This window comes from Prevotella sp. P4-51 (assembly GCF_002251455.1).
Lineage (GTDB): Bacteria > Bacteroidota > Bacteroidia > Bacteroidales > Bacteroidaceae > Prevotella.
In genome coordinates this window covers 230687-272542 of the sequence record NZ_NPJM01000031.1, presented here as the reverse complement: position 1 = coordinate 272542, position 41856 = coordinate 230687, and the positions used below count along the sequence as shown (strand labels likewise).

Here is a 41856-nt window from a genome sequence, read left to right as displayed (position 1 = left end):
CAATAGGTTGTTCATCTTTTTGAGTTTTTTTTTAGTGTTAATTGTAACTTTTTTGAAAACGACTGAAATACAATTTATTACAAACTGTGAAATAAGGTTAATTTTCTGCGAGTTGATTCATATCATCTAAAAAACCTTCTTTTGGAGCTGAAAAATGTGGTCTCGGTTACTGGATTATTGGCCAGTGTTTTGTATACAATCATTAAAATTGATGCCAAATCAGTCAAATAGCTCTAAAGTTTTTGCTAACTTTGCATTATAATTAATTAATATGATAGATACATCTGCATTCCAAGGGAAAAAGGCAGCTTACTATACTTTAGGGTGTAAGTTGAATTTTTCCGAAACGTCCACCTTTGCAAAGACGCTTGAAGCTATGGGTGTCGGTACTGTTGAAAAAGGTGAGCGTGCCGACATATGTCTCGTAAATACCTGTTCGGTTACAGATGTTGCCGATCGTAAGTGCCGTTCTATAATTCGTCGCATGGTAAGGGAACATCCTCATGCATTTGTGATTGTGACGGGGTGTTATGCCCAGCTTGAATCTCAAAAGGTTGCCAATATTGATGGGGTGGATTTGGTCTTGGGCAGTAATGAGAAGGCAAACCTTGTGCAGTTCTTATCCGATGCATGGAGTAACCGGACGGATGGTGCACATTTACATATATATCATTCTGTCAAAACCAAGGATATCAAAACATTCCAGCCTTCCTGTTCGCGAGGAAACAGAACTCGCTATTTCTTGAAAGTCCAGGATGGTTGCAGTTATTTCTGTACGTATTGTACTATACCTTATGCCCGTGGTTTTTCGCGTAATCCTTCTATCGAATCTTTGGTGGAGCAGGCACGGCAGGCAGCTGACGAAGGTGGAAAGGAAATTGTGCTTACGGGTGTTAATATTGGTGATTTCGGAGCCACCACGAAAGAGCGATTTATCGATTTGGTAAAGGCCCTGGATAAAATCGAGGGTATCAAGCGATACCGTATCAGCAGCTTGGAGCCCGATTTGCTGGACGACGAACTGATAGAGTATTGTGCACAAAGTCGTGCTTTCATGCCGCATTTTCACATACCTCTTCAGAGTGGCTCTGATCATGTATTGCGTCTGATGCATCGTCGTTATGACAAAGCACTTTTTGCTCATAAAATCAATCTTATCAAGCGACTTATGCCTGATGCCTTTATAGGTGTAGATGTGATGGTCGGATGTCGTGGAGAACATCCTGAACATTTTGAAGAGTGTTATGATTTTCTTGATGGATTGGATGTCACTCAGCTGCATGTATTCCCATATTCTGAACGCCCAGGAACTTCAGCGCTTTCGATTCCCTATGTGGTCGATGATGCTGAAAAGAAAAAGCGGTGTAACAGACTCTTGGCGCTGAGCGATAGCAAAACCATCGACTTCTATAGCCGAAACATCGGTAAGGAAGTTGATGTATTGTTTGAGAAATCTACTCGTGGCAGATTCATGCATGGTTTTACAGAAAACTATATTCGTGTAGAGCTATCCCCCAAAGATGCTAAAACGGAATATGACAACCAGATTCTGCGTGTGAGATTGGGTGATTTCAACCACGACAAATCAGCTCTAAAGGCGGAATTGATATGAAAATAGCCATTGTTATATTGAATTGGAATGGGCGGGATATGCTGAAACGCTTCTTGCCCATATTGCAGTCCAATCTTATCGCCGATAGTGTTGTCTTTGTGGCAGACAATGCTTCGAGTGACGATTCGCTTCAGCTGTTGAATAGCGATTTTCCAGATGTGCGTGTTATCGAATTGGATAAGAATTATGGTTTCGCTGACGGATATAACAAAGCTCTGCAGCAGATTGATGCTGAGTATTATCTCTTGCTGAATTCGGATGTCGAAGTGACGTCTGATTGGATTGAGCCGATGTTGTGGTTTATGGAAGCAAATCATGATGTGGCAGCATGCCAGCCTAAAATTCTCTCTATCTCCGATCGTCATAGTTTCGAGTATGCGGGTGCTTGTGGCGGATTCATTGATAAGTATGGTTATCCCTATTGTCGTGGCCGCATATTTGATACGATAGAGTATGACAAGGGCCAATATGACAATCCTATGGAAATCCAATGGACAACAGGGGCCTGTATGCTTATTAGAAGCTCGGACTACTGGGCTGTAGGCGGCTTGGATGGTCGCTTCTTTGCCCATAGTGAGGAAATCGATATGTGTTGGCGCCTGCGATTGATGGGACGCAAATTGTATTGTATTCCACAGAGCAAGGTGTTCCATGTAGGTGGTGGCACTCTGAATAAAAGCAATCCCAGAAAGACATTCTTGAATTTCCGCAACAACCTTACGATGCTTTATAAGAATTTGCCCGACAAGGACTTAAGACATGTTATGGCTGTCAGATGGTGGCTTGATTACCTTGCTGCATTCCAAATGTTGATACTTAATCGTAGCTGGGGTGACTTCAAGGCTGTAGTTAAAGCTCGTCGTGCTTTTCACAAATGGAAGAAACAATTTCTTTCCGAACGTCAGGAAATTCAGCTTCGACAGGAAAGCGCTCCGGATGTCCAGGTGAGATCTTCTTATAGTATCTTGTGGCAGTATTATTTTCATCGTAAAAAAGAGTTTAGTAGATTGCATCCTTCTGTCAGCAAAGGAACAAAGCAGTTTCCTAATGTTGTTCTGCTACCACAAATAGAGGCGCTCCTTAATGAGGGGCATACGGTTACGCTACAATTAAGGGGTTACAGTATGCGCCCGTTCCTTGAAGACAATCGAGATAAGGCTTTGCTCATTAAGGCTTGTCATATTGCCGTTGGCGATGCAGTCTTGGCCAGGCTTCCGCAAGGAGGTTATGTCTTACATCGTATAGTAAAAATCAAAGGAGATGAAATAACCCTGCTGGGTGATGGCAATCTGGTGCCGGAACATTGCAAACGCAGTGATATCATTGGTTTTGCAGTCGGCTTCTATCGCAAAGGGCGCTCTGCCATCGACAAGACGAATGGCATCAAGTGGGGGCTGTATTCCATTATATGGATGCTGCTCAGACCATGTCGAAGATATCTGTTGGCTTTCTATCGGCGTGTTTGGTTGAAAATGTTTAAACCCATTTAAGAATAATTGCATATGAGAACAAAGAAAGGATTCAAGCTCCGCGAAGTATGTGGAGAGAAGATATTGCTGGCGGAAGGCGTAGAGAATATTGACTTTAGTGATATCATCAGTATGAATGCCAGTTCGGCATATCTCTGGGAACAGGTAGACGGAAAAGACTTCACGGTAGAGGAGATGGCCCGACTGCTCACGGAACAATATGAGGTTGAAGAAACTGTGGCGTTGGAAGATGCCAAGGAACTGGCCAATCAATGGTTCAAATGTGGTATCATTGAGATTTAACGCAATCAATGCCTTGGCTTTGAACTGACTGCCAGACAATAATAATGCCCGTTACAAGCGTTGAACGATGTAACGGGCATTTGTTGTCTATTGCCAGTGGTAATACTGTTACTTGAGATTGGTGATGAAGAAGTTGGCAATCTGTCTCATTAAGTGATTGCGCGTATTTCCACCATATATACTGTGATTGCGGTTGGTGTACAAAAGTTCGGAGAAATCTTTGTCGGCTTCTATCAGCGATTCTGTGTATTCAAATGTATTCTGTGGGTGAACGTTGTCGTCGGCCAATCCATGGCAAATCAGCAATTTTCCGTTAAGTTTGTTGGCCCATCCTATAGGTGAGTTGTCATAACCCTGCGGATTCTCTTTGGGAGTACGCATATAACGTTCGGTATAGATGGTGTCATAATATCTCCAGTCTGTAGGAGGTGCGACAGCTACGCCGGCATAGAAGACATTGCGGCCTTCACTCATGCTCATGAGGGTGTTAAAACCTCCGAAGCTCCATCCCCAAATGCCTATGTGCTGTTTGTCGATATAGGTTTGGTTGCCTAACCAAAGCGCAGTTTCTACCTGGTCCTTTGATTCAAGGACGCCCATCTGTTGGTAAATGCATTTTTCAAATTTGGCTCCTCGACCACCAGTGCCTCTGCCATCTACGCATACTACAATAAAACCTTGCTGAACAAGATATTGGTCAAATGCTCCGCCGTTGCCTAATGAACCGGCTTTCCAAGAATCAACCACTTGCTGGCTGCCTGGGCCACTGTATTGGAACAGGATAACGGGATACTTGTGAGATGGGTCGAAATTGTTCGGTTTTAACATCCATCCATCCAGAGATATTCCTTCAGAAGTAGTGAATGTAAATGGCTCTCGTTTGCTCCATCCATATTCTGCCATTTTGACCTTTAGCTTGCTGTTGTCGAGCAGCACGGACAAAACCTTGCCTTTCTGTGAACGCAATGTGAATGTATAAGGTGTGTTGTAGTTGCTCCATGTATTGATAAAGAACTGATAGTCGCCAGAGAAGATAGCGCTGTTCCATCCTTCCTGGTCGGTCAGTCTTTCTACTTTGCCGTTTTTATGAGAAACAAATACTTGGCGGTCGTGTGGATTTAATGCAGCTGCTTGATAATAAACATCTCCATTCTCCTCATTATATCCATATATGGAAGTAATGTCATGTTTGCCGTCACCGATTTTTCTTATCATTGTACCATTCTGATTGTAAAGGTAAATCTGCATATAACCGTCACGATCACTTGGCAAGAGGATAGTGCTCCGCCCAATGATAATATCTGCCATGGCCTGTTCTTGTATATAGCAATCTGCTTTTTCTTTAATAAGCAGCTGGGCTGTAGTGCTCCTCGGATTGACGGCATACAAATTCAGTTCATCCTGATGACGATTCATGGTGTATACAATTATCCGAAGAGGATCGTTGGTCATCTTTATTCTTGGCATGTAGCTGTCATTATCTGAAGGAACGTTAAGTTTCTTGGTTTGTCTGCTCTTTATGTCAAAGCTCCATGCACTGACAACAGAATTGTCTTCTCCGGCTTTAGGATATTTATATGAATATTCACCAGGATAGGTGCTATATTCATTACGAGTGGGATGTTTGCCCTTGAACATTTGCAGAGAGTATGATTTCACCTTGCTTTCATCGTATTTTATCCAGCAAAGCATAGTTCCATCCCCGTTAAAGCAGAAAGAGCGGTTGTTGCCAAATTCTTCTTCGTTGACCCAGTCGGGGATACCATTGATGGTCTCGTTAAATTTGCCATCTTTTGTGACCTGACTCTCCGCATTGTCGTATAATAGCTTGATGAGGAACAGATTGTTGTCGCGGACGAAAGCAATCTGGTTCCCGTCAGGCGACCATAGGGGAACTTGCTGCTTGCCGCCGTCGGAAAGACGCTCCAGTTTTGTGGATTTTATCGTATAGATATAATAGTCTGCCTTGAAAGAGTGGCGGTACACTTTCTCGGTATTTGTCTGTATGAGAAATTTGTCACCCTTGGGCGATAGAATGTATCCGTCGAACTTTGTTATCTTTTCACCTATGGTCTTGTTGACATCAAAAAGAACGGCCGTTTGTTTGCCGGTCTTAAATGAGTTTTGTATAATCTGTTTGCCATCATCGCTGATGCGTGCATACTGGTCTGTACCAGGTATGGGGTCAATTCCATGGATGGTCTTTGCGGAAAAGTATCCAGATGCAATGGTTTTGATGTCCATCTTTTTTGAAGCGGTCAGTTCTGTACAAGTCAATGCAAGAACTGCAAGTATTAATAATTGTTTTCTCATATTGGTGATTATATGTATATGACTGTATGCAAAGTTACAAAATCTTCGTTATTATCAGTCCGAAATTGTTGTTTTTTTGTAATTTTGCATACTATGCAGCAGGCTTATAATGATTTCGGCGCTTGGATACGCCGCCGCTTCCCGTTTAGGGTTCAGAAAATATCGGTTGATGCAGGTTTCTCTTGTCCTAATCGGGATGGGAAGATTTCGCGTGGAGGTTGTACATTTTGTGACAACCATACATTTAACCCATCATATTGCAATAGCCGTAAAAGTATAACAGAACAGTTGGAGGAGGGGAAAGCATTCTTTGCTCGTAAGTATCCGGATATGAAATACCTCGCATATTTCCAAGCCTATTCCAACACATATGCTCCTGTGCCAAGGCTTAAGCAACTGTATGAGGAGGCTCTGAGTGACGAGGATGTGGTGGGTATTGTGATAGGAACTCGTCCGGATTGTTTGTCGCCAGAGATTTTGGACTATCTGGAAGAACTGAATAGGCGAACCTTCGTAATCGTTGAATTGGGAGTGGAGAGTGCTAATGACGAGACGCTACTGCTGGTCAACCGGGGGCATACCTTTGCAGATAGCGTCAATGCCATAGAAGCCGTGCATTGTCGGGGAATTCTTGTAGGTGTTCACATTATACTTGGACTGCCAGGGGAAGATAGGGAAGAAATCTTGCGACAAGCCTCCGTGATATCTGACTTGCCTCTGGATATCCTCAAACTGCATCAGTTGCAGATTATCAAAGGTACATGTATGGCGCGACAATACTCAGAGGCTCCTTTTCATCTTTTCAGTGTCGAAGAATATATCGAATTGATAGGAGAGTACTTGCCATTACTGCGCAAAGATATAGTTCTGGAGCGCTTTCTTAGCCAGTCACCTGGCGAGATGCTTCTGGCCCCAAAATGGGGATTGAAGAATCATGAGTTTGTACATCTTCTTAACAAATATCTCGAGAAGAACAACATTTGTCAAGGAAGCAAGGTGGTGTAATCATCCTGACTGAGCAGTTGCTCGACAGTTCTGCTTCTGTGCTTGCGCATATAATTGTCAATCAGCAGCACATATTTCGTTTGGAAGATTTTCCGCTCGAGCGCCTTGTTCGTAATCCACATGATTTTTGCGATGTGTAAATCTCTTTCAAGCTGAGTGCGCTTGTCTATATTTGACAGGGGATAAAAACTGAGCAGGTAGAAAACCATTGCATCCGGTACAATGTATGCGCGGGTCATGCTTGTACGTTGTTGGTATGAATAGTACTTTTTGTACAATGGGTAGTTGATACCAAGATATTTGTCCAGACAGATACCGATACTCTTGTTGCCAATGATGACACTTTGGTCCAAAGCGCCTATTTGGGCGTAGACCTTGGGAAGTGGTATGTTGGGCAGGCTTTTACGTAGTCTGGAAAAACTCTTGCTGAAATCCTTGTTCAAGTCATCCATATCAGCAAACTCGGCTTCGGTGTCAGATATGAGAATCTGCAGTGTGGAGTCTTGGTAAAATCTTAGGTATTTGGAACTTATGTCAGGCTCAACCACCTCGCCAATCTGCAATACTTTTTCTATGAGAGTACGTGTCTCTACAGGGTATTCTGTGTTCATTTCCTGCAAGGCAGAATAATCACCGGTCGTGAGATACCGGCTTTGCAATCTGTCATATCTGGCAATCGTGATGTTGCCCTTTTGAAGGTCATCTTCAAAAGGTTTAATCTTTGGTTCGCATGAAACGAAGAGCAAAGCTGACAGTAATATGGTGGCGATACGGTTTCTCACTTGCTAATTCTCCCTTATTCACTTGCAAAAATAGTAAAAAAATGAATAAAACCAAAGGCAATGTATAAAAAATATAAAAAGCAGCCCAATAAATCTGCATATTTATTAAAAACCGTTATACTTCTGCGTGGTAAGTATGCCACGATTTATGCTAAGTGCGCGAAATGGTCTTGTTACAGATAACGGCAGCCTCTTTGTTGGGCAGGCAATGCAATATATAGAATGGCGTTTTTTCTATTACCTGGGTAATATTTTTTATAATGTCATCGTAGATATTCTCATCCCACCTGATGCTTGAGCATGCTGGGATAAAGTTTACCAGTGCATCTATAGGGGATAATCGGTCTATGCTGTTTTGCGGTGCACGGTCAATTTGAGTTATTGCTCCTAAATGGGCTTTGATATTGCGGTAGCATGGAGTCTTGCCACTCCAAGGACTTCCATAGATTACGGGAACGTTGTCTATAATTCTGATAATGGGGTTATCGTCATTCATCAGGTCGCAGTTTGGAAGGTGTTTGAGCCACATGCTGACCTGTGTGCTCTTTCCGGTACCGCTTTTAGCGATAAATGCATATCCATAACCGTTTTGCCTTACCAGGGATGCGTGTATTAATAAGGTGTTATATTTGCAACTGGCAAAAGCATAAGCAATCATGATGGCATTGTTCAGACCGAAACTACGCATGTCATAGTTGCCGTTGAGTGCGCACTGGCAGACGGAAAACTCTTTGTTGGCAATCAATAGGCAACAACTATTTCCATTAATGTCTTTGATGATAAACTGGTGTCTTCCATCATTTGTCTGGTCAACTATGATGTTGCCATTGCCAGTGTCAATGGTCTTTATGCGTACCCGTTCACTTTTTGCAATGGGTGCGGTCTTGTCATCTATGGTAAGCTCAAAGAGGTTGTCCTCTTTGGAGGGTTCGGCAATCTCAAATGGAGAAAAAGAGGGTAGTAGAGACAAATTATTAAGCCCATCCTCTTTGAAGATGAGCTTAATAGTCAGCTCGGCTATCGAGAACCAGTAGTTGCTGTTCATAGTTCGGGAAGTCGTACTTTATTTATCCTTTTTCTTGTTCTTCTTTGCTTTCTTTGTCTTCTTGGTTGGGCTTTCGGCCTGTTGCTCTTCGTCTGATTCTATTGCCTTGAATTGGAACTCGTTGGCGCCTACATATTTCAGTTCGTATTTCCCGTTCTTGGCATACTTCTTCTTGAGCTTGGTAAACTGCTTCTCTATATTCTTGAGTTTGGCATCAAAGAAAATTACGCACACTCTCGCAGGCATTCCTTGGTCCGAAAGGTGCTGACTCAACTGTTTTGAATATAAGTCCCGGTTCTCCAGAAAATGGCTTTTGTGCTCGATAGTTACATCTTTAACCAACTGTATATCTGTAAAATATACCGTTGAATCATTAAATGATGCCGAAAAACCAAATGCATAAATGTCACTCTTCTTGTTGGCAGCGCTTACATTACCTGAAACAATTGCGCATATCAGAATAAGTGTAATGGTAATAATTTTGTTCATTGTTCTTTCTTTTATCTTCCTAAATAACTCTTTAGAAGTTTACTCTTTGTATTATTTCTTAATTTACGTATAGCCTTTTCTTTGACTTGTCTTACCCTTTCACGAGTCAGCCCACACTTTGTGGCGATTTCTTCAAGGGTCTGTTCTGCTTGATTGATGCCAAAAAATGATTTGATGATGATGCGCTCCCTGTCATTGAGAACACTCAATGCTCTGCAAATCTCTTCTCTTAGAGATTCCGCAACCAGTTCATTGTCTGCTTCTGCACCCTCATCACTTGCAATAACGTCAAGTAGGCTGTTGTCTTCGTCGTCATTTATTGGGGCATCAACCGAAACGTGTCTTCTGGTTGCCTTGAAGGCATCTTCGATTTTATCTTCCGGCATATTCAGCTCATCGGCCATTTCATTGAGACTCGGACGGCGCTCGTGCTCTTGTTCGAAAACGCTGGATGCGTGGGATATTTTATTGACGGCTCCAACTTGATTGAGCGGGAGCTTTATCATATTGCTCTTTTCGGCTATTGCCTGCAGTATACTTTGTCTAATCCACCACACAGCATACGAAATGAACTTGAAGCCTCGGGTTTCGTCAAATTTTTCGGCAGCCTTGATGAGTCCCACATTGCCTTCATTGATAAGGTCGGGGAGACTCAGTCCCTGGTTCTGGTATTGTTTGGCCACAGAAACGACGAATCTTAGATTGGCTTTGGTGAGCTTTTCCAATGCTTTATGATCGCCCTTTTTGATGCGCTGAGCCAGCTCGACCTCCTCTTCAACCGTTAGCAATTCCTCACGGCCGATTTCTTGCAGATACCTGTCAAACGAGGCGTTCTCGCGGCTTGTTATTGATTTTGTGATTTTCAGTTGTCTCATAAAGCTATTGTTTGTCACTTTTCTGCAAATGTAGTATTTTTGCTTTATATATGCAAGTATTTTCGTTTTTATTTAACAAAATGGACGCAACTCTGAGCTTGTCTGGCTTGGAGTTGCGTCCATTATACTCGTTGGTAACTGAATTGTTATATATCCTAATTTACTTCTATTGCAAAGTAGTCACGTTTGCCAGTGGGCCATATACCTTTTATATATAGTACGGGGTCCTTGCTTGTCGATGCCTTCTTGACAGTCTCTTGCAGGTCGTTGATGGCCTTTATGGGAGTGTCATTGGCCTGAAGGATAATGAATCCTTTTTCAATTCCCTTCTTCTTCAGCGGACCATCGGTCACCTTGATTACTTCGAGACCATAGTTGATGCCAAGTTGTTCCTTTGTATCTTTGTTGACCGGTGCAAACGAACCGCCCAATACATCCAAGTCAGCAGTCTTTACCACTTTGGTTGTACCTTGCGCATTCTTGAGAGTGACGGTCTTGGTCACTTTCTTCTTCTTGTGAATGTAGGTTACGCTGAGCTTGTCGCCAGGACGCTTGTTGGCCATATGCTCCTGGAGTTCAGCCATCTTGCCAATCTTCTTTCCATCGATACTTATGATGACATCGCCTTCCTCAAGTCCGGCTTCGGCGCCAGCGCCGTCGGGATCCACCTTAGACACATAGACACCTTCGTTTGTGCCGAAATCAGCATCTTTGCCACTGTCTTTGAGCGCGTTGATCTGGTTCAGCAGGTCGCCACCGGTGATTCCGAGATATGCACGCTGAACGGTTCCATATTCTTTCAAGTCGCTTACCACTTTGTTCATGATGGTGGTAGGTATGGCAAAACCATAACCAGTAAACGAACCTGTCTGAGAATATAGCATGGCATTGATACCGACCAATTCTCCCTTGGTATTGACCAGGGCGCCGCCGGAATTACCGGGATTGATGGCCGCATCGGTCTGTATGAAACTCTCCACGCCATTCTGCTGGGCATACAGCGAGCGTGCCTTGGCGCTTACGATACCTGCTGTCACAGTATTGTTCAATCCATAGGGATTACCTACGGCTATCACCCATTCTCCCACCTTCAGCTTGTCGGAATCGCCAATGGGGAGGGTGGGTAAATCCTTGCCGTTGACCTTAATCAGTGCCAGGTCGGTAGAGGGGTCAGTGCCGATGATGCGTGCCGAGAACTCGCGGTTGTCATTCAGGGTCACAGTCAGTTCGTCGGCTCCGTTAACTACATGATTGTTGGTAACGATGTAGCCGTCGGAAGAGATGATGACACCAGAACCGGTAGCTTGCTTCTTAGGAGTCTGGATCTGCTGCTTGCGCTTGCCTCCGTTGCCCTGGCCGAATCCGAAGAAATCGCCAAAGAAATCATCGAATGGAGAGCTTGGAACTTCCACCGTCTGCACCTTGGAGTTCTGCACATATTTTATATGTACTACCGCCGGCAATGATTTCTCGGCGGCATAGGTTAAATCTACCGGCTGGCCAGCAATGGCTACACTGGCTGGTGTGGCATAGGCTTTGATGAAAGAGCCGGCAGAGAGAGCTATGGCAACAATGCTCAAGGCCCCAAAAAGATACTTTGAATACGTTTTCATACTCGTTTGTTTTTAATCTTATGTTTATTTTGTTCTTTCTTTTGGTTGAGGTTGTCAATCCTCTTTGTAATTATATCTGCAAATATACTCCCAAAGTTTGTGAAACTGCCATTTTGGCAGTCCGCTTTATTTCAATTTAACACTTTTATTTGCCCACTTAACGGCTATTAAGCGCCATCATCACGATTTTTACATCTTTTTATTATCCTTGTCAATGCTGTTTTTGGAGGGCTGGAGCATAAGAATGGCAAGCTATTTGGCTGATAAACGAGGTAAAAAGTGATTTTTTTGAAGTATAGTTGTGGTTTTTCATGAAAAAAATCTAATTTTGCAGAAAGAAAGGCAGTTTCCCGGCCCTGCCGCTGGCTCTCTTGCGAGGGCGAGAGGAAAGTCCGGGCAACGCAGAGCGCTCCACTTCCGAAAATAGAAGCTATTGGTGACAGTAGGGGAAAGTAGAAGAAAATAACCACCATGATACTATATGTTGTTTTGACAGCGTATGTGTCGGGAAAGGGTGAGAAGGTAGTGTAAGAGACTACCAGTCGGCGGGTGATCGTCGAGCTGTACTTCCTGGAGGTTGCAAGTTCATGTAAACCGTCGTCTGAAAGCTGCTCGCTTGATGTCTTTGACAACGGCGGAGGGTAGAATGCTTGAGCTGTGAGGTGACTTGCAGACTAGATAAATGACAGGGCTCCACTTGTGGATACAGAACCCGGCTTATCAGGAAACTGCCTTTCTTTTAATCTTTAGATTTATTACTGATAAAACGAACATTGATATGGCAAATATCGAACTTCCCGATTTCATGAGCTATAAGGACAAGTTTTCGAATAGCAAGTTTGTTGAAAAGATTCAGCGCGTGGCCAAGCGTGCCGGTGCCAAGTTGGTTTACGTGGCATTGATTTTGTTTTATACCTTGCAGAGCGATAAGGTGTCGCTCAAAGACAAGGCAATGATTGTCGGCGCGCTCGGATACCTTATTTCTCCTTTGGATGTGGTGCCCGACGCGATCCCTATAGCAGGATTGGGCGACGACCTCGTTGTGTTGCTCTATGTGCTTCATAAGATTTGGGGCGAAGTGTCCGAGGATGTCAAGGACAAGGCTAAGGCCAAGCTGGCTACCTGGTTTGACGGAGATGAAACCTCGAAGATTAACGACCTGTTCCGCGACGACCCCACAGATACTCCTGTATAGAATTATTTCAAACATCCATAGCCACAAGCCGTTTCCATGCTTGTGGCTTTTTTCTGTCCCTACGTTTGGAGGGGCATTTCCGGCAAGGGCCATTCCTTGTCCTTTTGACCGTAAGCCAACCTATTTGGCGTCGCTTATCTTGTCGATGGTTTTTCTTATGGGCAGATTATAGTTATTTGCAAGTTTTGAAACGGATGATTCGAACCTTGCAATGAACAGATCTAAGTCTGCAAAGAATAAATCAAGTCTTGCAATATAGATTTGTGTGATTATGGCCGTCTTTGACGGGTGGGAGAGTTGTTTCCACTCCTTGGGTGGTTTTTGGTCCATGGATTGTTGCTTCGATATGGGGCTGTTGATATCCAGGATGGCACGGACTGTTGGCGTATGAGGGCCTTGGGGAAAAATAAAACTCCTTATATGTGAATAAGGAGTTGTCTTGTGCTTGTCTGATAAAAGTGGTGTTGTGGCCTATCTTTATGGCATGCTGTCTTGGGGTGCTTCTGGCATGGCCGTAACTGTGAGCGGAATGGGGGAGTATGGTGGCCTTGTCATTTGGTAGTAACTGGCAGCTTGGCCTTAATCCATCCCAAATATCCCGAATCAAGTTCTATCACTTTGTAACCATGACCGGCTAATATCCGTGCGGCGGTTTTGCTGCGCTTTCCGCTGCGGCAGTTGACGGCAATGGTCTGACCTTTGGGCAACTGCTTAAGGGCTTGTTTCTCAAAATCGTCTTTGAGCACATCGATATTGATGGCATGTGCAATGTGGCCTTCGGCAAATTCGGCTGCAGTCCGCACATCCAATCTCACAATAGACGTGTCGGCAATGGCTGTTGCAAATTCTTCTGCGGGTAAACTGCGGAAGGTGCCGTTCTGGGCTTTACATCCCAACAGGCAGCATAGCATGGTCAGGAGTGTCATATATCTGTTCATCATTAATTATAGATAAATATGCGGCGACTATCTCTGTTGAAATAGTCGCCGCTAATGGTAGGTCTTTAATCGTGGTGGCAACTATGTGTTACTTCTCCTTCAGCAGGCTGGTGCTGCGGACGCAACAAGTCGTTGACGGTCTTTACGGGGTTGAATGTGTCGAGTGGGACTTCCACAAAAATTGTGTTCCAATCGCTCATAGCTCCATTCCAAAGGCCAGGCAATTCCAGTGCTTTCAGTTCGCGGCCGCCCTTACTCTTGCTGCTGATGAAGCCGGTGTTGTGGTCAACGTAGTCGGGCAGATGGAAGTGGTTGCCTTTATAGTCGCGGGTGGCACAAACCAAGTCAACTGGGTTGAAATGTGTACCCTCGGTAAACATCTTGACATACTCGGGGTTGGACTTGTCTATCTGGCTCGATTCCAATATCTGTAAACTTACGGTGCCGTTTTGGTTGTAAGCCAGGAAAGGACCACCACCAGGCTCGCCTACATTCTTGACTACTCCGCAGACGCGCATCGGGCGGTTGAGTTTGCTTCTCAGATAACTTACCAGTTCGGCATCTTCGAGTTCCTTGATATCGGCACGGCGGCAGCAAAGGTCGCGCTGTACAAAGCGGATGATTTCCTCAAGGTCCTTATGATTGTAGTTGCCGCTGTCGAGCAACTCAAGATATTCAAAAGCCCGCTTCTGGTTTTCAACCAGTACTCCAGCCAATACATTCTTATAAAGTACGGTGTCGCCTTTGAGGCGGTCAGGCACAACATTGTCTATATTCTTGATGAATACAACATCGGCGTCAATGTCGTTGAGGTTTTCGATGAGCGCACCATGTCCGCCCGGACGGAAAAGCAATGATCCGTCATCGTTGCGGAATGGGGTGTTGTCTGTATTGACCGCAATGGTATCTGTCGATGGCTTTTGCTCAGAGAAAGATACATTAATCTTTATGTCATACTTGGCTTCGTACTTTGCAATGCAATCTTCTACTTTTTTGCGGAAGAGCGGTAGGTGCTCGTGGCTGACGGTGAAATGGACATTGGCCTCGTCGTTGCTTGCTGCATAGAGTGCGGCCTCAACCAGATGTTCTTCCATAGGTGTGCGAGCGCCGTCGGCATAGGCGTGGAACAAGAGCAATCCTTTGGGCAGTTGTCCATAATTCAGTCCCTTTTCCTCCAACAGATTGGCAACGACATCTTTATATTTCTCCTCCTTGAGCAGGGCACGTACACCCTTGCCATTATTCTTCTTGCATTGGTCGCACAGGGCTTCACGGAAAGCAAAGTGGGGAATGTTGTCAAAGAACTTGTGTTCAAACTCAGTGGTAGGAGTGTCATATTCGGCAGTAAGGAATCCGAAAAGGTCCTTAAACATGCGGCTGGCTGCACCGGATGCGGGCACAAATTTAACTACACGATGTCCGTGAGCCTTATATTCGTCCCAAGATTCAATGGCATGCTGGCGTTCTACCTCGTCAAGGGCAAGAATGCCTTTTTCGATAGAGGCTGCGGCTTCTAATTTAAGAAATGGAAAGCCCTTCTCAAACTGGTGAAGTTGCCCCATTACTTTTTCTTCGCTTATCCCTCTCTGGGATATCTGGTTAAGATCTGTTTGTGTTAGCATTATCTTTGATATTTTAATAATTATATGACAAATTTAGGTACTTTATCTGATATGCCCAAGTGTTTTGGGCGTTTTTTTTCAGTATATTGACGGCTTATGTCGTAAAAACTATTTCTCTGGCGGGTGGTATCTTCATGGGCTGGAGTTATAACCTGGCGCTTTTTCTGCGAAGAATGAGCAGGCATACGACCAGAAGAGCGGGGAAGAATGTTGCGGCCAAAATGCCACCATGTATATCGTCGCCTGTAAAATGGGTACAAAGCCCCACAAGAGATGGCCCAAAAGTGCCGCCGGCATCGCCGGCAAGGGCCAGAAGGGCAAAAAGAGCAGTACCGCCGTTGGGTATCCGTGCCGATGTAAGACTGATGGAACCCGGCCACATGATGCCTACAGCCAGACCGCTGACCATGCAGCCGGCCAGACTCAGTAGCGGAACAGAGGCTAAAGAAGCTGTCAGGTAAGCGACCAGACTCAGAAGCCCGGCCCATGTCATATAGGCGGACAGGTCCAGATTCTGTCCCTTCTTGCTATACCATAGACGGCCGAGACCCATACAAAAGGCAAATCCACAGGGACCGGCCAGATCACCAATCGCCTTTTCTACTCCCAGAGAGGCTTCGGCAAAGGCCGATGTCCACTGTGCCATAGTGGCTTCTGAGGCTCCGGCAGCTACCATCAGCAGTAGGAATATCCAGAACATTCCATTGCGCAGCAGTTGACCCATGCTCATACTCTCGGCATCGGGCACAATGGGTTCAATAGGGCATGTCGCGAAATTGATGATGTTGTAGAGCGGTATCAATGCCCATAGGCAGGCCAGAAACCTCCAGTGGTCCAATCCGAATAGGGAAAAGAAAAGCGTAGAGCCGACTATCACTCCCACGGCTCCCCAACAGTAGAAGGAATGGAGCAGGCTCATCATGCCCTCCTTGTTTGGGAAAGGGCAAGCCTCGATAATGGGGCTGCACAACACCTCTATCAACCCGCTACCTATGGCATACACGCATACACAGAGGAGTATTCCCACCAGCGGATTGGGGAATAGTTCTGGCAGAAATGCCAGCCCCATCAAGCCTGTGGCTGATGTTATCCCAGAGATGATGATACTTTTGCGGTAGTTGATGTTCTTGAACTTGGCGCACAGCAAGTCTGTAATCAGTTGGATGATGTAGAATACAGCAGGAATCAACGCCAGACTGGCTATAGGTATCTTGTACTCATGGTGGAAGGCCATGAATAGTAGAGGGGTGAAATTGGCCACGATGGCCTGTGTTACAAAACCAAGGTAGCAAGCCCGTTTGGTCTTCCTGTAATCTTTTCCTTTCTTCATGTTTTTGTCTACTTGTTTTATCTTCCAATGTATTCCTGCTATATTGCATTCGTATTTCTGCATTTATATTAGGATAGCGATGATTTCTGACGTGTGCTGCAAAGTTAACTGTTTGTCGGGAGAAACAGACGAATTATATTAAGTTTTTTCCCTTAATCATTAACTTATGTCAAACAGCCGTAAAAAGCCTACGGTTTTGCTTTGCCGTTTCTGCTAAAAGACGTACCTTTGCACCCTATACTTTGGTGTGTTACAGGTGCATTGACAGCAGATATGGACACCATAAAGGATTACTAATTATATAGAGAAGACATACGTATGAACGATGTATTTGCATTTTCGGATAACGAGCGCAGCGCAGCGATAAAACTGATATTTCAGATACGGGAGGCCATAGCCGACTCGCTGGCTCCCGGTGACGAACAGCTGATGCGCCAGCATATAGAGCAAGCCATCAACAGCCAACGTATCCAGCGTGATATGTTCGGTCTCAACCCCATTCTGCATGCCCTACAGACGGCTTGGCTGGCCGTAACAGAGATAGGGCTTAAGCGTGATGGCGTATTTGCCATTCTGCTCTATGAGGAAGTGATTGGGGGTAACGAGGACATTGACCACCTTACCTCGCTCTTCGGTGATAATGTAGGACGCATCCTGCATGGTCTGTGCCGCATACATGACTTGTATAAGAAAAATCCTGTAATAGAAAGCGAAAATTTCCGTAATCTGCTGCTGTCTTTTGCTGAAGATATGCGCGTGATTCTCATCATGATTGCCGATCGCGTGACGTTGATGAGGCAGATTCGTGACAATTCTAATCTTGAAGCCAAACGCCAAGTAAGCGAGGAGGCCAGTTATCTATATGCGCCATTGGCTCATAAGTTAGGTCTGTATAAGCTGAAAAGTGAACTTGAGGACCTGAGTCTGAAATATCTTGAGACCGATGCCTATTATATGATAAAGGAGAACCTTAATGCTACCAAGCGTTCGCGCGATGCTTACATTGAGCGTTTTATCACTCCTCTAAAGGCTAAACTGGATGAGGCTGGTCTCGTCTATCATATGAAAGGTCGTACCAAGAGCATTCATTCCATTTGGCAAAAGATGAAGAAGCAGCAGTGTGGCTTTGATAAAATATATGACCTCTTTGCCATTCGCATCATCCTTGACTCGCCTTTAGACAAGGAAAAGATGCTCTGCTGGCAGACATTCTCTATCGTTACCGATATGTATCAGCCCAATCCCAAACGATTGAGAGACTGGCTGAGTATGCCAAAGTCTAATGGATATGAATGTCTTCATATCACGGTGTTGGGCCCAGAAGGCAAGTGGGTGGAAGTGCAGATACGTACTCAGCGCATGGACGATATTGCCGAGCATGGTCTTGCCGCCCATTGGCGCTATAAAGGCGTTAAGAGCGAGGGCAATATGGATACCTGGCTTGCCAGCATCCGTTCGGCGCTTGAAGCCGGTGATGACCTGCAGGTTATGGATCAGTTCAAGATGAACTTGCAGGATGAGGAAGTCTATGTCTTTACGCCCAAGGGCGATCTGTTCAAGTTCTCACAAGGTGCCACCGTACTTGATTTCGCTTATTATGTACATACTGCTGTCGGTAATTCTTGTATAGGTGCCCGTCTTAATGGGCGTATCGTGTCTATACGCGAGACATTGCATTCCGGTGATACGATAGAGATTCTGACGCAAAACAATCAGAGGCCCAAGCCCAGTTGGTTGGGTATCGTAAAGACGCCAAAGGCCAAAGCCAAGGTCAAGTTGGCGCTCAAGGAGACTCAGGCTAAAGAGGGACTTCTCGCCCGAGAAATGCTTGAGCGCAGGTTCAAGAATCGTAAGATTGAGATAGATGAAACGCTTGTTAATATCCTTATCAAAAAGATGGGATTTAAGGAGCGCTCTGATTTCTATAGAAATGTGGCTGATGGGAAACTTGACATCAACACCATTATTGAGAAATATGTAGAGCTGCGTGACCATCAGTCTGCTATGGCGCAGCAACGCCAGATTCAGTCTGCGGAAGAGTTCAATTATGATGGTACTGATTTCAAGTCTAAAGGGAATGATGACGATGTTCTGGTAATTGACCGCAATCTGAAAGGCATAGAATATAGTCTGGCAAGATGCTGTAGTCCTATTTATGGTGATGATATTTTCGGTTTTGTCACCATTAATGGTGGTATAAAGATTCACCGCACAGACTGTCCTAATGCCCCTGAATTGAGGAGGCGTTTCGGTTATAGATTTGTAAAGGCGCGTTGGAGTGGAAAGGGCAACTCCCAATATAGCGTGACTTTACGTATTATCGGCAATGACGATATAGGTATAGTAAGCAATATTACTAATATTATATCAAAGGAAGAACGCATTGTCATGCGGAGTATCAATATAGACAGTCATGACGGGTTGTTCAGCGGCAATCTGGTCGTAATGATAGATGACACATCGCGCATGGCAAGCCTGATTAAGAAGTTGCAAACAGTAAAAGGCGTTAAGTCGGTGGCCCGACTTTAACGCCTTCGGCTTGATTTCTCATCCACAATTTGTATGCCTTTTTCCGTACACATACCGCGGATAAATACAAGAATGGTATTGTCGAAGATACTCTGAAAGGAGTATTTGTTGTACATGCCCGTTTCAATAATATATGTCATGGCGTTTTGTACAACTTCAGTGATAATGGCAAAGTTGGTTCCTTGCCTGAAGTACCCGTCTTCAATGCCCCATTGGAAAAAATCACTAATGGTCTTTTCGCGCTCCTTACGTCGTTTGGCGTGCATCTCCATTACTGTCTTATATTTGGGTATGTCTATGAAAAACTGTGGATTAATGTGGGAGAATGCGTCAACTTGTATGTAATACGATTCCATCAGGATTTCGACGGCATTGCGCTTTCCTCCTTGGGCATAGTTAAGCAGGTAGGCGTCGATGTGTTCTTCGGTCTCTAATAGACCTTCGTATAACAATTGCTCTTTATCCTGGTAGATTTCATATAGCGTGCGCTTTGAAATACCAAGTATCTTGGCAATGTCATCCATCTTGATTTTCTTGATACCATGCAGGAGAAACTGCTCCATTGCGGTCTTGAGAATCTTGCCTTTAAGTTCCTTTCTGTAAATCGTTTCGTTTGCCATGATGACATTATATATTTTCTAAATGCAAAAGTATAAAAAAAAGATAAAAACTTGTCCTTGTTTGTGGGTTTTTTGTTAACTTTGTCACATTATTATTTCAGATGGTAACATAAATAAACTCTAAGATAAAGATGGTAAAGATTACGAAAGAGGCCGCTTTGGAGTATCACCAAAATGGCAGACCTGGAAAGATTGAGGTTAAACCAACCAAACCATTTCATACTCAAACTGATTTGAGCTTGGCTTATTCGCCAGGTGTAGCATTCCCGTGTTTGGAAATCCAGAACAATCCGGACGATGCATACAAATATACCGACAAAGGTAATTTGGTGGCTGTTATCTCTAATGGTACGGCAGTTCTTGGATTAGGAGATATCGGCGCCCTTAGTGGAAAGCCAGTTATGGAAGGTAAGGGATTGCTATTCAAAATCTACGGAGGTATTGATGTCTTTGATATCGAAGTTGACGAGAAAGACCCGGAAAAGTTCTGTGAGGCAGTTGAGCGCATAGCCCCTTCATTTGGTGGTATTAATCTTGAGGACATCAAGGCTCCCGAGTGTTTCTATATAGAAGAGCGTTTGAAGAAAAACCTTGATATCCCAGTAATGCATGACGACCAGCATGGTACTGCAATTATCAGCGCTGCGGGACTGAAAAATGCCTTGGAGGTTGCTGGCAAGGATATTGCCAAGGTAAAAATCGTTGTCAATGGTGCGGGAGCAGCAGCAATCAGCTGTACAAAACTATATGTTGCACTTGGCGCACGCCGTGAGAATATAGTAATGCTTGATTCAAAGGGCGTGATTACTACCGATAGAGAAAAACTGACTCCGCAGAAAGCATTGTTTGCAACCGAGCGCAGAGATGTACATACTCTGGAAGAAGCTATAAAGGGTGCCGATGTCTTCGTGGGACTGTCCAAGGGCAATGTGCTTACTCAGGACATGATACGTTCGATGGCGAAAAGTCCTATTGTTTTTGCTCTGGCAAATCCTGTGCCTGAAATCAGCTACGAAGATGCCATGGCAAGTCGTCCAGATGTGTTGATGTCAACAGGTAGAAGTGATTATCCTAATCAGATAAACAATGTAATAGGTTTCCCATATATATTCAGAGGTGCGCTTGATGTGCATGCGCGCGCCATAAATGAAGAAATGAAAATGGCTGCTGTACACGCAATAGCTGATTTGGCCAAGCAGCCTGTTCCTGATGTCGTCAACGAGGTATATCACGTAAACGAATTGGAATTCGGTCCTGATTACTTCATACCGAAGCCCGTTGACCCCAGATTGATTACGGATGTTAGTGCCGCTGTAGCTAAAGCCGCTATAGAAAGTGGTGTGGCCCGTCTGGAGATAAAGGATTGGGATGCATATAAGGACCATTTGCGGCAGATGTTAGGTCAGGAGACCAAGCTCACTCGTAATCTGCATGCCACTGCAGCTTTGCATCCTCAACGTGTGGTATTTGCGGAAGGTGGACACCCAACGATGATGAAGGCGGCAGTGCAGGCCCGTCAAGAAGGAATCTGCCAGCCAATCTTGCTTGGTAACCCTGACCGCCTGAATCGCCTGGCCAATCGCTTGAAGCTCGACCTTGCAAATATAGAGATTGTGGATATGCGCGCCGATAAAGAGCAGGGCCGCAGAGCTACTTATGCCAAGCATTTGGCAGAGAAACGTGCACGTCAAGGATATACTTTTGAAGAGGCATACGACAAGATGTATGAGCGCAATTACTTTGGAATGTCTATGGTGGAGCAGGGGGATGCCGATGCATTTATAACCGGACTTTACACCAAGTATTCCAATACTATCAAGGTGGCGAAAGAGGTTATTGGAATACGTCCCGAGTACAACACATTTGCCACTATGCATATTCTGAATACTAAGAAAGGTACGTATTTTATAGCTGATACGCTGATTAATAGACATCCGGACCAGAATGTGCTTTATGATATTGCCAAGTTGAGCGCTAATGCTGTTAAGTTCTTTAATGTAGAACCCGTCATTGCAATGATCAGTTACTCTAATTTTGGAACGGATGACGTAGGTAGCCCTCAGAAAGTTCATGCTGCAGTGGAGCAACTCCAGAAAGATTTCCCCAACTTGAAAGTGGATGGAGAAATGCAAGTGAATTTTGCTCTGAATAAGGAATTAAGAGATGACAAATATCCATTTACCCGTCTGAAAGGAAAGGATGTCAATACGCTTGTCTTCCCAAATATGAGCAGCGCTAATGGTAGTTACAAACTACTTCAGGCCCTTGATCCTGATGCGGAAATTATTGGTCCGATTCAGATGGGATTGAACAAACCGATTCACTTTACAGATTTTGAGAGTTCGGTGCGAGACATAGTGAATGTTACAGCGGTGGCAGTGATTGACGCGTATGTTCAAAAAATTATAAACAAAAACAAATAAGCAATTATCTTGGAATAAACGGCCATCTTCTGCATTAACTTCAGATGGCCGTTTATGTAATAATTATCTGTTGTCTTTCTCGTGTTGGGCAAGGAATTCCTCTGCACGTTCGAGGTCTTCGGGGGTGTCTATGCCGACAGTCTCAATAGAGGTTGTTCCAACCTTAATCTTATATCCGTTTTGAAGCCATCTTAATTGTTCCAGACTCTCTGCGATTTCCAATGATGATTGTGGAAGTTTGGTTATTTGCGAAAGTACCTCTTTTCTATATGCATAGATGCCCAGGTGTTTTAAGAAGGGATAGCGGTTAATCCATTCCTGTTTCTCGACTCCACGGACAAAGGGTATAATGCTTCGTGAGAAATACATGGCATAACCACTATTGCTTACTACGATTTTGGGAGAATTAGGGTTCTCGACGGCTTCTATTGTAGTAAATGGTTTGCCAAGGGTGGCTATTTGGGTATCTTCATCGTCAAAGCATTTGCATAGAGTTTCAATTTGACTTTGCTGGATGAATGGTTCGTCACCCTGGATGTTAACAACGACATCGGCATCAATATTGATTTTGGTGAGAGCTTCCTGTATGCGGTCGGTACCACTCTTATGGTCACTCCGTGTCATAATGGCATTTCCACCAAATTTAACTACCGTATCAAAAATGCGCTGGTCGTCTGTTGCCACGTATGCATGGGGCAATACAGATGTAACCTGTTCGTAAACTCTTTGAATAACTGGTTTTCCACCGAGAATTGCCAATGGTTTGCCCGGAAAACGGGTAGAGGCGTATCGGGCGGGAATGATTGCAATAAACTTTGTCATAATTTGGTTTTTTATAGATGCAAAGGTAGTGATTTTTAAGAATATATTTTGCCGTATCATCGTTTTTTGCTAATTTTGGCAATAAATTCTATTAATTTATGACTAAGAAAGCAATTGTTATATATATACTTCTATTATTTCCGTTATTCCTTTCTGCGCAGAAAGTTTATTTAGGTTCGTGTACAACTTCTGATGGAGGTCAATATAAAGGAGAAATGGTGGGTGGGAAGCCCAATGGTAAAGGTTCTGCAGTATATACAAACGGAGACACTTATGAAGGGGAATATGTAAAAGGAAAGCGCAATGGTTATGGCGTATACTCTTTCTCCGATGGTGAGAGATATGAAGGTTCGTGGTTTCAAAATCAGCAACACGGACGCGGAACTTATTATTTCCTTACCAACAATAAGTATGTCGGGCTTTGGTTTCGCGATGAACAGCAGGGCCATGGAGTTATGTATTATTATAATGGTGACAAATATGAAGGCAATTGGCAGAAGGATAAGCGCCATGGCAAGGGAAAATATACTTTTGCAAGTGGTGCATATTATAATGGCAATTGGGATAATGATAAAAAATCGGGTAAGGGATTCTTTGATTGGGGCAATGGCACCACGTATGATGGTATGTGGCTTGACAATCAGAGATCTGGAAAGGGAACATTCAGATATGCCGATGGGGATGTATATATAGGAGAATGGAAAGACGATATACAGGACGGCTTGGGTATCTACAAATTCCAGAATGGTGATTACTATGAAGGAAAATATGTTCAAGGAGAACGAACAGGGGAAGGAATATTCAAGTATTCTAATGGTGACAAGTATGTTGGAAACTTTCAGAATGGAGAGAAAAATGGATATGGCTCATTCTATTGGTCCAATGGAGACACCTATACAGGATATTGGAGCAATGACCGTCAGCATGGCAAAGGTAAGCTGGTCAAGAAAAATGGCGATGTATTTGAGGCCAATTTCAAAGAAGGTTTGTTTGATGGGGAAGTGATAATCCATTTCGCAAATGGTTCTCGCTTTAAAGGAATGTACAAGAAAGGACTTCGTAATGGTCCTGCAATTGAAGAAGATAAAGATGGTAAACGCTTTGAGGGTGTTTATGCAGATGGTCTGCGGAATGGCCGTTTTTTGGAAAAAGACCGCAACGGAAAAATTGTCGCTCAAGGCAAATATGAACATGGACGAAGAATAGTAGATTAATTTAATAAACGAAATTATGATAATTGACAATTTGACTAATCTTACCAAGTATGTCGCTCTCAACCGTTCTTTTCAAACAGTCATTGATTATCTTAAAGCCAATGATTTGAAATCAATGGAGCCTGGTCATTATCCAATTGATGGTGACAATATATTTGTGAACATCCAAGAGGGCTTTGGAAAAACAAAAGATGAGGCCAAGGTAGAGTGTCATCATGAAATGATAGACATACAGATTCCTTTGACCGAAGTGGAGACATACGGATACATAGATATTACCTACAGAGATGTTAAAGGTTTTGATGCCGTTAATGATATAGGCTTTTTCCCAGACTTGACGCCTTTGTGTTATCCTGTGTGTCAAGTTGGTATGTTTGCCATCTTTTTCCCTCAAGATGGTCATGCACCTATGATAGGTGATACCGCCCGAAAGATAAAGAAAGCAATTTTTAAAGTAAAAATCTAAAGTTATGGTGACTTCAAGTAAAACTTGTAGAAAAGGCTTGAAAGTTGACTCTCCAGCAAAGCAGGCCAAGAGTCAGCGAGTTAAACATTTGGGAATCGTCAAGCGCGATGGCTATCTTGCTCCTTTTGAGGATGCTATTCGTGGCAGGCATGAACATGCTCAGTGGAAATATTCTCAATATACCGATAATGGCAAGTCCACATTATCAGACTTTGCTAATGGACATGAATATTACGGATTGCATAAACTTGAAAAAGGCTGGGTGTTCCGCGAATGGGCTCCCAATGCTACTGACATTTATCTGATAGGTGACTTTAATAAATGGAAGGAAAGTCCCAAGTATAGATGCAAGCGCATCAAAGGTACCGGCAATTGGGAGTTGAAATTGTCGGAAAACAGCATAAATCATGGCGACCTCTATAAGATGCATGTCTATTGGGAAGGTGGCGAGGGAGAGCGTATCCCGGCATGGACTCGTCGCGTCGTTCAGGATGAAGAAACGAAGATTTTCTCCGCCCAAGTCTGGAATCCGGAACAGCCTTACAAATGGAAAAAGAAATCGTTTGTACCTAAAACCAATCCACTCTTTATTTACGAGTGTCATATCGGCATGTCCCAGGATGCAGAGAAGGTTGGAACCTATGATGAGTTTAGACTCAATGTTCTGCCTCGTATAATCAAGGATGGCTATAATTGCATTCAGATTATGGCGATACAGGAACATCCTTATTATGGAAGTTTCGGTTATCATGTCAGTTCGTTCTTTGCTTCATCGTCGCGTTTCGGTACTCCGGAGCAACTGAAGCAGCTCATTGACGAGGCCCATCAGCACGGAGTGGCTGTAATCATGGATATTGTTCATTCCCATGCTGTCAAGAATGAGGTAGAAGGTCTTGGAAATCTTGCAGGTGACCCCAATCAGTACTTCTATCCGGGAGAGCGTCACGAGCATCCCGCTTGGGACAGCTTATGCTTTGATTATGGCAAAGACGAGGTCGTTCATTTCCTGCTTTCCAATTGTAAGTATTGGTTGACGGAATTCCATTTTGATGGCTTCCGTTTTGACGGAGTAACGTCCATGTTGTATTATAGCCATGGGTTGGGTGAGGCATTCACCAATTATGGAGATTATTTCAATGGGCATCAGGATGACAATGCAATTTGTTATCTTACATTGGCTAACATTCTTATTCATGAGGTAAACAAGCATGCGATTACTATTGCTGAAGAAGTAAGTGGCATGCCTGGCTTAGCGGCCAAATTCGCTGACGGTGGTTATGGCTTTGACTATCGCATGGCAATGAATATCCCTGATTATTGGATTAAGACCATCAAGGAGTTACGCGATGAGGACTGGAAACCAAGCTCCATTCTTTGGGAGGTTACCAATCGCAGGTCTGATGAGAAGACGATATCCTATTGTGAATCCCATGACCAGGCGCTTGTCGGAGACAAGACCATAATATTCCGTCTTGTTGATGCCGATATGTATTGGCATTTTAAGAAAGGTGATGAGAATATGTGCGCCCAACGTGGTATCGCTCTTCATAAGATGATTCGCTTGGTTACGGCCTCTACCATTAATGGAGGGTACCTGAATTTCATGGGAAATGAGTTTGGACATCCTGAATGGATTGATTTCCCGCGTGAAGGTAACGGATGGAGCCATAAGTATGCTCGCCGACAGTGGAACCTTGTAGACAATAAGGAATTGGATTATCACTATCTTGGCGACTTTGACCATGATATGCTTAGTGTATTGAAGTCAGAAAAGAACATCAACAAGACAGCAGTGCAAGAAATATGGCATAATGATGGTGACCAGATTCTCGCATATATGCGTGGAGACTTGGTATTTGTATTCAATTTCTCTCCATCCCGCTCATATTCTGATTATGGCTTCCTCGTGCCCGAGGGAGCGTATGAAGTGATGCTAAACACTGATTCTAAATTGTATGGAGGAAATGGATTGGCTGATGATACCATTACCCATTTTACCAACTCCGACAAGTTGTATGCTAAAGACCATAAGGGGTGGTTGATGCTTTATATTCCAGCCCGCTCTGCGGTCGTATTAAGACGAAAAGAGTAATACTTTCCTATAAAAAGAATGGCACTGTGGTTTTCCACAATGCCATTCTTTTTTATTTCATGACTGAGATTAAGCCCAGTCGTGTATTGGCTTAGTTGTTGCGGCGAACTTCTTCAAGTGCCTTAACCCAGTTTGTGTCCAAGGAGAATTGGGTAATGAAGTTGTCGTTGTCAACATAGGCATAAATAATGTCTTTGTCCATGTCGTTGAACAATGCGTTTTCGATAGTGACTTTTTTAAATCTGCTCATAATGATGTCTCGTTGATTCTTTTTCTTTTCCATTGACAGTCTCTTTATGTACAGATTGACAAAGTCTATCATTGCGCTCGTCTGGTTGCCTAATTCGTAGGCTGTTACATGGTTGTCGCCAGCCTTCACCATCATATAATATATGGCATCATACTTGAATGTTGCGATTTTCCTTTCGTCAAGCGTCTTCTTGGGATCCGACTTGATGACTTCTTGATTTTGCATGATGCGCTTAATCTCTTTGTAGATTTCCTGAGCGCTTGCGTTTGTTGCCATTGTCAATAGCAACAACATTGATACTAAAAATGTTCTCATATTTTCTTCTGCTGTTTACTTCAACTTTGATATATTGTTTATTCTGTCTTGGTTTCTTGTCGCGAAATCTTTCCAACTCCCGTATTTATGCTCGCTTTGTGGCGCATTCTGTTGCAAAAAATGACAATAAGCGACACCTAATGCGTCAGTTGCATCCATAAACTTGGGCATTTCCTTCTCGTCCATTTTGAGAAGTCGTTGTAACATTCCTGCCACCTGCTCTTTGCTTGCCTGACCTTGTCCGGTTATGGCCATCTTTATTTTAAGAGGAGCATATTCATGGATAGGGATTTCGCGCCTTATAGCTGCGGCAATTGCCACCCCTTGAGCCCTTCCCAGTTTCAGCATAGATTGGACATTTTTCCCAAAGAACGGAGCTTCTATAGCCATCTCGTCGGGCTGATATTCGTCGATAATTCCCGTAATCCTTTCGAAAATCTTGCCTAATCTTATGTAAGGGTCGTGCATCTTTCGTAAATCTATTACTCCCAAAGCCATCAGTTGGGCTTTATTGCCGACTGCTTTCAAGACGCCATAACCCATTACATTTGTGCCAGGGTCTATACCGAGAATGATGCGTTCATTATCTGTCATCTATCAAGATACGGGTTGCTGGCCAATTCATTGCCTATAGTAGTCGTTTCGCCATGACCAGGATATATTTTCGTAATATCTGGAAGCTGGCAAATCATTCGAAGGCTTTGTATTATCTGGAACATTGAGCCTCCTATAAAATCCGTGCGACCAATGGCATGTCTGAACAATGTGTCGCCAGAGAAAGCAACGTTTTCTTCTTTGCAATAGAAGAACACGCTACCAGGAGAATGGCCGGGCGTTTCAATAATTGTAAACTCATGTGTTCCAAATCTGATGACATGATTCTCATCAAAATACACGGGATTGGGCATCTGGTAGTCAAGGGTCACATTGACCAAACCTTCCGCTTGCTTGTCGAGCATTTCCATCAGTTGTTCGTCTTCCTTGTGCACTTCTGGCCTTAAACCGTATTGCTCATAAATAGTATTATTACCGAAATTATGATCAATATGGCCATGTGTGGCAATGAGGTGCACCGGTTTGAGCTGCTGCTCTTTGATATAGTCTATTATGCTTTGGCGTTCATGTTGTGAGTATGCTCCGCAATCACAGATAACACACTCCTTTGTGTCATCGCTTATCACATAGCAATTCTCTTGCAACATGTTGCATGTAAATCGTTTTATTGTCAGCATGGAATGTATAATATGTTTTTTTCTTTGAACCATTCTTCTTCAAACCAATTACTGATGGGGGCAATTTCAGCAATATTGGAGTAGGGCTTTATCTCTGCTTGCAAGTCACCTCCTTTGAGGCAGATAATACCATTGGGGAGGGCATTGCTTTGTTTCTTGGAAATATTTTTGGCCACAATCTTGGCGAGGTCAGGTAGAGGCATGACCGCTCTGCTCACGACAAAGTCGAATTTTCCTTTTTCTTCCTCGCCGCGGAGATGGACTGCGTTGACGTTCTTCAGCCCTATTGCTTTGGCTACTTCTGTTGCCACCATGATTTTCTTTCCAGTTCCATCGATGAGCCTGAACTTACATTCGGGAAATAGTATAGCAAGAGGAATACCTGGAAAGCCGCCACCAGTACCAAAGTCAAGAAGGGTAGTACCGGGCTTGAAATGAATAAACTTTCCAATTGCGAGAGAGTGAAGAACGTGGTGTTCGTAGAGATTGTCAATATCTTTGCGTGATATTACATTTATCTTTGCATTCCAATCTCTGTATAAATCCTTGAGTTTGGCAAACTGTTGAATTTGTTCCTCACTCAGTTTGTTGAAGTATTTGGTTATAATCTGCATATAGTCTGATGACAATTAAACGGCTAATTATCAATTTCTTTTTGTTCCTTGCAAAGTTACGATAAAAATGTCGTAACTTTGCATAATAATAGTAATTATTTAGTGAATAATGATTAAAGCAGCGCTTTTTGACTTGGATGGTGTCGTATTTGATACCGAGCCACAATATACGCTCTTTTGGGGAGAGATTGGCAGGCAGTATCATTCTGATATTCCTGATTTTGCAAAGAGAATCAAGGGACAAACCTTGACTCAGATATTTTCGGCGTATTTTTCTCATCTTCAGTCTGAACAATCGCAGATTGTAAGTCGTCTTAATGAATTTGAGCGGAATATGCATTTTGATTATGTTCCCGGATTTCAGCAATTTGTTTTGGCATTGAAAGAGAAAAATATCAAAACGGCAATTGTCACAAGCAGTAATAATGAAAAGATGAGAAGTATCTACGCGGCTCATCCTGAGTTTCGGGATTATTTTGACGCCATTCTTACTTCTGAAGACTTCTCCCATAGCAAGCCCCATCCCGAATGTTACCTTAAGGGTGCCGAAGTCTTGGGTGTACTTCCTGACGAATGTATTGGCTTCGAAGATAGTTTTAATGGTCTGAAGGCGGCGCGTGCTGCCAATTTGTATGTTGTAGGACTGGCTACCACAAATAGTGCTTCAGCCATATCAGATTATTGTGATTTAGTAATCAATGATTTCTCAAATTGGACACACAGAATACCTCCATTCATCTGAGCCATTGGCATAAAGAATTCTGGTTTTTGGCTATAGCCAATTCTTTACTTTCAATAGGCGTATATATGTTGATACCTGAAATGTTGACATATATGCGAATCAATGGTTTCTCTTATCAGGCACAGGCTCTTGTAATGGGGGCGTATGTGCTGGGTCTATATGCTTTTGGGCCATTTGTAAGTTATTTGGTAGAGCGTTATCGTCGCAAAAGGGTGTGTCAATATGCGATTTTGCTGTTAATTGGCGATATCCTTATGATGTTGTATTTGCGCACGTCTCCAATGGCTGCTCGATTTGAACTTGTAGTGGCCTTACGATTCATATTAGGTGCCGTTTACGGGTTGGCACAGATGGTCTTGCTTTCTACTCTGGTCGTTGATTCTGTTCAGTCTTATTTCCGTACAGAGGCTAATTATCATATCAACTGGTTCGGTCGGCTTGCTGTTGCTTTGGGCCCGCTGATCTCTCTTGTGGTGGTTTCTCATGTAAGTCTTGAGCGCGCGTTTCTTTTATCTGTGCTGTTGTCAGTATTGGCCCTCTTGCTTATTTCGGTTATACGCTTTCCTTTCAAGACCCCTCCAGATAATATAGAAAGATGTAGCTTGGACCGTTTTCTCTTGCCAGGCGGAGTTATGCTCTTTGTGTGTTTGGCACTGATTATGGTAGTTGTAGGTATGCTTTACACCTTGCGGTTGCCTGCTGCTTTTTTTGCTTGGATGTTGTTGGGATTGTTTGTGGCAGTCCTTGTAGAGAGGATTGCGTTTGTCAATGCCGAGTTAAAGAGTCAAGCGGTAACAGCTCTTCTTGCCATGATTATAGCATTGTTTTTACTCATTGAGCGTTCTGGTTGTCATGAGGTCATATCTATTTCAGCCACATTGCTTGGGTTGGGAGTAGGGGTGATAGGTACGCGTTTTCTCTTGTTCTTTATCAAACTTAGTACTCATTGCCAACGTGGCACTTCTCAGAGTAGTTACTTTCTGTCTTGGGAGACGGGAATTGGACTTGGTGTAGTCGGTGGCTTGGCGGTATGTCACGGAGAGATGTATCTCACCTTATGGATTGCGCTTGCCATTAGTATTATGGCATGTATGCTATATGTATTCTACTTGCATCGTTGGTTTATGAAACACAAGAATAGGTAATAAGCAAAAAACTCATTCAAGACCTGCTTGAATGAGTTTTTTGCTTATCGTATAGGACTGTTTGTTACTCTTCTTTCATATCTCCTTCTATATATAGACGGACCATTTCTACTTTTCCGTTAGTCCTAATGGTAATCGATTTCTTGAAATGTCCAGGGAATTTGCCTTTCCCGTTATAGGTAACTTTTACAGTTCCCTTTTCGCCGGGCATGATAGGCTCTTTTGTATATGAGGGGATGGTGCATCCGCAACTGGCTATGGCCTGGTTGATGATGAGAGGGGCTTTGCCGATATTAGTGAATGCAAAAACGGCAGTCTGGACAGGTGTCTTTTCACTGAACGTGCCGAAGTTATGTACGGTCTTGTCAAACTTTATTTCTGGCTGTTCCTGCTGCGCGTAGGCGACAAGGCTTGCCAGCATCATTAACAATAAAAATATCTTTTTCATATCAATCATTATTTAATATTGTGCAAAGTTAGGGATAAATTATGAATATAGGCAGTTTTCGGCGGTTATTTATAATTTATTAATTAACTTAGTGTTTGTTTGCTATAAACGAAAAGAGTCTTAAGTAAGAACTTAAGACTCTTCTGCGGTGTGTACGGGACTCGAACCCGTGACCCCATGCGTGACAGGCATGTATTCTAACCAACTGAACTAACACACCTTGTTAGTTTTTTGCATCTGAAGAACTTGCGGTGCGTACGGGACTCGAACCCGTGACCCCATGCGTGACAGGCATGTATTCTAACCAACTGAACTAACGCACCAGTTACCTGTTCCTTATTTGCGAGTGCAAAGGTAGTAATATTTTTCTAATCCACCAAATACTTGCGCATATTTTTATAAAAATAATTGCATGGCATATGCGTCTGCAAAACCGTTTGAAGTGCGGAACCAATCTTTAAGTATTGTCCCTTTGACAAAGCCGACATATTCATGCAAAGACACAGAACGTTCATTGTCAGTATTTATGAGTGCATAAAGTTGGCGAAGGTGTAGCACACTGCCAGCATAACTGATCAGCTGTAGCAAGGCTGATAAGGCATACTTGTTTCTTCTGTATTTTTTAGCAATGACGATTCCCGTCTCGGCTCTTGAGTGATGTGGGTCAAAATTGGTTAGGTCTATCATGCCCACAACCTCGCCTTCTTCGTTTTCGATGGCCCACCTTACTTGGCCGTCTTTATATATGTCGCATGTACTGTTGGCAATAAAGTCATGCAGGACATATCGTGAATACGGGGTCGTATAGTCGCTCACATCCCATAACTCGGGATCATTTTCTATACTATAGAAGAACTCCAAGTCTTCTGGCTCTAAAGCTCTTAGCTTGACTGTTGGCAGGCTATTGGTCATTGAATACATTTTTTTCGGTGATAATCGTATGCGACAATGGGTTGAAAAAGCCCATCTTCACTCTTGGGTGGGCAGACGATGTCGCACTCTTGAATATCTGCTGAAGGGCAAAGGCAGACACATCATATATAATATATGTAAGGGCTGTCTCGTTGAGTTCGTTATACTCTATGTCATCTAAATCTGTAATGTAGTTTGGGTCTAAGCCGTTTGCAGATGCGATTTTATTACACAGTTCTCTATTCTCCATGGGTACGACACAAATGTAGCTTATGGGGGCAGCCACTTTGAGCTTCTCGTTTTTGAAGGTTGAATAGAATTTGCTCATTTTGACACTAATCAGAGTAGATAGTGCCTTCGAGTAAATTGCCATTTGTATGGGAAGAGAGAAAAGAAAACTCAGGTGGGAATAATGCTTGTTGAAGAATATAAGCATTGCCTCATAAAACACGTGCACATAGCGAAACGATGTTTTTTGCGTGCTTTCCCCCTTGTAGTGGAGTATTTCTGTCGGGTAATACCATACATCCCATCCTTTGTTATGTATGCGATACGACAAATCTATGTCTTCTCCATACATGAAGAAGTCTTCATCGAGCAGGCCTACATCTTCCAGCGTAGATTTGCGCAGCAGGCAAAACGCACCGCTTACAATCTCTATTTTGGAAGCCTCGTTCCATGGGAGGTAGCTCATATAATAGTGGGCAAATGTCCGGTTAGCTGGAAAGCGTTCGCACACCCCGCACATCTTGTAGAAGGCAGTGGCAGGCGAGGGTATGCCTCTACGTGATTCTTTGGCCACGCTGCCGTCTGTGTTTAGCATCTTGACTCCTAAAGCACCAGCCCGCTCATGACTGTCCATAAACGCAATAGTTTGGCGAATGGTGTCTTCGCCTACCATTGTGTCCGGATTCAGCAGGAGCACGTACTTGCTTTGGGAGCGCCTTATGGCTATGTTGTTGGCGCGTGAGAACCCCAGGTTCTCTTGGTTTTGGATGAAAACAACGTCATCAAAACGCGGCTTGAGGTAATCAATGCTGCCGTCATTCGAACAATTGTCGACAACACATATTTCGGCGTCTATTCCCGTTAGCGCTTTGCGCAACGAGTATAGGCACTGCTCCACATAAAACTTTACGTTGTAGTTAACTATTATGACCGTCAGTTTCATTGTAACAGCGCGACAATGATGGATATACGAAGAATAGGCTCAGGAACAGGATGATGGCAAGATACCCAAAGCCGGCACCGACAAAAAGGTAGTAGCATACCAGATTGATTACCATGGGCACGTTGAGCAGGCATAGTCGTACAATTCCCCAACGCTCGAAATGAAGCAAGGTGTCAGATGCCAGCTTGTTGGCGATGGCTTTGAACTTGAAGAGTTTCAAGGCTACAGGAATCGCAATAATCGTGAGAATCTCCATCATTGACATGATGACAAACTCCACTTGCTTGTCATTGGCCAGGATGCCATTGGGTATGATGTCCAACTCGCCTGATACAATTATGATCGCCGAAAGTGCGATTGGAATCCAAAATATGAGTTGTAATTTCTTCTGAATAGTTTCCATTTTTATTTGCTGAAAGGAATACGATTGAGTATAGAACGGCCCAGTGTCACTTCGTCGGTATATTCCAATTCGTCGCCGATAGAAATGCCTCGTGCGATGACGCTGATATTCACATTGGTGTGTGCCAATTTTCTGGATATATAAAAGTTGGTTGTGTCGCCCTCCATTGTGGGGCTGAGTGCCAGGATGATTTCGCCTATATCGTCACGCTCCACGCGTTCTACGAGCGAAGCTATCTCTATATCTCCAGGGCCGATGCCGTCCATCGGGGATATTATGCCACCTAAGACATGGTATAGTCCCCGATATTGCTGAGTGTTCTCTATCGCCATCACGTCGCGGATGTTTTCCACTACACATATTGTCCTTGTGTCGCGATGTGCATCAGAGCATATCGGACAGATGTCAGTATCGCTGATGTTGTGACACACCTTGCAATACTTTACATTATGACGCAAAGTGCCGATGGCGCTGGTGAAACCGTCAACGCTTTCTTCGCTCTGCCGTAAGAGGTGCAGTACAAGTCTTAGTGCTGTCTTGCGCCCGATACCTGGTAGTTTGGAGAACTCGGAGACGGCTTTTTCCAATAGGGTCGATGGATATTGCTGTTCCACCGCGATTAATCGTCAAACAGGTAAACGCCGATACCCACCTTAAGTCCGATTGTGGAGTGGTCGCTATCCTTGAATGAATGTTTGTAATACACTGAAGGCTCGATGGTTACCGAGCGGTTGATGAAGAAGGCATAACCAACTTCAGCACTGGGCATAATGTCGTTGTAACTATGATTGCTGTGCACAAAATTACAATTTGCGCCGAGGAAGAGACCGTTCTGGATGATGTAATAACGGAATCCCACGCCTATTGCAGCCTGGTCAGCTATCTTGTCTTTGCCATAGTGGTCATAGCCTACCTCGCCCAAGAGCATCCAATTGTCTGCAAACAGGTAACCTGCCTTGGCCTGTACGCCGAGGTTCAATCCGTTCTCGCTGTTGTATGATAGGTTGAGTCCGCTAAGCGAAGCGCCTATATATCCTTTACCTTGTTGAAACTGTGCGCTGGCTGTCAGTGCGACAACAAGCATCGTTAATGATAATACTATTTTCTTCATAATGCAAATGTTATCTTTTTGTTGTTTGTTTCTTATACCATATTATATATATAATCGTCAATGCAGCGGTAAGCAGTCCTCCTAATGTGTAGCTCAAGCCAGCTGGAAGATGCAGGGCTTTGTCGCTGATGAGGATGTAAGTCGTACATACCATTGTCATGAATGCCGCTGGCACAAATGTGAACCAGTGACACTTATGCTGTTTGGCCAGATATACCGTGATAGTCCATAAGGCAAAGACTGCCAGAGTCTGATTTGACCATCCGAACCATTGCCAGATGGTGTTGAAACCGTCTTTGTTTTCTATCTGCCATACGAGCAAGCCCAGTCCGACGGCAAATAATGGCAAAGCAATCATAAACCGCTTGCCCAATTGCTTCTGGCTGGCATTCATTGCCTCTGCTATGATGAGTCTGGCGGATCTAAAAGCGGTGTCTCCACTGGTGATTGGAGCGGCGACCACTCCCAGCAGGGCCAGCAGTCCTCCTATTACTCCCAGCCAGCCCGTACAGACATTGTTGACTACGTCGGGAGCGGTGAAGTATTGTATCAGTGATTTGCCGTCAGCATCGTTTGCCTGTGCCAGGAAATCACAGATAGTCTGCGGGTCAACCACCTCGCGCCAGCCGCCATAGTAGAAGAAGTATGAAGATACTGCTGCCCAAATCAAGGCCACGATGCCTTCGGTTATCATCGCACCGTAAAATATGGGGCGTGCCAAACGTTCAGATGTGATGCAGCGCGCCATGAGCGGACTTTGTGTGGCGTGGAAGCCGCTTATAGCTCCACAGGCAATAGTTAGGAATAGGCAAGGAAACAAGGGGTTGTTGCTGAAGAATGTATCTGTGCCTAACAGCGAGGAAGGGGTGTTCCTGTTAGAGGCTTCCAGGTCGCTCCATATCTCGGGTAAAGCCGGCATCTTGACAAATAGCATGACCATAAGTGCAAATGCCATGAATATGAGGGAAATGGCGAACAGTGGGTAAATCTTTCCTATAACCTTGTCAATGGGAAGGATTGTCGCCAGGATGTAGTAACCGAAGATGATGATGACCCACCATGTGGTGGTGAGGCAGTAATTCTTCAGAAGTAGAGCCGGGCTATATACAAATACAACGCCGACCATGAGCAACAGGAAGACAGAGAAGACGAGCATTATCCTTCTGGCTGTTGCTCCCAGATAGGTGCCCACCAGTGCTGGCATGTTGGCACCGCCGTGGCGTATGCTTAACATTCCCACAAAGTAATCGTGCGTGGCGCCTGCAAAAATACAGCCAAATACTATCCAGAGATAGGCGGCTGGACCATACCATGCACCCATAATGGCACCAAAGATGGGACCTGTTCCGGCGATGTTTAGAAATTGTATCATAAAAACCCGCCATGAAGGCATGGCGATATAGTCAATGCCGTCAGCGTGGCTGATGGCTGGGGTTGGGTTGTCGGTGGGACCGGCCACGCGCTCGACGATACGCCCATAAATACAATAGCCGAGTATGAGGGCTATCAAGGCCATTATAAAAGAAATCATCTTTCCGCTAATTTAGCTTATATTTGTTGCAAAGTTAATAGATTTTGTTCTAATCGCAAACTAAATACAAAAAAGTTAAGTATCTTTGCGGAAAAATTGAACAATGAAAGTTAGATTACTTCTTTTATATCTCCTGATATCCATATATACGCCGTTATTAGCCCAGTTCAATCAGCCTTCGCCCAAGTATGAGGCGCGGGCAGTCTGGCTTACCACTATCGGAGGGATAGACTGGCCGCACTCTTATGCCCAGACTCCATCTTCGATAGACAGGCAGAAGCGGGAACTGGTTGCCATCTTAGACAAGTTGCAAAAGGCGGGTATCAATCAGGTGTTGTTGCAGACGCGTATTCGTGCCACCACTATTTATCCTTCAGTCTACGAGCCTTGGGATGGTTGTCTGAGCGGTCGGCCTGGCAAGAGTCCCGGTTATGATGCTCTTGCCTTTGCAATCGATGAGTGTCATCGTCGTGGCATGGAACTGCATGCCTGGGTGGTGGCCATTCCTGTTGGCAAATGGAATGGAGCCGGTTGCCGCAATTTGCGCAAGCGAAATCTGAAGATGCTGAAGAGGATAGGGGATGAGGGTTTTCTCAATCCCGAGATGCCACAGACGGCCGGCTATATTGCAGACATCTGCGAGGAGATAGTCAGAAATTATAATGTTGATGGAATCCATCTCGATTATATCCGCTATCCTGAGAATTGGAATATCAAAGTCACGCCTACTCAGGGCCGCAGTTTCATTACTCGTATCGTCAAGGCGATACATGACCGTATAAAGCCCATTAAACCTTATGTCAAACTGAGCAGTGCGCCCATTGGCAAGCATGATGACCTGACCCGATATCAGAGTTATGGATGGAATGCCTATAGGCGCGTGTGCCAGGATGCACAAGGATGGCTGCGGGATGGGTTGATGGACCAGCTGTTTCCGATGATGTACTTTCAGGGACGCCAGTTCTTTCCATTTGCCATCGATTGGAGCGAAAACAGCTATGGGCGCATCGTCACTCCTGGCTTGGGCATCTATTTTCTGTCACCCAAGGAGAAAGATTGGCCACTGGAGATTATCTCGCGCGAGATGCATGTGCTGCGCCAGTATGGTTTGGGGCACGCCTTCTTCAGGAGCAAGTTCTTTACAGACAATACCAAGGGCATTTACGATTTTACATTAAAGCATAACGCCTCACCGGCCCTTGTGCCGCCAATGACATGGGCCAGCAGCACTGCACCCGCTGCCCCTACATGCTTGGCTCTTGGCCGCAATCATGTCCTGACCTGGCAGAAGACGGTAACAGGTGGGGATATATATTATAATGTGTATTCGTCTCCCTCCCATCCTGTAGATATCACAGACGGACGCAATCTTATAGCTGCCCGCGTTAGCGGCAATGCGGTAAAGGTGGGCAACTCGGACCGGTTGTATTATGCTGTGACGGCTATGAATCGATATGGTGTAGAGAGTGGCGCTCTGCAAATGGAGCCTCGGGGCGATTTGTCCTTTGCCAATCCTTCTGCGGCACTCAGCTGTGATGGGCGCAAATTGATTTTGCCACATTCACAGGAAGTTTGGGAGCGCAATGTAGTGTTGCTGGTGACCGATGTTCTGGGCAATCCTGTCCTGACAAGCGCCTGGAAGGGGCAGACTCTGGATGTGAGCAAGATTGCTCCTGGCGTGTACCACCTCTATGTCTTGACAAGTAGGGGCGTGAGACATCGCTGTGGCTATTTCGTAATCCGCCGATAGTGCGAGGAATGGCGCGGTTAACGTTGTTTAACTGTTTGCCGTGCAAGATTTCCCTAAAGTCGCATTTACAAAGCGAAAAAGCTATATTTATAATTATCAACATAACAAGAAAATGAAAAGAAACAGAAAGACAGCCGCCGTCTTGGCGGGTTTTATCATGATGGCCTTGATGATGGTATCATGCAATGAAAGCAACTCGTACCGTGAACTTACAAAGCAGGAAATCCAAAGTGCTTTCTTGACCGTGAGAGGATATCATACAGGCAAGATGGTATATCTGAAGAATATCGGAAACTATCAGACCAAAACCGATACTGTAGATATCAGCTGGACGATTGATACCGACAGCACGCTGACCATACATAACTTTGCCGTGGAGCCATTTGCCGAGTTTATTACCGACAACGAACTCAAGGAAGCCCTGTTGCAGCAGCCTTACCAGGATGTGAAGTGCAAAATCCATTTCGTTGGCTTGTCACCAGTCCTTTTCTACGTCGGTGTTGATGCGCCTGCATACAATATCACCTATGGCGGCCAAAGTCACAAGGTTCAACTGGCGTTTTATGGTAATGCCAATTCGTGCGGAGTATATGATGTGCCAACCCAAAGGATGGAGATACACCTCGTCGGTGGTGGTATCTACGAGGATGGAACCTATAAGGAAAAATATCTTTCTACTACCAACATTCCGATGCTGTTGTTTGCGCCTAATAAGTAGCAGCACGTTTGTCGCTGTGTAGATGACCGCGGCGGTAGAAGATAGGGGAGGGCCGTAACATTCCAGTGTGAGTGTTACGGCCTTTCTGATGTATAGAGGCGATGTCTCCATCAAGAGTGGCGGCAAGGCAAAACCAGTTGCGATGGTGCTGGCGATAGTTTCAAAGTCTGAAATAAACTATTCAAAACATGAATTGATAATATCAAACCATGATTTTATCAATTCGCGCTTCGCTTTTGGGATATATTTGATTAAAGTGAATATAAATGCAGGAAACAACAGTCTGGAATGGATCTGCGGAGCAGTGAAAGTTAAAAAAAAAACAATTATGATACAATGAAAATGAAAAAAATGCAGTAACTTTGTAGGAAAATAACAAATGATATAATTTATGGATTGGCTCATTAACCTTTTTACACAGCAAAATTCGGTTGCCCACATAGTCCTTCTGTTTTCGATAGTGATTGCAGTAGGCGTGTTGTTGGGTAAAATCAAGATTTGCGGCATTTCTTTGGGTGTAACCTTTGTTTTGTTCGCAGGTATCATTGCTGGACATGTCGGCTTTACGGCTCCCGTCGATATCTTGACGTTTATTCAGGACTTCGGTCTCATCCTCTTTGTGTTTATGATTGGTCTGCAGGTTGGCCCTGGCTTTTTTGAGAGTTTCAAGAAGGGCGGCGTTACTCTCAACCTCTTGTCCACGGCAGCTGTCCTGCTTAATATTGGCGTGATGTTTGCCTGCTATTATCTCTTTTTCGATACTACGGATGTCAACAATCTGCCGATGATGGTCGGAACGTTGTATGGCGCGGTAACCAATACACCTGGTTTGGGTGCAGCCAATGAGGCCCTTACTTCGGTCTTCCCTGCAGACAAGGTGCCTTCCATCGCTTCGGGATATGCCTGTGCTTACCCCTTGGGTGTACTTGGCATTATCGGTGCTACCATTGCCATCCGCTACATCTGCAAGATACGTCTGGAGGATGAGAATGAACAGCTGCAGGCGTTGGAAAATGAGAACCCTCACGAGAAGCCGTTCTCTATGCACCTGAAGGTGAGCAACTCTTATCTTGCAGGCAAGAAGCTGCAGCAGATTTCCGAGTTCCTCAATCGTGATATCGTGTGCTCGCGTCTGCTTCACAATGGCGAGGTCGTGATTCCTAACAAGAATACTATTCTCGATTTGGATGATGAGATGAATATCGTGTGTGCCGAGCACGATGCCGAAGCTATCCGCGCGTTTATCGGCCCTGCTATCGACAATCCGTTCCCTGAGGATAATGAGAAGCAGCCTCTGGTGTCTAAGCGTATTGTAATTACCAATCCCTCGATGAACGGTAAGACCCTGGGCAAGATGCACTTCTCCAGTGTACATGGCGTCAACGTTACCCGTATCACCCGCCAGGGTATCGACCTCTTTGCCAGTCGTCGTCACCACTTCCATGTAGGCGACCGCATCATGGTTGTCGGTCCCGAGGACAATGTCAATCGTGTGGCTGAGCTGATGGGTAACTCTATCAAGCGTCTTGATGCACCAAATATTGCGACCATCTTTATCGGTATCATTGTAGGTATCGTCTTCGGTAGCCTCCCATTCGCCATACCAGGTATGCCCGTGCCTCTCAAGCTGGGTATTGCCGGCGGACCTCTTATCATAGCTATTCTTATCGGTCGTTTCGGTTATCGCATGCGACTGGTTACATATACCACGACATCGGCAAATATGATGTTGAGAGAGATAGGATTGGCATTGTTCCTTGCAGCCGTTGGCGTCAAGGCTGGTGCCCACTTCTGGGATACTGTAGTCCAGGGCGACGGTCTCAAATATGTTTATACCGGCTTCCTGATTACTATCATCCCTATTCTTATTATAGGTACTATAGCACGCCTGAAGTATAAGTTCAACTACTTTACCATTATGGGTATGCTGGCTGGTACGTATACTGACCCACCTGCATTGGCTTATGCCAACTCGGTGTGCTCGAAGGAGGAACCCTCGGTAGGCTATTCGACCGTTTATCCGTTAAGTATGTTCTTGAGAATTTTCACAGCCCAGATTATCGTGCTGTTCTGTTGTGGAGGTTTCTGATAGATAGCAAAAAGAAAAATGCAGGTTTCAATCGAAAACCTGCATTTTTCTTTTTCCATTATTGTATATAATCACTTTTATTTGGAACGACGTCGAAGCGTCGGGGATGGCCAGCGAAGCGATGAATATCATACTGTCTGCGGTGGACTTGTAGAATGTGATGTCGCTCAGAATACTCTGCGAAAGATACTCCTTGGGAACCAAATCGGTGAAATCACCCTTAGCAAAGTTGCTTGAATAGATGCGCTTGGCTCCTTGGTAAATGCTCAGGTGGACAATGTTGTCGTAATACACATTGTCGACACCTACACCTTCGTCATTATAAGTAGTCTTGACCACTTTATACGTTGTAGGGTTTACCTGCACATAGTAATGGTACTGGAGTTCGCCAGCCTTGATGACACTGTCGCGCTTGATAAGCTGTCGCTGGTTGAGCGCAATAGTTTTGCGGCTGCCGAAGTAGTAGATGTCCGAGGCATCCTCGCTCTTGGTCAGGGTGATGTGCTCTCCAGACTGGTTCTCGAAGACAAACAGATGCTCCGCTTGTTTCTGGATGTGATATTTGGCCTCCTTGGCACCATGCAGTACCAGCGTGTCGTCGATAATCTGGAAATAGACAGGCAGACTTGTTGTGTCGGGGTAGAAAATGGTATCACCCTTAACCCGGA

General features: G+C 44.3%; 39 protein-coding genes, 2 tRNA genes and 1 other RNA gene (1 of these 42 running past the window's edge). 17 read left to right on the top strand and 25 right to left on the bottom strand.

Annotated elements, in window-relative coordinates; all coding sequences use genetic code 11:
* Positions 1–271 precede the first annotated feature (271 nt).
* The 3 genes from mtaB to CIK94_RS03970 are packed head-to-tail and all read left to right on the top strand — an operon-like array spanning position 272 to position 3384.
* Positions 272–1612 (top strand): tRNA (N(6)-L-threonylcarbamoyladenosine(37)-C(2))-methylthiotransferase MtaB, encoded by a 1341-nt coding sequence (gene mtaB, locus CIK94_RS03980; protein WP_094421409.1) that lies wholly within the window; start codon positions 272–274, stop codon positions 1610–1612.
* On the top strand, positions 1609–3102 hold the full coding sequence (locus CIK94_RS03975) for a glycosyltransferase (protein WP_022311522.1): 1494 nt from the start codon (positions 1609–1611) through the stop codon (positions 3100–3102). Before mtaB ends, CIK94_RS03975 begins: the two co-directional genes overlap by 4 nt.
* Before the next feature lie 12 nt (positions 3103–3114).
* Positions 3115–3384 (top strand): PqqD family protein, encoded by a 270-nt coding sequence (locus CIK94_RS03970; protein ID WP_022311521.1) that lies wholly within the window; start codon positions 3115–3117, stop codon positions 3382–3384.
* Positions 3385–3492: 108 nt separating this feature from the next.
* Here CIK94_RS03970 and CIK94_RS03965 read toward each other — a convergent pair whose 3' ends face one another.
* Positions 3493–5697: a S9 family peptidase gene (locus tag CIK94_RS03965; protein ID WP_094421407.1), complete on the bottom strand. Its 2205-nt coding sequence runs from the start codon at positions 5695–5697 to the stop codon at positions 3493–3495.
* Positions 5698–5790: 93 nt separating this feature from the next.
* Here CIK94_RS03965 and CIK94_RS03960 point away from each other — a divergent pair, with 93 nt between their 5' ends.
* Positions 5791–6702, top strand: a complete 912-nt coding sequence (locus CIK94_RS03960; protein WP_094421405.1) for a TIGR01212 family radical SAM protein — start codon at positions 5791–5793, stop codon at positions 6700–6702.
* Here the strand turns inward: CIK94_RS03960 and CIK94_RS03955 are convergent.
* From CIK94_RS03955 to CIK94_RS03935, 5 genes are all read right to left on the bottom strand, one after another.
* Complete coding sequence (locus CIK94_RS03955; RefSeq protein ID WP_371591640.1) at positions 6681–7313, bottom strand: gliding motility protein GldB; 633 nt, start codon at positions 7311–7313, stop codon at positions 6681–6683. The genes CIK94_RS03960 and CIK94_RS03955 overlap by 22 nt on opposite strands.
* A gap of 322 nt (positions 7314–7635) precedes the next feature.
* The gene (locus tag CIK94_RS03950; RefSeq protein WP_022311516.1) at positions 7636–8529 is read right to left on the bottom strand and encodes a hypothetical protein; all 894 of its coding nucleotides are present in this window, start codon (positions 8527–8529) and stop codon (positions 7636–7638) included.
* Between the two features lie 18 nt (positions 8530–8547).
* A complete protein-coding gene (locus CIK94_RS03945; protein ID WP_022311515.1) occupies positions 8548–9018 on the bottom strand; it encodes a hypothetical protein in 471 nt (156 codons plus the stop codon).
* An 11-nt stretch (positions 9019–9029) separates the two neighbouring features.
* Positions 9030–9893, bottom strand: coding sequence for an RNA polymerase sigma factor RpoD/SigA (locus CIK94_RS03940; RefSeq protein WP_094421403.1), 864 nt, complete (start codon positions 9891–9893; stop codon positions 9030–9032).
* A 155-nt stretch (positions 9894–10048) separates the two neighbouring features.
* On the bottom strand, positions 10049–11506 hold the full coding sequence (locus CIK94_RS03935) for a Do family serine endopeptidase (RefSeq protein WP_022311513.1): 1458 nt from the start codon (positions 11504–11506) through the stop codon (positions 10049–10051).
* Positions 11507–11848: 342 nt separating this feature from the next.
* Here CIK94_RS03935 and rnpB point away from each other — a divergent pair.
* Positions 11849–12242: RNase P RNA component class A (gene rnpB / locus CIK94_RS03930), an RNA gene on the top strand.
* A gap of 51 nt (positions 12243–12293) precedes the next feature.
* A complete protein-coding gene (locus tag CIK94_RS03925) occupies positions 12294–12701 on the top strand; it encodes a YkvA family protein (RefSeq protein ID WP_094387478.1) in 408 nt (135 codons plus the stop codon).
* A 551-nt stretch (positions 12702–13252) separates the two neighbouring features.
* Here CIK94_RS03925 and CIK94_RS03915 read toward each other — a convergent pair.
* The 3 genes from CIK94_RS03915 to CIK94_RS03905 all read right to left on the bottom strand — a co-directional run bounded on the left by CIK94_RS03915 (position 13253) and on the right by CIK94_RS03905 (position 16591).
* The gene (locus tag CIK94_RS03915) at positions 13253–13642 is read right to left on the bottom strand and encodes a rhodanese-like domain-containing protein (RefSeq protein WP_254046042.1); all 390 of its coding nucleotides are present in this window, start codon (positions 13640–13642) and stop codon (positions 13253–13255) included.
* Positions 13643–13704: 62 nt separating this feature from the next.
* Positions 13705–15261: a DUF4301 family protein gene (locus CIK94_RS03910; protein WP_094421399.1), complete on the bottom strand. Its 1557-nt coding sequence runs from the start codon at positions 15259–15261 to the stop codon at positions 13705–13707.
* Between the two features lie 145 nt (positions 15262–15406).
* Positions 15407–16591 (bottom strand): sugar MFS transporter, encoded by a 1185-nt coding sequence (locus CIK94_RS03905; protein WP_022311508.1) that lies wholly within the window; start codon positions 16589–16591, stop codon positions 15407–15409.
* A 318-nt stretch (positions 16592–16909) separates the two neighbouring features.
* Here CIK94_RS03905 and CIK94_RS03900 point away from each other — a divergent pair, with 318 nt between their 5' ends.
* Positions 16910–19120 carry a bifunctional (p)ppGpp synthetase/guanosine-3',5'-bis(diphosphate) 3'-pyrophosphohydrolase gene (locus CIK94_RS03900; protein WP_094421396.1) on the top strand — a complete coding sequence of 737 codons (2211 nt, stop codon included), beginning with the start codon at positions 16910–16912 and terminating at the stop codon, positions 19118–19120.
* On the opposite strand, the gene CIK94_RS03895 is transcribed toward CIK94_RS03900, so the two are convergent.
* The gene (locus tag CIK94_RS03895; protein ID WP_022311506.1) at positions 19117–19740 is read right to left on the bottom strand and encodes a TetR/AcrR family transcriptional regulator; all 624 of its coding nucleotides are present in this window, start codon (positions 19738–19740) and stop codon (positions 19117–19119) included. The two genes, CIK94_RS03900 and CIK94_RS03895, sit on opposite strands and share 4 nt — an antisense overlap.
* Positions 19741–19871: 131 nt before the next feature.
* On the opposite strand from CIK94_RS03895, the gene CIK94_RS03890 reads away from it, so the two are divergent.
* Positions 19872–22163 (top strand): NADP-dependent malic enzyme, encoded by a 2292-nt coding sequence (locus tag CIK94_RS03890; protein WP_094421394.1) that lies wholly within the window; start codon positions 19872–19874, stop codon positions 22161–22163.
* Positions 22164–22226: 63 nt separating this feature from the next.
* Here CIK94_RS03890 and kdsB read toward each other — a convergent pair whose 3' ends face one another.
* Entirely contained in the window at positions 22227–22985 is a 759-nt protein-coding gene (gene kdsB / locus CIK94_RS03885; protein WP_094421422.1) for a 3-deoxy-manno-octulosonate cytidylyltransferase, read from the bottom strand.
* A 98-nt stretch (positions 22986–23083) separates the two neighbouring features.
* Between kdsB and CIK94_RS03880 the strand changes: the two genes are divergently transcribed.
* From CIK94_RS03880 to CIK94_RS03870, 3 genes are read left to right on the top strand one after another with little or no spacing between them, the layout of a single operon-like run.
* Positions 23084–24199: a phosphatidylinositol-4-phosphate 5-kinase gene (locus tag CIK94_RS03880; protein ID WP_094421392.1), complete on the top strand. Its 1116-nt coding sequence runs from the start codon at positions 23084–23086 to the stop codon at positions 24197–24199.
* 16 nt (positions 24200–24215) lie between these two features.
* Positions 24216–24665 carry a YhcH/YjgK/YiaL family protein gene (locus CIK94_RS03875; protein ID WP_094387461.1) on the top strand — a complete coding sequence of 150 codons (450 nt, stop codon included), beginning with the start codon at positions 24216–24218 and terminating at the stop codon, positions 24663–24665.
* A gap of 4 nt (positions 24666–24669) precedes the next feature.
* Positions 24670–26757, top strand: coding sequence for an alpha amylase C-terminal domain-containing protein (locus CIK94_RS03870; protein WP_094388867.1), 2088 nt, complete (start codon positions 24670–24672; stop codon positions 26755–26757).
* Between the two features lie 91 nt (positions 26758–26848).
* On the opposite strand, the gene CIK94_RS03865 is transcribed toward CIK94_RS03870, so the two are convergent.
* The 4 genes from CIK94_RS03865 to rsmG are packed head-to-tail and all read right to left on the bottom strand — an operon-like array spanning position 26849 to position 29168.
* Positions 26849–27283 carry a hypothetical protein gene (locus tag CIK94_RS03865; protein ID WP_254046043.1) on the bottom strand — a complete coding sequence of 145 codons (435 nt, stop codon included), beginning with the start codon at positions 27281–27283 and terminating at the stop codon, positions 26849–26851.
* A gap of 54 nt (positions 27284–27337) precedes the next feature.
* Positions 27338–27916: a crossover junction endodeoxyribonuclease RuvC gene (ruvC, locus tag CIK94_RS03860; RefSeq protein WP_094421390.1), complete on the bottom strand. Its 579-nt coding sequence runs from the start codon at positions 27914–27916 to the stop codon at positions 27338–27340.
* Positions 27913–28554, bottom strand: a complete 642-nt coding sequence (locus CIK94_RS03855; RefSeq protein WP_094421388.1) for an MBL fold metallo-hydrolase — start codon at positions 28552–28554, stop codon at positions 27913–27915. Before CIK94_RS03855 ends, ruvC begins: the two co-directional genes overlap by 4 nt.
* Positions 28548–29168 carry a 16S rRNA (guanine(527)-N(7))-methyltransferase RsmG gene (gene rsmG / locus CIK94_RS03850; RefSeq protein ID WP_022311497.1) on the bottom strand — a complete coding sequence of 207 codons (621 nt, stop codon included), beginning with the start codon at positions 29166–29168 and terminating at the stop codon, positions 28548–28550. The genes CIK94_RS03855 and rsmG overlap by 7 nt, the downstream gene beginning before the upstream one ends.
* A 109-nt stretch (positions 29169–29277) precedes the next feature.
* Between rsmG and CIK94_RS03845 the strand changes: the two genes are divergently transcribed.
* Together CIK94_RS03845 and CIK94_RS03840 are read left to right on the top strand one after the other, a co-directional pair.
* Positions 29278–29910: an HAD family phosphatase gene (locus CIK94_RS03845; RefSeq protein ID WP_094387464.1), complete on the top strand. Its 633-nt coding sequence runs from the start codon at positions 29278–29280 to the stop codon at positions 29908–29910.
* Positions 29880–31055 carry an MFS transporter gene (locus CIK94_RS03840; protein WP_144007796.1) on the top strand — a complete coding sequence of 392 codons (1176 nt, stop codon included), beginning with the start codon at positions 29880–29882 and terminating at the stop codon, positions 31053–31055. Before CIK94_RS03845 ends, CIK94_RS03840 begins: the two co-directional genes overlap by 31 nt.
* Positions 31056–31119: 64 nt before the next feature.
* Here CIK94_RS03840 and CIK94_RS03835 read toward each other — a convergent pair whose 3' ends face one another.
* From CIK94_RS03835 to CIK94_RS03795, 9 genes are all read right to left on the bottom strand, one after another.
* Positions 31120–31503: a DUF1573 domain-containing protein gene (locus CIK94_RS03835; protein ID WP_022311494.1), complete on the bottom strand. Its 384-nt coding sequence runs from the start codon at positions 31501–31503 to the stop codon at positions 31120–31122.
* A gap of 146 nt (positions 31504–31649) precedes the next feature.
* Positions 31650–31723, bottom strand: a tRNA-Asp gene (locus CIK94_RS03830).
* A 29-nt stretch (positions 31724–31752) separates the two neighbouring features.
* Positions 31753–31826, bottom strand: a tRNA-Asp gene (locus CIK94_RS03825).
* Between the two features lie 73 nt (positions 31827–31899).
* Positions 31900–32424 (bottom strand): GNAT family N-acetyltransferase, encoded by a 525-nt coding sequence (locus tag CIK94_RS03820; protein ID WP_094387466.1) that lies wholly within the window; start codon positions 32422–32424, stop codon positions 31900–31902.
* Positions 32405–33586 (bottom strand): glycosyltransferase family 2 protein, encoded by a 1182-nt coding sequence (locus tag CIK94_RS03815; protein ID WP_022311492.1) that lies wholly within the window; start codon positions 33584–33586, stop codon positions 32405–32407. The genes CIK94_RS03820 and CIK94_RS03815 overlap by 20 nt, the downstream gene beginning before the upstream one ends.
* Positions 33561–33989, bottom strand: coding sequence for a hypothetical protein (locus CIK94_RS03810; protein WP_094387468.1), 429 nt, complete (start codon positions 33987–33989; stop codon positions 33561–33563). The genes CIK94_RS03815 and CIK94_RS03810 overlap by 26 nt, the downstream gene beginning before the upstream one ends.
* 2 nt (positions 33990–33991) lie before the next feature.
* Positions 33992–34603, bottom strand: a complete 612-nt coding sequence (recR, locus tag CIK94_RS03805; protein ID WP_094387469.1) for a recombination mediator RecR — start codon at positions 34601–34603, stop codon at positions 33992–33994.
* Positions 34604–34608: 5 nt separating this feature from the next.
* A complete protein-coding gene (locus tag CIK94_RS03800) occupies positions 34609–35103 on the bottom strand; it encodes an outer membrane beta-barrel protein (protein WP_094421386.1) in 495 nt (164 codons plus the stop codon).
* A gap of 7 nt (positions 35104–35110) precedes the next feature.
* Positions 35111–36631, bottom strand: a complete 1521-nt coding sequence (locus CIK94_RS03795) for a carbon starvation protein A (RefSeq protein ID WP_094421384.1) — start codon at positions 36629–36631, stop codon at positions 35111–35113.
* A gap of 103 nt (positions 36632–36734) precedes the next feature.
* Here CIK94_RS03795 and CIK94_RS03790 point away from each other — a divergent pair, with 103 nt between their 5' ends.
* The 4 genes from CIK94_RS03790 (at position 36735) to CIK94_RS03775 (ending at position 41188) form a co-directional block, all read left to right on the top strand.
* Complete coding sequence (locus tag CIK94_RS03790) at positions 36735–38381, top strand: glycoside hydrolase family 10 protein (RefSeq protein WP_094388918.1); 1647 nt, start codon at positions 36735–36737, stop codon at positions 38379–38381.
* 112 nt (positions 38382–38493) lie between these two features.
* Positions 38494–39099, top strand: a complete 606-nt coding sequence (locus CIK94_RS03785; RefSeq protein ID WP_144007795.1) for a DUF4840 domain-containing protein — start codon at positions 38494–38496, stop codon at positions 39097–39099.
* Positions 39100–39166: 67 nt separating this feature from the next.
* Positions 39167–39439, top strand: a complete 273-nt coding sequence (locus CIK94_RS03780) for a hypothetical protein (protein WP_144289395.1) — start codon at positions 39167–39169, stop codon at positions 39437–39439.
* 51 nt (positions 39440–39490) lie between these two features.
* On the top strand, positions 39491–41188 hold the full coding sequence (locus CIK94_RS03775) for a putative transporter (RefSeq protein ID WP_022311485.1): 1698 nt from the start codon (positions 39491–39493) through the stop codon (positions 41186–41188).
* A 27-nt stretch (positions 41189–41215) separates the two neighbouring features.
* On the opposite strand, the gene CIK94_RS03770 is transcribed toward CIK94_RS03775, so the two are convergent.
* Positions 41216–41856 carry the 3' portion of a DUF4738 domain-containing protein gene (locus tag CIK94_RS03770; protein WP_094387475.1) on the bottom strand. Its footprint extends 151 nt past the window's final position, so the window shows 641 of its 792 coding nt (coding positions 152–792); its start codon lies beyond the right edge, outside the window — the gene reads right to left on this strand; its stop codon occupies positions 41216–41218.

Bases quoted from the DNA above. Each gene is read 5' to 3' on its own strand.
- mtaB (WP_094421409.1), top strand. From the start codon at position 272: ATGATAGATACATCTGCATTCCAAGGGAAAAAGGCAGCTTACTATACT.
- CIK94_RS03975 (WP_022311522.1), top strand. From the start codon at position 1,609: ATGAAAATAGCCATTGTTATATTGAATTGGAATGGGCGGGATATGCTG.
- CIK94_RS03970 (WP_022311521.1), top strand. From the start codon at position 3,115: ATGAGAACAAAGAAAGGATTCAAGCTCCGCGAAGTATGTGGAGAGAAG.
- CIK94_RS03965 (WP_094421407.1), bottom strand. From the start codon at position 5,697: ATGAGAAAACAATTATTAATACTTGCAGTTCTTGCATTGACTTGTACA.
- CIK94_RS03960 (WP_094421405.1), top strand. From the start codon at position 5,791: ATGCAGCAGGCTTATAATGATTTCGGCGCTTGGATACGCCGCCGCTTC.
- CIK94_RS03955 (WP_371591640.1), bottom strand. From the start codon at position 7,313: ATGAACACAGAATACCCTGTAGAGACACGTACTCTCATAGAAAAAGTA.
- CIK94_RS03950 (WP_022311516.1), bottom strand. From the start codon at position 8,529: ATGAACAGCAACTACTGGTTCTCGATAGCCGAGCTGACTATTAAGCTC.
- CIK94_RS03945 (WP_022311515.1), bottom strand. From the start codon at position 9,018: ATGAACAAAATTATTACCATTACACTTATTCTGATATGCGCAATTGTT.
- CIK94_RS03940 (WP_094421403.1), bottom strand. From the start codon at position 9,893: ATGAGACAACTGAAAATCACAAAATCAATAACAAGCCGCGAGAACGCC.
- CIK94_RS03935 (WP_022311513.1), bottom strand. From the start codon at position 11,506: ATGAAAACGTATTCAAAGTATCTTTTTGGGGCCTTGAGCATTGTTGCC.
- CIK94_RS03915 (WP_254046042.1), bottom strand. From the start codon at position 13,642: ATGATGAACAGATATATGACACTCCTGACCATGCTATGCTGCCTGTTG.
- CIK94_RS03910 (WP_094421399.1), bottom strand. From the start codon at position 15,261: ATGCTAACACAAACAGATCTTAACCAGATATCCCAGAGAGGGATAAGC.
- CIK94_RS03905 (WP_022311508.1), bottom strand. From the start codon at position 16,591: ATGAAGAAAGGAAAAGATTACAGGAAGACCAAACGGGCTTGCTACCTT.
- CIK94_RS03900 (WP_094421396.1), top strand. From the start codon at position 16,910: ATGAACGATGTATTTGCATTTTCGGATAACGAGCGCAGCGCAGCGATA.
- CIK94_RS03895 (WP_022311506.1), bottom strand. From the start codon at position 19,740: ATGGCAAACGAAACGATTTACAGAAAGGAACTTAAAGGCAAGATTCTC.
- CIK94_RS03890 (WP_094421394.1), top strand. From the start codon at position 19,872: ATGGTAAAGATTACGAAAGAGGCCGCTTTGGAGTATCACCAAAATGGC.
- kdsB (WP_094421422.1), bottom strand. From the start codon at position 22,985: ATGACAAAGTTTATTGCAATCATTCCCGCCCGATACGCCTCTACCCGT.
- CIK94_RS03880 (WP_094421392.1), top strand. From the start codon at position 23,084: ATGACTAAGAAAGCAATTGTTATATATATACTTCTATTATTTCCGTTA.
- CIK94_RS03875 (WP_094387461.1), top strand. From the start codon at position 24,216: ATGATAATTGACAATTTGACTAATCTTACCAAGTATGTCGCTCTCAAC.
- CIK94_RS03870 (WP_094388867.1), top strand. From the start codon at position 24,670: ATGGTGACTTCAAGTAAAACTTGTAGAAAAGGCTTGAAAGTTGACTCT.
- CIK94_RS03865 (WP_254046043.1), bottom strand. From the start codon at position 27,283: ATGGCAACAAACGCAAGCGCTCAGGAAATCTACAAAGAGATTAAGCGC.
- ruvC (WP_094421390.1), bottom strand. From the start codon at position 27,916: ATGACAGATAATGAACGCATCATTCTCGGTATAGACCCTGGCACAAAT.
- CIK94_RS03855 (WP_094421388.1), bottom strand. From the start codon at position 28,554: ATGCTGACAATAAAACGATTTACATGCAACATGTTGCAAGAGAATTGC.
- rsmG (WP_022311497.1), bottom strand. From the start codon at position 29,168: ATGCAGATTATAACCAAATACTTCAACAAACTGAGTGAGGAACAAATT.
- CIK94_RS03845 (WP_094387464.1), top strand. From the start codon at position 29,278: ATGATTAAAGCAGCGCTTTTTGACTTGGATGGTGTCGTATTTGATACC.
- CIK94_RS03835 (WP_022311494.1), bottom strand. From the start codon at position 31,503: ATGAAAAAGATATTTTTATTGTTAATGATGCTGGCAAGCCTTGTCGCC.
- CIK94_RS03820 (WP_094387466.1), bottom strand. From the start codon at position 32,424: ATGTATTCAATGACCAATAGCCTGCCAACAGTCAAGCTAAGAGCTTTA.
- CIK94_RS03815 (WP_022311492.1), bottom strand. From the start codon at position 33,586: ATGAAACTGACGGTCATAATAGTTAACTACAACGTAAAGTTTTATGTG.
- CIK94_RS03810 (WP_094387468.1), bottom strand. From the start codon at position 33,989: ATGGAAACTATTCAGAAGAAATTACAACTCATATTTTGGATTCCAATC.
- CIK94_RS03795 (WP_094421384.1), bottom strand. From the start codon at position 36,631: ATGATTTCTTTTATAATGGCCTTGATAGCCCTCATACTCGGCTATTGT.
- CIK94_RS03790 (WP_094388918.1), top strand. From the start codon at position 36,735: ATGAAAGTTAGATTACTTCTTTTATATCTCCTGATATCCATATATACG.
- CIK94_RS03785 (WP_144007795.1), top strand. From the start codon at position 38,494: ATGAAAAGAAACAGAAAGACAGCCGCCGTCTTGGCGGGTTTTATCATG.
- CIK94_RS03775 (WP_022311485.1), top strand. From the start codon at position 39,491: ATGGATTGGCTCATTAACCTTTTTACACAGCAAAATTCGGTTGCCCAC.